The organism is Polynucleobacter sp. Fuers-14 (genome assembly GCF_018882045.1).
Taxonomy (GTDB): domain Bacteria; phylum Pseudomonadota; class Gammaproteobacteria; order Burkholderiales; family Burkholderiaceae; genus Polynucleobacter.
On sequence record NZ_JACVPG010000003.1, the window covers coordinates 57,672 to 113,062 of the forward strand.

63 protein-coding genes, 2 tRNA genes and 1 pseudogene (2 of these 66 cut by a window edge) are annotated in these 55,391 nt (G+C 46.3%); 51 read left to right on the forward strand and 15 right to left on the reverse strand.

The window, feature by feature from the left end:
- The 7 genes and pseudogenes from ICN40_RS00965 to ICN40_RS00995 all read left to right on the forward strand — a co-directional run.
- On the forward strand, positions 1–82 hold the final stretch of the coding sequence (locus ICN40_RS00965) for a YeeE/YedE thiosulfate transporter family protein (RefSeq protein ID WP_216241399.1). It extends 446 nt beyond the left edge of the window; the window shows 82 of its 528 coding nt (coding positions 447–528); its start codon lies beyond the left edge, outside the window; its stop codon occupies positions 80–82.
- Between the two features lies 1 nt (position 83).
- On the forward strand, positions 84–650 hold the full coding sequence (locus tag ICN40_RS00970; protein ID WP_216241401.1) for a YeeE/YedE thiosulfate transporter family protein: 567 nt from the start codon (positions 84–86) through the stop codon (positions 648–650).
- Positions 651–668: 18 nt separating this feature from the next.
- Positions 669–902, forward strand: a complete 234-nt coding sequence (locus tag ICN40_RS00975) for a hypothetical protein (protein ID WP_216241404.1) — start codon at positions 669–671, stop codon at positions 900–902.
- A gap of 9 nt (positions 903–911) precedes the next feature.
- Positions 912–1,535, forward strand: coding sequence for a hypothetical protein (locus tag ICN40_RS00980; protein ID WP_216241407.1), 624 nt, complete (start codon positions 912–914; stop codon positions 1,533–1,535).
- A 13-nt stretch (positions 1,536–1,548) separates the two neighbouring features.
- Positions 1,549–2,526, forward strand: coding sequence for a sulfurtransferase (locus ICN40_RS00985; RefSeq protein WP_216241410.1), 978 nt, complete (start codon positions 1,549–1,551; stop codon positions 2,524–2,526).
- A gap of 10 nt (positions 2,527–2,536) precedes the next feature.
- A pseudogene (locus tag ICN40_RS00990) lies at positions 2,537–2,855 on the forward strand (metalloregulator ArsR/SmtB family transcription factor).
- Between the two features lie 17 nt (positions 2,856–2,872).
- A complete protein-coding gene (locus ICN40_RS00995; RefSeq protein ID WP_216241412.1) occupies positions 2,873–3,091 on the forward strand; it encodes a DUF2892 domain-containing protein in 219 nt (72 codons plus the stop codon).
- Positions 3,092–3,157: 66 nt separating this feature from the next.
- On the opposite strand, the gene ICN40_RS01000 is transcribed toward ICN40_RS00995, so the two are convergent.
- Positions 3,158–4,270, reverse strand: a complete 1,113-nt coding sequence (locus ICN40_RS01000; RefSeq protein ID WP_216241415.1) for an ABC transporter ATP-binding protein — start codon at positions 4,268–4,270, stop codon at positions 3,158–3,160.
- Positions 4,270–4,926, reverse strand: coding sequence for a molybdate ABC transporter permease subunit (modB, locus tag ICN40_RS01005; protein ID WP_216241417.1), 657 nt, complete (start codon positions 4,924–4,926; stop codon positions 4,270–4,272). Before modB ends, ICN40_RS01000 begins: the two co-directional genes overlap by 1 nt.
- Before the next feature lie 167 nt (positions 4,927–5,093).
- On the opposite strand from modB, the gene soxY reads away from it, so the two are divergent.
- The 12 genes from soxY (at position 5,094) to mnmH (ending at position 13,556) form a co-directional block, all read left to right on the forward strand.
- The gene (gene soxY / locus ICN40_RS01010; protein ID WP_216241419.1) at positions 5,094–5,546 is read left to right on the forward strand and encodes a thiosulfate oxidation carrier protein SoxY; all 453 of its coding nucleotides are present in this window, start codon (positions 5,094–5,096) and stop codon (positions 5,544–5,546) included.
- Between the two features lie 61 nt (positions 5,547–5,607).
- Complete coding sequence (gene soxZ, locus ICN40_RS01015) at positions 5,608–5,916, forward strand: thiosulfate oxidation carrier complex protein SoxZ (protein ID WP_216241421.1); 309 nt, start codon at positions 5,608–5,610, stop codon at positions 5,914–5,916.
- Positions 5,917–5,923: 7 nt separating this feature from the next.
- On the forward strand, positions 5,924–6,736 hold the full coding sequence (soxA, locus tag ICN40_RS01020; RefSeq protein WP_216241423.1) for a sulfur oxidation c-type cytochrome SoxA: 813 nt from the start codon (positions 5,924–5,926) through the stop codon (positions 6,734–6,736).
- 5 nt (positions 6,737–6,741) lie between these two features.
- On the forward strand, positions 6,742–7,365 hold the full coding sequence (gene soxX, locus ICN40_RS01025; RefSeq protein WP_255561071.1) for a sulfur oxidation c-type cytochrome SoxX: 624 nt from the start codon (positions 6,742–6,744) through the stop codon (positions 7,363–7,365).
- A 9-nt stretch (positions 7,366–7,374) separates the two neighbouring features.
- Complete coding sequence (gene soxB, locus ICN40_RS01030; protein ID WP_216241424.1) at positions 7,375–9,114, forward strand: thiosulfohydrolase SoxB; 1,740 nt, start codon at positions 7,375–7,377, stop codon at positions 9,112–9,114.
- A gap of 69 nt (positions 9,115–9,183) precedes the next feature.
- Positions 9,184–9,588: a DsrE family protein gene (locus ICN40_RS01035; RefSeq protein ID WP_216242010.1), complete on the forward strand. Its 405-nt coding sequence runs from the start codon at positions 9,184–9,186 to the stop codon at positions 9,586–9,588.
- A gap of 30 nt (positions 9,589–9,618) precedes the next feature.
- Positions 9,619–10,740: a YeeE/YedE family protein gene (locus tag ICN40_RS01040; RefSeq protein WP_216241426.1), complete on the forward strand. Its 1,122-nt coding sequence runs from the start codon at positions 9,619–9,621 to the stop codon at positions 10,738–10,740.
- A gap of 24 nt (positions 10,741–10,764) precedes the next feature.
- On the forward strand, positions 10,765–11,202 hold the full coding sequence (locus ICN40_RS01045; protein ID WP_216241428.1) for a YeeE/YedE family protein: 438 nt from the start codon (positions 10,765–10,767) through the stop codon (positions 11,200–11,202).
- A 1-nt stretch (position 11,203) separates the two neighbouring features.
- Positions 11,204–11,644: a DUF6691 family protein gene (locus ICN40_RS01050; protein WP_216241429.1), complete on the forward strand. Its 441-nt coding sequence runs from the start codon at positions 11,204–11,206 to the stop codon at positions 11,642–11,644.
- Positions 11,645–11,704: 60 nt separating this feature from the next.
- Positions 11,705–12,049, forward strand: coding sequence for a TIGR01244 family sulfur transferase (locus ICN40_RS01055; protein WP_216241431.1), 345 nt, complete (start codon positions 11,705–11,707; stop codon positions 12,047–12,049).
- A gap of 16 nt (positions 12,050–12,065) precedes the next feature.
- Positions 12,066–12,485: a thioesterase family protein gene (locus ICN40_RS01060; protein ID WP_216241433.1), complete on the forward strand. Its 420-nt coding sequence runs from the start codon at positions 12,066–12,068 to the stop codon at positions 12,483–12,485.
- A gap of 6 nt (positions 12,486–12,491) precedes the next feature.
- Positions 12,492–13,556: a tRNA 2-selenouridine(34) synthase MnmH gene (gene mnmH, locus ICN40_RS01065; protein ID WP_216241435.1), complete on the forward strand. Its 1,065-nt coding sequence runs from the start codon at positions 12,492–12,494 to the stop codon at positions 13,554–13,556.
- Between the two features lie 12 nt (positions 13,557–13,568).
- Here mnmH and trxC read toward each other — a convergent pair whose 3' ends face one another.
- On the reverse strand, positions 13,569–14,003 hold the full coding sequence (gene trxC, locus ICN40_RS01070; RefSeq protein ID WP_216241437.1) for a thioredoxin TrxC: 435 nt from the start codon (positions 14,001–14,003) through the stop codon (positions 13,569–13,571).
- Between the two features lie 94 nt (positions 14,004–14,097).
- Between trxC and ICN40_RS01075 the strand changes: the two genes are divergently transcribed.
- From ICN40_RS01075 to ICN40_RS01085, 3 genes are all read left to right on the forward strand, one after another.
- Positions 14,098–14,478, forward strand: coding sequence for a rhodanese-like domain-containing protein (locus ICN40_RS01075; protein WP_216241439.1), 381 nt, complete (start codon positions 14,098–14,100; stop codon positions 14,476–14,478).
- A 39-nt stretch (positions 14,479–14,517) separates the two neighbouring features.
- Positions 14,518–14,970 carry an OsmC family protein gene (locus ICN40_RS01080; protein WP_216241441.1) on the forward strand — a complete coding sequence of 151 codons (453 nt, stop codon included), beginning with the start codon at positions 14,518–14,520 and terminating at the stop codon, positions 14,968–14,970.
- A gap of 72 nt (positions 14,971–15,042) precedes the next feature.
- Positions 15,043–15,174 carry a DUF3149 domain-containing protein gene (locus tag ICN40_RS01085; protein ID WP_216241443.1) on the forward strand — a complete coding sequence of 44 codons (132 nt, stop codon included), beginning with the start codon at positions 15,043–15,045 and terminating at the stop codon, positions 15,172–15,174.
- 80 nt (positions 15,175–15,254) lie between these two features.
- Here ICN40_RS01085 and ICN40_RS01090 read toward each other — a convergent pair whose 3' ends face one another.
- Positions 15,255–16,439: an acyl-CoA dehydrogenase gene (locus ICN40_RS01090; protein WP_216241445.1), complete on the reverse strand. Its 1,185-nt coding sequence runs from the start codon at positions 16,437–16,439 to the stop codon at positions 15,255–15,257.
- A 104-nt stretch (positions 16,440–16,543) separates the two neighbouring features.
- On the opposite strand from ICN40_RS01090, the gene ICN40_RS01095 reads away from it, so the two are divergent.
- Together ICN40_RS01095 and ICN40_RS01100 are read left to right on the forward strand one after the other, a co-directional pair.
- Positions 16,544–17,254, forward strand: a complete 711-nt coding sequence (locus ICN40_RS01095) for a queuosine precursor transporter (protein ID WP_216241449.1) — start codon at positions 16,544–16,546, stop codon at positions 17,252–17,254.
- 113 nt (positions 17,255–17,367) lie between these two features.
- Positions 17,368–18,975 (forward strand): ABC-F family ATPase, encoded by a 1,608-nt coding sequence (locus tag ICN40_RS01100; protein WP_216241452.1) that lies wholly within the window; start codon positions 17,368–17,370, stop codon positions 18,973–18,975.
- Positions 18,976–19,016: 41 nt separating this feature from the next.
- On the opposite strand, the gene ICN40_RS01105 is transcribed toward ICN40_RS01100, so the two are convergent.
- The 4 genes from ICN40_RS01105 to ICN40_RS01120 form a co-directional block, all read right to left on the reverse strand.
- Positions 19,017–19,280, reverse strand: coding sequence for a DUF1289 domain-containing protein (locus tag ICN40_RS01105; protein ID WP_215360041.1), 264 nt, complete (start codon positions 19,278–19,280; stop codon positions 19,017–19,019).
- Positions 19,277–20,449, reverse strand: a complete 1,173-nt coding sequence (locus ICN40_RS01110; protein WP_216241455.1) for a GNAT family N-acetyltransferase — start codon at positions 20,447–20,449, stop codon at positions 19,277–19,279. The genes ICN40_RS01105 and ICN40_RS01110 overlap by 4 nt, the downstream gene beginning before the upstream one ends.
- Before the next feature lie 2 nt (positions 20,450–20,451).
- Positions 20,452–20,838, reverse strand: coding sequence for a lactoylglutathione lyase (gloA, locus tag ICN40_RS01115; RefSeq protein ID WP_216122275.1), 387 nt, complete (start codon positions 20,836–20,838; stop codon positions 20,452–20,454).
- 83 nt (positions 20,839–20,921) lie between these two features.
- Positions 20,922–22,592, reverse strand: a complete 1,671-nt coding sequence (locus tag ICN40_RS01120; protein WP_216241457.1) for an electron transfer flavoprotein-ubiquinone oxidoreductase — start codon at positions 22,590–22,592, stop codon at positions 20,922–20,924.
- A 159-nt stretch (positions 22,593–22,751) separates the two neighbouring features.
- Here ICN40_RS01120 and ICN40_RS01125 point away from each other — a divergent pair, with 159 nt between their 5' ends.
- The 16 genes from ICN40_RS01125 to ICN40_RS01200 all read left to right on the forward strand — a co-directional run bounded on the left by ICN40_RS01125 (position 22,752) and on the right by ICN40_RS01200 (position 36,841).
- Complete coding sequence (locus tag ICN40_RS01125) at positions 22,752–23,453, forward strand: CoA transferase subunit A (protein ID WP_216122271.1); 702 nt, start codon at positions 22,752–22,754, stop codon at positions 23,451–23,453.
- 42 nt (positions 23,454–23,495) lie between these two features.
- Positions 23,496–24,146, forward strand: coding sequence for a CoA transferase subunit B (locus tag ICN40_RS01130; RefSeq protein ID WP_215363397.1), 651 nt, complete (start codon positions 23,496–23,498; stop codon positions 24,144–24,146).
- A gap of 35 nt (positions 24,147–24,181) precedes the next feature.
- Positions 24,182–26,056, forward strand: a complete 1,875-nt coding sequence (locus tag ICN40_RS11845; RefSeq protein WP_216241458.1) for an alpha/beta fold hydrolase — start codon at positions 24,182–24,184, stop codon at positions 26,054–26,056.
- 27 nt (positions 26,057–26,083) lie between these two features.
- Complete coding sequence (locus ICN40_RS01140) at positions 26,084–28,117, forward strand: bifunctional (p)ppGpp synthetase/guanosine-3',5'-bis(diphosphate) 3'-pyrophosphohydrolase (RefSeq protein WP_216241459.1); 2,034 nt, start codon at positions 26,084–26,086, stop codon at positions 28,115–28,117.
- An 18-nt stretch (positions 28,118–28,135) separates the two neighbouring features.
- Positions 28,136–28,212 (forward strand) — tRNA-Val (locus ICN40_RS01145).
- A 124-nt stretch (positions 28,213–28,336) separates the two neighbouring features.
- The gene (thrS, locus tag ICN40_RS01150) at positions 28,337–30,259 is read left to right on the forward strand and encodes a threonine--tRNA ligase (protein ID WP_216241461.1); all 1,923 of its coding nucleotides are present in this window, start codon (positions 28,337–28,339) and stop codon (positions 30,257–30,259) included.
- Between the two features lie 33 nt (positions 30,260–30,292).
- Positions 30,293–30,826, forward strand: a complete 534-nt coding sequence (gene infC / locus ICN40_RS01155; RefSeq protein WP_374222774.1) for a translation initiation factor IF-3 — start codon at positions 30,293–30,295, stop codon at positions 30,824–30,826.
- Positions 30,827–30,966: 140 nt separating this feature from the next.
- The gene (rpmI, locus tag ICN40_RS01160; protein ID WP_046330084.1) at positions 30,967–31,164 is read left to right on the forward strand and encodes a 50S ribosomal protein L35; all 198 of its coding nucleotides are present in this window, start codon (positions 30,967–30,969) and stop codon (positions 31,162–31,164) included.
- Between the two features lie 25 nt (positions 31,165–31,189).
- Complete coding sequence (gene rplT / locus ICN40_RS01165; RefSeq protein ID WP_011902675.1) at positions 31,190–31,555, forward strand: 50S ribosomal protein L20; 366 nt, start codon at positions 31,190–31,192, stop codon at positions 31,553–31,555.
- A 25-nt stretch (positions 31,556–31,580) separates the two neighbouring features.
- Positions 31,581–32,627 carry a phenylalanine--tRNA ligase subunit alpha gene (gene pheS / locus ICN40_RS01170; RefSeq protein WP_216241464.1) on the forward strand — a complete coding sequence of 349 codons (1,047 nt, stop codon included), beginning with the start codon at positions 31,581–31,583 and terminating at the stop codon, positions 32,625–32,627.
- Positions 32,628–32,660: 33 nt separating this feature from the next.
- Positions 32,661–35,117 carry a phenylalanine--tRNA ligase subunit beta gene (pheT, locus tag ICN40_RS01175; RefSeq protein WP_216241466.1) on the forward strand — a complete coding sequence of 819 codons (2,457 nt, stop codon included), beginning with the start codon at positions 32,661–32,663 and terminating at the stop codon, positions 35,115–35,117.
- A gap of 53 nt (positions 35,118–35,170) precedes the next feature.
- Positions 35,171–35,494, forward strand: coding sequence for an integration host factor subunit alpha (locus tag ICN40_RS01180; RefSeq protein ID WP_072582283.1), 324 nt, complete (start codon positions 35,171–35,173; stop codon positions 35,492–35,494).
- Positions 35,472–35,822, forward strand: a complete 351-nt coding sequence (locus tag ICN40_RS01185; protein ID WP_072582284.1) for a MerR family transcriptional regulator — start codon at positions 35,472–35,474, stop codon at positions 35,820–35,822. The genes ICN40_RS01180 and ICN40_RS01185 overlap by 23 nt, the downstream gene beginning before the upstream one ends.
- Positions 35,823–35,846: 24 nt before the next feature.
- Positions 35,847–35,923, forward strand: a tRNA-Pro gene (locus ICN40_RS01190).
- 36 nt (positions 35,924–35,959) lie between these two features.
- Positions 35,960–36,373, forward strand: a complete 414-nt coding sequence (locus ICN40_RS01195; RefSeq protein WP_216241468.1) for a PaaI family thioesterase — start codon at positions 35,960–35,962, stop codon at positions 36,371–36,373.
- Positions 36,374–36,556: 183 nt separating this feature from the next.
- Positions 36,557–36,841: an H-NS family nucleoid-associated regulatory protein gene (locus ICN40_RS01200; RefSeq protein WP_215363416.1), complete on the forward strand. Its 285-nt coding sequence runs from the start codon at positions 36,557–36,559 to the stop codon at positions 36,839–36,841.
- A gap of 83 nt (positions 36,842–36,924) precedes the next feature.
- Here the strand turns inward: ICN40_RS01200 and ICN40_RS01205 are convergent, their stop codons facing one another.
- Positions 36,925–37,623 carry an excisionase family DNA-binding protein gene (locus ICN40_RS01205; RefSeq protein WP_216241471.1) on the reverse strand — a complete coding sequence of 233 codons (699 nt, stop codon included), beginning with the start codon at positions 37,621–37,623 and terminating at the stop codon, positions 36,925–36,927.
- Between the two features lie 299 nt (positions 37,624–37,922).
- Here ICN40_RS01205 and ICN40_RS01210 point away from each other — a divergent pair, with 299 nt between their 5' ends.
- The 9 genes from ICN40_RS01210 (at position 37,923) to bamC (ending at position 49,363) form a co-directional block, all read left to right on the forward strand.
- Positions 37,923–40,778, forward strand: a complete 2,856-nt coding sequence (locus ICN40_RS01210; protein WP_216241474.1) for a 2-oxoglutarate dehydrogenase E1 component — start codon at positions 37,923–37,925, stop codon at positions 40,776–40,778.
- A 48-nt stretch (positions 40,779–40,826) separates the two neighbouring features.
- Positions 40,827–42,038, forward strand: coding sequence for a 2-oxoglutarate dehydrogenase complex dihydrolipoyllysine-residue succinyltransferase (gene odhB, locus ICN40_RS01215; protein ID WP_216241476.1), 1,212 nt, complete (start codon positions 40,827–40,829; stop codon positions 42,036–42,038).
- Between the two features lie 12 nt (positions 42,039–42,050).
- Entirely contained in the window at positions 42,051–43,487 is a 1,437-nt protein-coding gene (gene lpdA, locus ICN40_RS01220) for a dihydrolipoyl dehydrogenase (protein WP_216241479.1), read from the forward strand.
- A complete protein-coding gene (zapE, locus tag ICN40_RS01225; protein WP_216241482.1) occupies positions 43,488–44,591 on the forward strand; it encodes a cell division protein ZapE in 1,104 nt (367 codons plus the stop codon).
- Between the two features lie 9 nt (positions 44,592–44,600).
- Positions 44,601–45,452, forward strand: coding sequence for a 3',5'-nucleoside bisphosphate phosphatase (locus ICN40_RS01230; protein ID WP_216241484.1), 852 nt, complete (start codon positions 44,601–44,603; stop codon positions 45,450–45,452).
- A 37-nt stretch (positions 45,453–45,489) separates the two neighbouring features.
- Complete coding sequence (locus tag ICN40_RS01235; protein ID WP_215363432.1) at positions 45,490–46,692, forward strand: tryptophan--tRNA ligase; 1,203 nt, start codon at positions 45,490–45,492, stop codon at positions 46,690–46,692.
- Between the two features lie 9 nt (positions 46,693–46,701).
- Positions 46,702–47,265 (forward strand): bifunctional 2-polyprenyl-6-hydroxyphenol methylase/3-demethylubiquinol 3-O-methyltransferase UbiG, encoded by a 564-nt coding sequence (locus ICN40_RS01240; RefSeq protein WP_255561076.1) that lies wholly within the window; start codon positions 46,702–46,704, stop codon positions 47,263–47,265.
- A 77-nt stretch (positions 47,266–47,342) separates the two neighbouring features.
- Positions 47,343–48,215 (forward strand): 4-hydroxy-tetrahydrodipicolinate synthase, encoded by an 873-nt coding sequence (dapA, locus tag ICN40_RS01245; protein WP_216242012.1) that lies wholly within the window; start codon positions 47,343–47,345, stop codon positions 48,213–48,215.
- A complete protein-coding gene (gene bamC / locus ICN40_RS01250; protein ID WP_216242014.1) occupies positions 48,215–49,363 on the forward strand; it encodes an outer membrane protein assembly factor BamC in 1,149 nt (382 codons plus the stop codon). The genes dapA and bamC overlap by 1 nt, the downstream gene beginning before the upstream one ends.
- Before the next feature lie 61 nt (positions 49,364–49,424).
- On the opposite strand, the gene ICN40_RS01255 is transcribed toward bamC, so the two are convergent.
- A complete protein-coding gene (locus ICN40_RS01255) occupies positions 49,425–49,595 on the reverse strand; it encodes a hypothetical protein (RefSeq protein ID WP_215363436.1) in 171 nt (56 codons plus the stop codon).
- A gap of 110 nt (positions 49,596–49,705) precedes the next feature.
- On the reverse strand, positions 49,706–50,938 hold the full coding sequence (locus ICN40_RS01260) for a cupin domain-containing protein (RefSeq protein WP_216241488.1): 1,233 nt from the start codon (positions 50,936–50,938) through the stop codon (positions 49,706–49,708).
- Between the two features lie 54 nt (positions 50,939–50,992).
- On the opposite strand from ICN40_RS01260, the gene ICN40_RS01265 reads away from it, so the two are divergent.
- Positions 50,993–51,592 carry a peptidylprolyl isomerase gene (locus tag ICN40_RS01265; RefSeq protein ID WP_216242016.1) on the forward strand — a complete coding sequence of 200 codons (600 nt, stop codon included), beginning with the start codon at positions 50,993–50,995 and terminating at the stop codon, positions 51,590–51,592.
- 95 nt (positions 51,593–51,687) lie between these two features.
- Here ICN40_RS01265 and cysE read toward each other — a convergent pair whose 3' ends face one another.
- Together cysE and ICN40_RS01275 are read right to left on the reverse strand one after the other, a co-directional pair.
- Positions 51,688–52,452 carry a serine O-acetyltransferase gene (gene cysE / locus ICN40_RS01270; protein ID WP_216241491.1) on the reverse strand — a complete coding sequence of 255 codons (765 nt, stop codon included), beginning with the start codon at positions 52,450–52,452 and terminating at the stop codon, positions 51,688–51,690.
- A 23-nt stretch (positions 52,453–52,475) separates the two neighbouring features.
- Entirely contained in the window at positions 52,476–53,228 is a 753-nt protein-coding gene (locus tag ICN40_RS01275) for an RNA methyltransferase (protein ID WP_216241494.1), read from the reverse strand.
- A gap of 140 nt (positions 53,229–53,368) precedes the next feature.
- On the opposite strand from ICN40_RS01275, the gene ICN40_RS01280 reads away from it, so the two are divergent.
- On the forward strand, positions 53,369–54,157 hold the full coding sequence (locus ICN40_RS01280; RefSeq protein WP_216241496.1) for an inositol monophosphatase family protein: 789 nt from the start codon (positions 53,369–53,371) through the stop codon (positions 54,155–54,157).
- Positions 54,158–54,189: 32 nt separating this feature from the next.
- Here ICN40_RS01280 and ICN40_RS01285 read toward each other — a convergent pair whose 3' ends face one another.
- Together ICN40_RS01285 and ICN40_RS01290 are read right to left on the reverse strand one after the other, a co-directional pair.
- The gene (locus ICN40_RS01285; protein WP_216241499.1) at positions 54,190–54,972 is read right to left on the reverse strand and encodes a UDP-2,3-diacylglucosamine diphosphatase; all 783 of its coding nucleotides are present in this window, start codon (positions 54,970–54,972) and stop codon (positions 54,190–54,192) included.
- Positions 54,969–55,391, reverse strand: the 3' portion of a protein-coding gene (locus ICN40_RS01290; RefSeq protein ID WP_216241501.1) for a peptidylprolyl isomerase. 81 nt of this gene lie beyond the right edge of the window; the window shows 423 of its 504 coding nt (coding positions 82–504); the start codon falls outside the window, past its right edge — the gene reads right to left on this strand; the stop codon is at positions 54,969–54,971. The genes ICN40_RS01285 and ICN40_RS01290 overlap by 4 nt, the downstream gene beginning before the upstream one ends.

Consider the following 55,391-nt stretch of genomic DNA (forward strand, 5'->3'; position numbering starts at 1 on the left):
GAGTTTGGCTGGATTTACATTCCTGGGTGCATTCTTTGCAGTAGGTTTATTGACAAGCCTCTTCTTGAAAGAGGAGAAATGAGATGAGTGAAATTCTTTCGGGGCTCCTATTAGGCGCTGGATTTGGTTTTGTATTGGAGCGTGCAGGTTTTGGTAATCCAAATAAATTAACTGGTCAATTTCGTTTAACCGATTGGTCTGTGTTTAAGGTGATGTTCACTGCCATTGTTTTTGCAGCTGTGGGTCTATTGATTTTGGAGCAGTTTGGGTTTGTTGATGCTGGCAGTTTATTCGTGCCACCGGCATTTCTGGGGGCTGCTGCCTTGGGCGGCGCTTTGGTTGGAGCTGGTTTTGCTATTGGCGGTTATTGTCCGGGAACCTCTGTGGTGGGGTTGATGTCTGGACGCATTGATGCGGCGATATTTCTACTTGGTTTATTACTCGGTACGGTGCTATTTGCTGGAATTTACCCAACTATCGAATTCGTAACGACCTTAGGTGAGTATGCAAAAGCAGATGCATTGCCTAATGCTTTCAATATCTCGGGCTTATCTATTGATATTGGCATGATCGTTGCTGCAATCGTTGTATTTATTTTGGGTTCCTGGATGGAAAAGAAATCCAAAGGCCCCGTGAGTTCACAAGTTTAATTTTTCAAAAGGAAATATATGTCTAAGAAATCTACAGCAGCTGCATTGGCAATGGCCCTAGCTGGTCTAGCATCAGCTGCCCTCGCCCATTCGGCAGACGCCCCTTCGAATCCAGCAAGTGCAGAGCAAAAGAATCCCTGCGGCCCTAAAAAAGAAGTTGCCAATCCTTGTGGCCCAGCTAAGAAGAGGGCAGCAAACCCATGTGGACCTGCAAATCCCTGCGGCCCTAAAAAGCGTAAAGTTACAGAGTAATTTTCATAAATGCTTACTCAATCTAATCTTTGGCTAGCCGCTCAAGAGCTGGCGAACATTCAGATGCGTTATGCCGAAACTGGCCGGACTCTGAATGAGGCTGCTTTAGGCGGCGCAAGAGATTTTATTGAATGGCAGCACTATCCAAATAGCGATCTTGTGGACGAGTGCAGTGGTTATGAGTTTTATTACCACGCCCATTCCGCTGATCAAATGCCTCTTGAGGAGCATGGGCACTTTCATGTAATTAAACGAGAAAGCAATACGTTTCATCATCTAATTGCTATCGCCTTGAATCAACGGGGTTTGCCCGTGCGTCTATTTACTACTAATCAGTGGGTCACTGGCGAGGAAATAGTTGAATCAAGGCTTGCCATCAAGTCCCTTGGAGAATTTCAAATGGTTGTGAAGGGTCGCATGGCTCCGGTAAGTAAGTGGATTGGCGCATTGATTAAGCTATTTGCTGTCGAGATTGAAGGATTGATTTTGGAGCGAGATCAAAAGATTACGCGGCTAGCGGCAGAGCAGGGCAATCGAGAACTAGCCTTGAATTCAAGAGCTCATCATGTATTAACGGAATGCAAAATTGATTTGATAGGTCATCTTTCAGACAATTTGTTAGAAGTAAATTAATAGAGGGGTAAAGATGGAAAAGATCCAATGGCTTTTAGCCTTCGTTCTAACTGGCTTAGTAAGTCTGGCTCAAGCAATCACTTTGCCTGGTTCGGTAGTCAGTGCCGACTGGTTGGCAAATAATCTGTCCGAGGTGCAGATAATCGAGGTTAGAACCGATTTGGCAAGCTACTTCACTAACCCAGAATTTGACACTGATAAAAAAACAGGTAAAAGATTCTTGGTAGAAGTTGGCGGGCATATTGAGAACTCTACTCTCCTAGACTTCAAAAAAGTGCGAGTAGAACGTCTCGTAGATGGTAAAAAAATTAAGTTTCTAATTCCAGAAAAAGCGGACTTTGAGAAGTTGGTCCAATCTTTGGGTATCAACTCTGATAAGCCAATTGTGCTCGTGCCTATTGGACAAGACATGTCTGATATTGACGAGGCCCTAAGAACCTATTGGTCGTTTAAGGTATATGGCGAAGACCAGGTTGCTTTATTGGATGGCGGTATTGCCGGTTGGTTAGGCGAAGGACGTGAATTTACTACGGCTGGTTCGCAAAAAACTGCTGGCAACTGGGTATCAAAGGCCTATCGCAAGGACTTGATTGCAAGTTCGGGTGATGTGGCTGCTGCTTCTAAAGCGGGTAAGCCGCAGTTATTAGATGCCCGTCAGCCTGCTCAATATTTGGGCCTTACAAAACGTCCAGATGTTGTGACTTTTGGCCATATTGCTGGTTCAAAAGAATTGGCGCCCGAATTGCTGGCAAAGCCAAGCAATGGCGCATTGTATTTCTGGCAGAAAAATACTTATGACGCATTAATGGCGGCTAATGGTTTAAGCATCAAAGGACCAACGATTGCGTATTGCAATACTGGCCATTTGGCGGCTGGTGGCTGGTTTGTCATGTCTGAATTAGTTGGCAATAAATCAACTAAGTTATATGACGGCTCCCTATATCTTTGGACTCTTGAGGGCCGTCCTTTGGTCGGTGTGCCATTAAATTAATTATTTCAACATGAATACGCTCTATATCAACATCAACCTTAAAAAGATGCAAGCATCAGCAGATGATGCTTGCCGTTTAATGAAGGTTCTCTCCAATCGAGATCGCATGATGTTGCTATGTCAGATTGGCCAGAGTAGAAAAATGTGTGAGTGAACTTGAGGAGTGTCTCGATATTCACCAGCCAACTCTTTCGCAGCAATTAACGGTATTGCGCAATAAAGGGCTGGTGGAGACTAGAAGGGAGGGCAAGCAAATTTATTACTCTCTTTCGAGTCATATAGCTTTAGCTGTAATGGATGTGTTGTATCAAAATTACTGCAGTAAATAACCAAAAGGGGTCTTAATATGAAATGCAATGTCGGTAGTGTTGATCGTATGTTACGAATGGTGGTTGGTCTGCTATTAATTGGACTGGCTGTAACGGGAACTGTTGGTGTATGGGGTTGGATTGGTGCTGTACCGCTTGTAACAGGACTATTTAGATTTTGCCCAGCTTACCCACTTTTAGGAATTAATACTTGCGGTACTGATTCTTCATGTGGCGGTGGCGGTTGTTGCAAATAAGTCTGAAGCTATAACGCTATATTCAGGAAGGGTGCGCGGATATTACAACACGCTTCCTGAAAATCTCTAGTGGTTATCAACAAATCGCCTCGGGTCATTAATGGGACGTAATGGCATGATGTGAATTTGATTGCCATCTAATTCAATATGTAATTTACTGCCTACTTCCATGCTGAGTCTTTTCACTTCAGAGGACGAGGCAACCCACTCAATCTTGTGTGTACTATTCTGAATTTGTAGCTGAACCACTGCAATTTGACCTAAGCTGCTCATTGCCGCCACCGTAGCGGGAATACTTTTAGCGGTTGCTGTGCTGTGGATGCTTAATCCATCTTGCGGAATAACCCATGCTACTTGTGCATTTGGCGGGATCTTGCCTTTATCGGCTACGGCGAAAGTTTTTTCACAACCTTCCCAGGAGAGGTTGCCCGCATTAAATATTCCATGAAACATATTATTAATGCCAACCAACTCGGCTACACGTGAGTTCCTGGGCCTTTGGAACAGCACTTGAGGCGCAGCAGTTTGAAGGCTAATGCCATTGTCAATCACAGTAATGCGATCTGCAAGTAGATCCGCCTCTCGTAAATCATGGGTAACTAGCAAAATGGGAATACTTAAGTCCTTGCGTAAATCTGCAAGAGTTTTATATAGACTCTGACGGGTTGGCGCATCGACTGCTGAGAACGGTTCATCAAGCAATAAGATCTTAGGCTGTCGAGCTAGTGCGCGAGCAAGTGCCACGCGTTGCTGCTGACCACCAGAGAGCTGGTTTGGAAAGCGGTGGGCTAGTTCAGCAATTCCCATGCGGCTCAGCCAATCTTGGGCAATCACTCTTCGCTCCGCTACCTTTTTTGAGGAATTCTGCAGGGGGATGAGGACATTCTCAATAGCGGAAAGATGTGGGAAGAGGGCATATTGCTGAAATAAGAATCCGCAAGATCGTTGTGCTGGCGGCAGGTTCTGCATTACGCCTGTTAGTTCGTTAGCTTCAAACCATAGCTTGCCATCGCACTCAATTTTCCCGCTATCGGCATTATTTAGGCCAGCAATTGTGCGCAGAGCGGTTGTCTTGCCACTGCCAGAGGGGCCCACTAGGGCATGCAATTCTCCTGGAATACATTCAATATTGAGTTGCAAGGGGTTTGGACTAACTTGGAAGAGTCTTACTTTGAGCATTAGCGACCCCACCGATTAGCATGCGATGGGCTACGACCAAAGAGACCGTAGGACAGTGCTATCGCTACAAGAGAAGTGCAAAGTAATATTAATGACAGCATACCGGCACCAGAGGTATCAAAGCTTTGCACTTTGTCATATATCGCAATCGATACGGTTTTTGTTTCTCCTGGGATTGCGCCACCAACCATGAGGATGACACCAAACTCTCCTAGGGTATGCGCAAAAGTCAGCACAGCTGCACTACTAATACCGCGCCAGGCAAGAGGTAATTCAACCAAACGAAAGATCTGCCATTTGGATAGTCCGCTCACCTGAGCTGCCTCCCGAATCTCGGGATTAATCGCTTCAAACGCACGCTGTATTGGCTGAATGGCAAATGGCAAATTCACAATCAAGGATGCAATCAGGATTCCCGTGAAGGAAAACACCAATGGGATACCAAGGATGCTTTTTCCGCCCAGACCTACGAGGAGGTAATAACCCAATACCGTAGGAGGAAGCACTAAAGGCAGGGCAAGAGATGCCTCGATCCATGATCTGCTTTTGCCCATACTTTGGACAGAATGGGCTACCCAGACTCCAAAAGGGAGGATTAGGACCAGCGTCCAAATGGCTAGCTTCAGCGAGAGGAGTAGAGCCTCTAAATCAAACATCTGTTTAGGTCGCCTTAAGGTGAGTAATTACCCTCCATTTTCACCCATCTTGGAGTAAATCGAACTATTGGCGATTCTAGTTTGCGACAGATTGAGCAATCCCCTTTAAAGTAGGGGTTTGTGACAATTTTTAATGACCCAGAATGAGGGTTTTCAAAAGGATGGATATGAATCAGCAGCGTCGCGACTTATTGAAATATTCGACGGTATTTGGCCTTATGGCCTCTGCAGGCCTAATCACCTCCGCACAAGCGGAAGAGTGGAATAAAGCAGCGTTTGAGGGTAAGAGTCTGGAAGAGGTATTTAAGGCTTTGGGAACCAACGCTCCAGATAAGTCGGGTGCAGTTGTTATTAATGCGCCTGATATTGCGGAAAACGGCGCAGTAGTTCCTGTCGGCATTACTACCAACTTAAAGGGAGCTCAGTTAGCGATCTTGGTTGAGAAAAATCCAAGCCCATTGGCTGCTCAATTTTTTATTCCAGCCGGCACAGAGCCGCTAGTCACTACTCGCATCAAAATGGCCCAGACTTCAAATGTATACGCATTGGTAAAGGCCGACGGAAATTGGATGATGGCTGTTAAAGAAATCAAAGTGACTCTAGGTGGATGCGGCGGCTAACAAGTTACCTCTCATAAATACAGAGTCATTTAAATAGATAGAAAAAGATAAAGGAACTACGATGGGTGATCCAATGCGCATTCGGGCAGCCGAATCAAGTGGAATTGTGGATGTCAAAATTTTGATGAAGCATGATATGGAATCCGGTCAACGCAAAGATGCGTCCGGAAAATTAATTCCTGCATGGTTCATTTCAACGGTATCGGTCAAGGCGCAAGGGAAGGAAGTGTTCTCTGCAGACTTTGGTTCCGCCATCTCCAAAGATCCATTTTTGAACTTTAAGTACAAAGGAGTCAAGGGCGACAAGTTAGTTGTGAGCTGGGTTGACACTAAAGGCGATAAACGTAGTGATGAAGCGACAGTTTCTTAAGTAGACTATGAGAAAAAATCTTAGCCCTTTCTTTGGGCTGCTTCTAGCAAGTGGGGCGTTATTGTTTGCCCCTTCTGGTTTTGCTCAATCAACTGCAGATGAAATCGCTAAATATCGCCAGATGATTGCCGATGGCAATCCTTCCGAACTCTATGAGGATGCTGGGGCTGAATTATGGAAGAAACCGGCAGGGCCTAAAAATGCCACGCTTGAAAAGTGTAATTTAGGGCTTGGTCCTGGGGTTATCAAAGGTGCCGCAGCACAGTTGCCAAGATATTTTTCTGATACCAATAAAGTGCAGGATTTGGAATCTCGTTTAATCACTTGCATGTCTACCCTACAAGGAATTTCAGCTCAAGAGATTGTGGACGCGCCATTTCAAAAAGGCTTGAAGAAAGACATGGATGCTTTAGTTGCATATGTAGTTACTGCATCCAAAGATCAAAAAATCCAAGTCAGTACGCAACATCCAAAAGAAAAAGAAGCTTACGAATTAGGTAAGCGTGCTTTTTTTTACGAAGGTGGTCCAATGGACTTTTCCTGCGCAACTTGCCATGGGTCTAACGGCAAGAGAATTCGTTTGCAAGATCTCCCTAACCTAACGACCCAAGCGGGAGCAGCTGCAGGGTGGGGCTCTTGGCCTGCCTACCGTGTTTCCAGCGGGCAATTTTGGACCATGGGCTTGCGCTTAAATGATTGCTATCGCCAGCAAAGGCTCCCTTTCCCAATATATGGCTCCGATCTATTAACGGCAGTGTCCATGTATATGGCAGTTAATGCGAATGGTGGCACGATGCAAACTCCAGGCTTGAAACGTTAAGGCCAATGATGATGAAAATAAAATTACTGTTATCGGCTGCGTTTCTCACTACGCTGTCTTTCACTGTCTATGCTCAATCTAATTTTGATGATAAGTTTCAGAAAATGATGTCTGAAGGCTTTAGAGCGGAGGGTATTGCTGGTTTGGATCGCATCAGGCAAGATGAAACACAAAAGTTTTGTTCTGACCCAAAACTGATGAATACTAAGCAGGGTGTGGCCAAGGCGATTGAAATTCAAAAACTGAATATGGCATCTATCGTTCAACCTACCGATAGTAAATATATTGGTGACTGGAAGAGTGGCGAGGCAATTGCTCAAAGTGGCCGCGGGGCAACTTGGACTGATAAACCCGATACTGTAAATGGCGGTGGTTGTTATAACTGTCACGAGATTGATAAAAAAGAAATCTCTTATGGCAATTTAGGTCCAAGCCTTTGGAACTACGGTAAAAACCGCGGATATTCTCAAGAAGTATTGGTTTATACGTGGAATCGGATCAACAACTCAAAGGCATATAGCGCTTGCAGCAATATGCCGCGCTTTGGCCATTTTAAGTTATTGACGCAAGAGCAAATGCAGGATGTGATGGCTTTGCTACTAGACCCCCAGTCTCCCGTTAATCAATAATCTATCCGCATGTCGCTTAATCGCCGGGAATTTATACAGGCCCTAGCCATTGCCTCCGTTGGCGGTATGAGCCTGCAATCTGAATTGGCTTCGGCGCAAGCGCAAGCACGATCTTTTTATGATTTGCCTCGCTTTGGTAATGTGCATTTATTACACTTCACGGATTGCCATGCCCAACTTCTGCCAGTGTATTTTCGTGAGCCTAATGTCAATATTGGGATAGGGCCGCAATCAGGAAAAACACCGCACTTAGTTGGCGATTATTTTTTAAAGGCCAATAAGATTGCATCCGCCACGCGTGATGCTCACGCATTTACCTATTTAGATTTCACGACTGCAGCCCATCAATACGGTCAAATGGGTGGTTTTGCGCATCTATCGACTTTAATCAAACAGTTGAAAGCGTCAAGGCCTGGCGCCTTGCTTTTGGATGGCGGAGATACTTGGCAAGGATCTGGAACTGCACTATGGACCCAGGGCCAGGATATGGTGGATGCCGCCTTGGAGCTTGGTGTAGATGTCATGACCGCTCACTGGGAAATGACTCTGGGTGAGAAGCGGGTAATGGAGATTGTGCAAAATGATTTCCAGAACAAGATTTCATTGATTGCGCAAAACATTACCACCACAGATTTTGGCGATGAAGTTTTTGCGCCATACGTGATACGCGAGATGAATGGGGTGCCAGTAGGAATTATTGGTCAAGCATTTCCTTACACTCCAGTTGCAAACCCAAGATATTTCACGCCAAATTGGACGTTTGGAATACAAGAGCAGAATCTTCAAAAAACAATTGATCAAGTTCGTCAAAAAGGGGTTAAGGCAGTTGTATTGCTATCCCATAATGGTATGGACGTTGATCTCAAGTTAGCCTCCAGAGTCAGGGGTTTGGATGCAATCCTTGGCGGCCATACGCATGACGGTGTTCCGGTGCCAGTAAAAGTAAGAAATGCAGGCGGCATTACTCTGGTTACCAACGCAGGATCAAATGGCAAATTTTTGGGCGTCCTTGATTTTGATGTGAAGGGCGGGAAGGTGGTTGATTTTCGCTACAAACTCCTTCCTGTGTTCTCAAGCCTGATTACGCCGGATGCCAAAATGAGTCAGCTTATTACGAAAATACGTCAACCATTCGAAGCGCGCTTAAATGAAAAGTTGGCGATGACGGAGGATCTTTTGTATCGTCGCGGTAATTTCAACGGCAGCTTTGATCAACTCATTCTGGATGGCCTGATGACGCAAAAGAATGCAGAAATTGCGTTCTCACCCGGCTTCAGGTGGGGTACCTCATTATTGCCTGGTGAAGCAATTACTACAGAGCATCTAATGGATCAGACAGCCATCACTTATCCATACACCACGACTTCTAATATTACCGGCGAAAATATCAAGACCATCTTAGAAGATGTTGCTGATAATTTATTTAACCCTGATCCGTATTATCAACAGGGCGGTGATATGGTTCGGGTTGGCGGCTTGCAATACACCATTGATCCCAACGCCACTATGGGTAAGCGCATCTCTGAAATGAGGCTCAATGGAGCACTTATAGCGGCCGATAAAAACTATCGCGTTGCAGGCTGGGCCCCAGTGAGCGAGGAGGCAAAGGCATTAAATTCAGAGCCAATCTGGGATCTGATGTCTCGGCACTTAAAAGAGGTGAAGTTGATTAAGCCCAAAAAATTAAATCAGCCAATCATCAAGGGTCTTGCTAATAATCCTGGCATTGAAGCTATCAAGCAACCTTAAAAGTAATCGCATAATAAAATGAATCGATCAAATTATTTCTCAAAGTTGATAAAACAGGTTTTGGCCGCAATGACTTTTGCATTTATTGGCATGATTTTTTGTGAGCCTGTCTTAGCCCAAACTAAAGTGGTTTATCACATTGATGATGCTCAGGCACAAGGCTTAAAAGGATTACGTAATATCCGCAATCATCTAGATACTGCACCTCAGACCAAAATTATTGTGGTGACTCATGCGGCAGGAGTGGATCTGCTGATGGAGGGCGCTAAAGATCAGAAGAATAATATTGAATATGGCCCATTAGTGTCGGCACTTAAATCCCGTGGAGTGGTATTTGAGGTCTGTGAAATTACCCTCAAGAACCGTAATCTTAATAAAAATCAATTCCTGATGGATGCTGACTTCACTCCTTCTGGAGTGGTGAAGATTGTTGATCTGCAGTATGTTGATCATTATGCCTATATAAAGCCCTAATTCTTACTGACAGACAAGTAAAATATAAGCATGAATACTGTTGATATTTCCCTTATTAGTCAGCAAGCATTATGGGCGACTTTTGTTGTGACCTTGCTGCTTGGAGCAATTATGCAGCGAACCAGCTTTTGTACTATGGGCGCAATTGCTGATCTATTTGTCATGTCGAATTTATCCAGATTGCGTCAATGGTCCTTAGCTATTGGTGTTGCTATTTTAGGTGTGATGTTGCTGTCATCTTTTGGCTTGATAGATGTTTCAAAGTCCATCTATACCTCTAGCAAGTTAATGTATCTCTCTATTCTGATCGGTAGTACTCTATTTGGATTGGGGATGGTGTTGGCCTCAGGTTGTGGGAGCAAGACGCTGGTTCGAATTGGCGGGGGCAATCTTAAATCGTTAGTGGTATTTTTGGTGCTGGCCCTTGTCGCTTATATGACCTTGCGTGGATTGTTGGCGGTGATTCGCATCAATATGCTGGACGCATTCTTTATCACGCTAAATTCAAATCAAGATCTACCAAGTATCTTGAGCGCTCAGCTTGGACAGAGCCGCTCAAGCTCTCATCTTATGCTTGGTTCAATTATCGGCGGCGCTTTTGTTCTGTTTGCACTTTTGGATAAATCATTTTGGACCGCTAAAAATCTCCTTGCTGGTTTTGGCGTTGGATTGGCGATCTGTGCTGTATGGTGGATCTCTGGCTACTTGGCATTTGTTGCGGAGGATCCCAACACCTTAGAAGAGGTGTTTCTAGCAACCAACTCAGGCAAGATGGAGAGTCTTTCATTCGTAGCTCCTTATGCTTATTCATTGGACTGGCTGATGTTCTACAGCGATACCTCTAAAGTTCTTACTATTGGTATAGTGGCAGTATTGGGTATGGTTTGTGGTTCAGCTGGCGTTGCATTGGTCACAAAAACCTTTCGCTGGGAAACGTTTTTAAACCCAGAAGATACAGCTAACCATTTGGTGGGTGGTGCCTTGATGGGTTTTGGTGGTATTACTGCTTTGGGCTGCACCATTGGGCAGGGGCTAAGCGGAATTTCAACATTGGCGCTCGGATCTTTTTTGGCCATCCCCGGATTTTTCTTGGGGGCTTATTTAGGTCTGCGTTACTTACAGGTACGCCTTGCTTCTAACCCTTGCAGTTAATTTTAGAAATTAATGGATTAAATAATGCAAATTGATTGGTTCTCGTTTACACCCATTCCCTCTTTATTAGGGGGAATGATTCTTGGGGTTGCTGCAGCTCTTTATGTATTACTTCATGGGCGCATCCTGGGAATTAGCGGCATTGTTTCTGGTTTATTGCATCCCAAATTAACGGACACCGCATGGCGTCTTAGTTTGGTTTTGGGCTTGGTATCAGCTCCATTTATTGCAGCACTATTTTTCGGAATATTCCCCGTTGTAGAGATTGAGTCTAATTGGTTTGCGATTATGATTGCAGGCCTTCTAGTTGGCTTTGGTGCGCACTACGGATCTGGCTGTACTAGCGGCCATGGAATTTGTGGCCTTTCTCGCTTATCACCACCTTCACTTGTCGCCACGCTTTTATTTATGTGCGCAGGTTTTTTGACTGTCTTTGTTCTGCGCCATTTGATCGGAGTCTAAGATGAAAAAACATTTTGGCCTTTTGAGTCAGTATGCAATTGGTGTACTTTTTGGTTGGGGTTTAATCATCTCAGGCATGAGTAATCCCCAGAAAGTATTGGGCTTTTTGGATCTAGCAGGTCTTTGGGATCCATCCTTAATGTTTGTAATGTTGGGTGCAGTAATGGTCGGGCTTGGCGGGTTTTATGTGGTCAGCAAGAGGACCGAAGCGTTTTTTGGTGGCGCCTTGCATATCCCAACCCGTAGAGATATTACGAAGCCCCTCATTATTGGCAGCCTCATTTTTGGTGCGGGCTGGGGAATTGCTGGCTTTTGCCCTGGTCCAGCCTTGGTTGCCTTGGGTGCTGGGCACCTGAAGGCCTTGGTATTTGTTGTCGCCATGCTTGTGGGTATGGAAATAAGCGAACGCTTCTTCTCGGCTCATAAAAAGGCTTCCAGCTAAGTTCGATAAGCCTGATTTAAAATCAAACCTATTACTTCATTATTCAATGTAGAGGGTTTCATGAGTCTTCCTATTTCTTGTCATAACGATCAGTTCGGGACAATTGGTCAAATTGAGCCAAGCCATTTGGCTGAAATTGCGGCACAAGGTTATAAGAGCGTGATTAATAACCGTCCTGATGGTGAGGGTGGCCCGGATCAGCCAACTAGTGCCAGCATTCAAGCTGAAGCAGAGAAGTTGGGCTTAAATTACGCCCACCTACCAGTTGTACCTAGTGCAATCAATGTTGATCAAGTAAGAGAGATGGCTCGTTTATTGAGGACCATGCCCGGACCAGTATTAGCATTTTGTCGCTCTGGTGCGCGCTCTACGAATCTGTATCAACTTGCATTGCAAGTGAAATAGTAGGTTACTGACCCGCATGCGCATCACCATCCCCGAAGACAGAAAGCTAGTTCATGAAATGATCATGCCCATTCGTTGGGGTGATATGGATGCGTATGGACATGTCAACAACACCGTGTACTTTCGGTATATGGAGCAAGCTCGCTGTGAATGGATCACATCTTTGGGTTATGACGTCGCTCCTGGTCGCGAGTCCATGTTGATGATTAATGGCTTTTGTAATTTCTTTCAACAGCTCACTTATCCAGGTGAATTAATCCTGAAGACTTCCATTGGCGCTATTGGTAGAACAAGCCTGGATCTATATACCAGTATGGCTTTAACTACAGCCCCTGAAATAGAGGCTGCTATCGGTGGTGCAACGATGGTTTGGGTAGACCTCACCACGAATAAGTCAGCGCCTTGGCCTGAGCATGTTTTGCAACAGTTGCGCTAGTCCCTCGTGCAGCCGATTAATCCTCATATCTTAAGATCTGATCAATTTTTATCTGAGCTAGATCAGTTTGATCTTGTGATTGATGTCAGGTCGCCAGCTGAATTTGCCCTTGATCATATTCCGGGTGCGGTAAATTACCCCGTTCTGAATAATGATGAGCGCGCCACCATTGGAACGCTCTATAAACAAGAGTCTCCTTTTGCAGCTAAAAAATTGGGGGCAGCTTTAGTCTCTAAGAATATTGCTGCGCACTTAGAAAATCATTTTCTGGAACTCCCACGTGAGTGGCGCCCATTAATTTATTGCTGGCGCGGTGGTGAACGTAGTGGGGCGTTTACCCATATTCTCAACCGGATTGGCTGGAAAGCCAAGCAACTCGAGGGCGGGTACCAGGGCTTCAGAAGAACCGTGATTGATGGTCTTGATCACGCTGCAACCCAATTTACATTCCAGGTGATTTGTGGAATGACGGGTAGCGGCAAAACAAAAGTGTTGCAAGAGATCGGTGCCCTAGGTGCTCAGATTCTGGATCTAGAAGGCTTGGCCGTGCACCGTGGATCCGTACTGGGTAATGAGCCTAATATCGAGCAGCCATCCCAAAAAGGCTTTGAGACTGCGCTCTGGAATGCGTTTCGTTTGCTCGATTCAGCTAAGCCTGTATTTGTGGAGTCTGAAAGCAAGAAGGTCGGCGGATTGCATGTACCTGATGCTTTGATGGAAAAAATTCGCAATGGTAGCTGTATTGAGCTTCGATCCAGTGCACAGACTCGCGTCTCTTGGTTGATTCGTGAATATCACCACTTCTTAACCGATACCGATAATTTCAAACAGAAACTGGCTTTGCTTACTGCGCATTATGGGAAAGTACAGATCACCAAATGGAATGAAGCCATTGATGCGGGTAATTTTCCGGAGTTAGTGGAAGAGTTATTGGTAAAGCACTACGACCCTTCATATCAATCTTCGATCGTACGCAATTTTCCTCAATACAAGATTGAAAATTTTGTACAGCTGGAAAATGACGGTGACGAAGCCTTTTCCAAAGCAGCAAAAGCTATCCTTGCTAATTAAGATAAGAGTAATTTAGAGAAGTTTACTTACAAATTGTTCCAGTTGAGCAGGTGGAAGCGCGCCGCTAACTCGATTAACTTCGGCCCCATTCTTAAAGCTCGCTAGCGTTGGTATTGATCGAATGGAAAATTCTTGCCCGATGCCAGGGTTGGCTTCAGTATCTAGCTTAATATGAAGAACCTGTTCTCCATGCTTTGCCGCACTTGCCTGATAGGTAGGCGCGAACATTCTGCAAGGGCCACACCATGGAGCCCAAAAATCAACAATGACAGGTATCTTGCTTTGATTCAGGATTTCATTAAAGCTTGCTTGATCTGCATCAATAGGCCCAAGCAATAGGCTGGCTTTGCATACCCCGCAGATGGGGTTTTCGTTAACGCGATTTAGAGGTAAGCGGTTGAATTTATGGCAATTAGGGCACTTGATAAGCATATTTTTAACTTTCATAAAGTTAAATTACAGTTTGGAAAAATAACTCGCATTACCGATTCATACATTATATAATAAAATATAATGAAAAAGTAATACTCAAAAGGAAAAAATGAAAACTGCCCATGATCTCGTTGCAGCAGCCAAATCTTCTATTAAAGAAGTTTCGTTAGAAGAGGCCTCACAGGCCATTCAAGAAGCGGATATATTATTGGATGTCCGCGAGGCTGATGAATACGCCAATGGCCATATTCCAGGTGCGACCCATATTTCTCGAGGCCTACTTGAATTTAAGCTAAGCAATGATCCTAATCTGAGTGCCAGGGACCTCAAAATAGTTTTGTATTGCAAAAATGGTGGCAGAGCTGCGTTAGCCTCAAAATCACTTCACGACATGGGATATAGGCAAGTTCAATCCATTTCGGGCGGATTTGACGCATGGGCAGAAGCTGGCAATCCGATTGCTAAGCCTGAGTCAATCAGATTTGAGTAATTAATTTCAAAAAATTATCATTCTTTATAGGAGTTCCTCATGAGCGGCAGTCCATCCGTAAGACTCAAGCAGCAGGCTGACTATCAGTTTGCAATTTATTACAACGAAGAAAAAGCTCCCATCATGGGGGATGAGCCGCCTCCTTTGGGTAAATCGGAGGGTGCAACCCCATCGCAATTGCTCATTGCTGCGGTAGCTAACTGCCTTTCGGATTCCTTGCTCTTTGCTTTAAGAAAATTTAAACAAAGTCCAGAGCCAATTGAAACTTTAGCTACCTGTGATATGGGGCGTAACGCACAGAGTCGTCTGCGCATACTATCCATTAAGGTTGAAATCCATATTGGAGTACCTGGAGAATCATTAGAGAATTTAGATCGGGTCTTGGCTCAATTTCAAGAATTCTGCACGGTTTCATCAAGCGTTAGCGCAGGCATTCCGGTAAATGTGTTGGTGATTGATAGTTTAAATAAGCAGTTATATCCCACGATATAGGCAATGTTTTTTTGATTTCAATCAAATAATCATTTTTCAAAAGACCTATAGTTAATCAACTGGAGGGAAAAAATGAAAATGCTTGTTGAGCTATTTGGATCGTTTGCTGGTCAGCTAAGTTTGGCTGTTATTCTATTTATGATTGGCATGGTAATTTTCTTCGTCCGCCTATTTATCAAGAAGAGCGCTGTAGGCGGTGAGTAATGGTTGCTCGCTTCATTTGCCAATAAACAAAAAGCCCTGGAAGATTGCTCCAGGGCTTTTGTGTTTGTAGCTGTCTACATTTAGCTAAAAGCTTGAATACCCGTTTGCGCACGACCTAGAATCAAGGCGTGAATATCGTGAGTACCTTCATAGGTATTGACTACCTCAAGGTTCAGCATGTGACGCACAACACCATACTCATCGGAGATACCGTTGCCACCATGCATATCGCGTGCCATACGCGCGATATCCAAAGACTTGCCGCAAGAGTTGCGTTTCATGATGGAGGTGATTTCTGGAGCTGCAATACCTTCGTCTTTCATACGACCTAAACGTAGACAGCCCTGGAGCCCCAGAGTAATTTCGGTTTGCATATCTGCCAATTTTTTCTGAATCAATTGATTGGCTGCAAGTGGCTTACCAAACTGTTTGCGGTCCATGGTGTACTGGCGAGCAGCATACCAACACCATTCAGCGGCGCCTAGTGCACCCCAAGCAATGCCGTAGCGTGCTGAGTTCAAGCAGGTGAAGGGGCCTTTGAGGCCTTCAATTTCGGGAAATTCATTTTCTGCCGGTACAAATACTTCGTCCATGACGATTTCGCCAGTGATGGAGGCACGTAGACCCATCTTGCCACTAATTTTCGGGGCGCCTAAGCCCTTCATGCCTTTTTCTAGGATGTAACCGCGAATGATGCCTTCATCATTTTTCGCCCACACTACAAATACATCGGCAATCGGAGAGTTGGAGATCCACATCTTCGAACCTGTTAATGAAAATCCGCCAGGCACTTTCTTGGCACGGGTAATCATGCCGCCTGCATCAGAGCCATAGTTTGGCTCCGTTAAACCAAAGCAACCAATCCATTCGCCGCTCGCTAATTTAGGGAGGTACTTTTGTTTTTGCGCTTCGCTACCAAATTCATTGATAGGAACCATGACTAGAGATGACTGCACGCTCATCATAGAGCGATAGCCAGAATCCACGCGCTCAATCTCGCGCGCAATTAAGCCGTAAGAGACATAGTTCAAGTTAGCCCCACCGTACTGCTCAGGAATCGTGATGCCTAAGAGACCAAGCTCACCCATTTCGCGGAAGATGGCTGGGTCGGTTGTTTCGTTGCGATAAGCATCGTGAATGCGGGGCATCAGGCGCCCTTGAGCGTATTCAGCAGCTGCATCACGAATCATGCGCTCCTCTTCGGTTAGCTGGGTATCCAGAAGAAGGGGGTCCGCCCAGTTAAAGCTGGCCTTACTTTTACTCATTGCTTTGGCATCCTATATTTCATTTTGTCTTGATTTTTAACTGCTTCCTGCGAATTTTCAGGAATGCAGATATTCTTATTTCTATTATCCATTTTTCTGGACTTATGGACTCGCCTAAACCTCGCCACCGCTATTACGACCTGATTTTGGCTGCCTTTGTGGTGGTCTTGCTTTGCTCGAACTTCATTGGGGCCGGTAAAGCAGCCGTGGTTGATTTACCTTACTTCGGGTCGGTACCATTTGGCGCGGGCATTTTGTTCTTCCCTATTTCCTATTTCTTCGGCGATATTTTGACTGAGGTCTATGGCTATGCCTATGACCGTAGAGCGGTTTGGACTGGATTTGCTGCGCTTGCATTTGCGGCAATCATGGCGCAGATAGTGATTGCTTTGCCGGTGGCGCCAGGCGCTTATATGTCTAATTATCAGCAGGGGCTAGAGACTGTCTTTGGAAACTCATGGCGTATCGCCTTAGCTTCCATGCTCTCCTTTTGGTGCGGCAGTCTGGTGAATAGCTATGTTCTGGCGAAGATGAAAATCATGACCCAAGGGCGCTTTCTCTGGATGCGCACTATTGGCTCGACAGCGGTAGGGGAGTTAGTCGACTCTTCTTTCTTCTATATGTTGGCGTTCTATGGCATTTGGCCAACCCATGAAGTCATTCAGGTAGCGCTTGCCCAATATGTCCTCAAGACTACTTGGGAGGTTCTGGCAACCCCCATGACCTATTGGGTTGTGAACTTCCTCAAGCGCAAGGAAAACGAGGATTTTTACGATATTCGTACGAATTTCACCCCATTTAGGGTCAAAGTCTAAGCAAGACTAAGGGCTTCCTGCCAACAAAGACCTCTAAGCCGTTAAAATAACGGTCTTTGCCCCCAATTCGGGGGTAACTATCCAATTGAATTTCAGAAAGCTAGAAAACATCCGTGCTGTCAGCATCTAATATCACCATGCAGTTTGGGGCAAAGCCTCTATTTGAAAACATTTCCGTGAAGTTTGGCGGCGGTAATCGCTATGGCCTGATTGGCGCAAATGGTTGCGGTAAATCCACCTTCATGAAAATTTTAGGTGGCGAGCTAGAGCCAACGAGCGGTAATGTGAGCTTGGATCCTGGTATTCGTTTGGGTAAGTTGCGTCAAGATCAATTTGCTTACGAGGATGTGCGCGTACTCGACGTCGTGATGATGGGTCACGAAGAGATGTGGAAGGCTGCAGCTGAACGCGATGCTATCTACGCCAATCCAGATGCTACTGATGAAGATTACATGAAGGCTGCTGAGCTTGAGGGTAAGTACGCCGAATACGGTGGCTACACCGCAGAAGCAAAAGCGGGTGAGTTGTTGTTAGGTATTGGCATTCCTATTGACCAACACAATGGTCCGATGAGCAACGTTGCACCAGGTTGGAAGCTGCGTGTATTGCTAGCGCAAGCATTGTTCTCCGATCCAGATGTATTACTGCTCGATGAGCCAACGAATAACTTGGATATTCACTCCATTCATTGGCTTGAAGACATCCTCAATCAAATTAAGAGCACCATCGTCATCATTTCCCATGACCGTCACTTCCTCAATGAAGTCTGTACGCATATGGCCGATATGGACTATGGAACCCTAAAGGTTTATCCAGGCAACTACGACTCTTACATGCTGGCTTCTGTTCAGGCAAGAACACAGCAGCTCAGCAATAACGTGAAAGCCAAAGAAAAAATTGCTGAATTAGCAGCTTTCGTGGCTCGCTTCTCTGCAAATGCTTCTAAAGCTCGTCAAGCGACTTCACGTCAGAGGCAGCTGGAGAAGATTGAGATTGTTGAGGTAAAGCCTTCTTCACGTCAGAACCCATTTATTCGTTTTGATACTGAGAAAAAATTACACAATATGGCAGTAGAGTGCAACGCACTGACAAAAGCCTTTGACAGAACCATTTTCAAAAACTTCAAGCTTGGCGTTCGCGCTGGCGAAAAGATTGCCATCATCGGTCAAAACGGCGCTGGTAAGACAACATTACTAAAAACCATTCTGAGCAAGCGCTTTGACGGCATTGCTGCGGATAGTGGTGATGTGAAGTGGGCTGAGAATGCTAACGTCGGTGTAATGCCTCAAGACAACACCGAGATGTTTGCTAAAGATGAGTTGCTCATGGACTGGATGAATTGGTGGCGTAATACTGGTGACGATGACCAAGTCATCCGTGGCACATTAGGCCGCCTTTTATTCTCTGGTGACGATATTGGCAAGTCTGTCAAAGTTCTATCTGGTGGTGAAAAGGGTCGCATGATCTGGGGCAAACTCATGCTCCAAAAATACAACGTCCTGGCAATGGATGAGCCAACCAACCACATGGATATGGAATCGATTGAGAGTTTACAAATCGCTCTTGAGAAATTCGATGGGACTTTGATTTTCGTATCCCATGACCGCGAGTTCGTATCCGCATTAGCTAATCGCATCTTGGAAGTAAAGATGGATGGCACGGTGGTAGATTACTCTGGTACTTACGAAGAGTACCTACGTAGCCAAGAGTTGGCTGGTTAATTAAGGCCCAGTTGTAAAGCTGGCAATAAAAAAATAAGCCCCTAAGCGGGCTTATTTTCTTTGGCTTGTCTCTGGAAGCGGGTTGCAGTACCTTCTGCACGAATGCGTTTCCATACGGAATCTTTTTCTTCTTGAGAAAAGAATACCCAATTACTCACTTCACCTAAGGTGCGACCACAACCTTGGCAGATCTCGTCGTATAGTGTGGTGCAAACACCAATGCAAGGCGAGTCAGAGTCTGCATCCCCAGTGGATAGGGAATGGGAGCCATCTTGCACAATAGATTTGGTGTCTTCAGAATTCATGGCTGTACTTTAGACGATTTCAAAGGACTGTGCTCGGCCAGCTCATCAACATAAGCTCCGATTCCTTGGTGTTCACGATCTAGGAAGTGTTGTACGGCTTTGGCAAACTGAGGATCCGCAATGAAATGGGCGGATTGAATGGTGGTGGGCAAGAAGCCGCGCGCCATCTTGTGTTCACCTTGTGCACCACCTTCAAAGGTTTGAATCTGATTAGAGATGCAATATTGAATTGCTTGATAGTAGGCGGTTTCAAAGTGCAAGCAGGGCACGTGTTCGATTGCACCCCAATATCTGCCATAAGCCTTAGAGCTTGTGGGGTCAACAACTAGTAGCGACGCAGCGATTGGGTTGCCATTGCGCTCAGCAATGATGAGATGTAAGTTTTCAGGCAGGCGATGCGCCCATAATTTCAAGAATGTCTCATTAAGATAGGGGCTGGATCCATGCTCTAAGTAAGTGTTTTCGTAACAGCGATAAAAGAATTCCCAATCAGCATTGGTTGAAGATATTCCTGGGACATGTCTAAAAGTAATTAGCTCTCTCGATACCTGTTCTCGTTCGCGTCGAATATTCTTGCGACGCTTCATAGTGAGGGCTGCTAAAAATTGTTCGAAATTCTCAAAGCCCTGGTTATGCCAATGAAATTGCACCGAGTCTCGCAACATGAAGCCTTGGTCCTTGAGTCCCTTTGCTTCTGAGTCATGGGGAAATATGACATGTGCTGAAGATAGATTATTTTGCACAACCAAAGTCTTCAAACCTGCAATCAATTGTTTTTGCACTAAATCAGCATCTACATTTCTGGCGCTCAAAATCCTTGAGCCTTGAACTGGTGTAAACGGAATGGCGCAAAGCGCTTTCGGAAAATACTGCATACCTTGTTGCTCATAGGCCTGCGCCCAAGACCAGTCGAAGACAAATTCTCCGTAGGAGTGTTGCTTCAAATATAGGGGTATTGCGCCAATGAGCTGATCGCCATCTTTTAGAAGTAGGTGAGCCACTTGCCAACCAGTATTAGCTCCAACGCAGCCAGTTACCTCTAGCGCACTAAGAAACTCATGGCGAAGAAAGGGGCCTGCATCTGAGGGAAGAAGAGCATTCCACTCCTCTGAGGTGATATCGCTAAGGCGATCAACTATTTCTAATTGCAATGAATCGGGCTCTGCCACGATTAACGCTGAATGAGCTCTATTTTGTAACCATCGGGATCGGTAACGAATGCAATGATGGTGTCACCTCCAGCTACAGGACCAGCCTCACGGGTCACATTGCCACCGACCGCCTTGATGGCGGCACAAGCAGCATAGGCATCCGGAACCTCAATAGCAATATGTCCATAGGCCGTGCCTAGGTCATAGGATTGAACGCCATGGTTGTAAGTCAGTTCAATCTCCGACTGGCCATCACCATTCCCTTTACCGAAACCCACAAAAGCCAGTGAATATTTTTGTTCAGGACGTTCAGTCGTGCGCAGTAAATTCATGCCCAAAACTTTGGTGTAGAAATCAATCGAGCGATTTAGGTCGCCGACGCGAAGCATAGTGTGTAGGATCATCATGGGTTAAATATAACGCTATTTATTTAATCGTGTTGAGATGAAAAACCCCGGCATGAAACCGGGGTTTGTTGTATTGCATTTATTTACATGGATGCATAGTTTGGACCGCCACCGCCTTCTGGTGTAACCCAGACGATATTTTGAGTGGGATCTTTAATGTCGCAAGTTTTGCAATGCACGCAGTTTTGCGAATTGATTTGTAAACGAGGCTTGCCATCTGTCTCCACAAACTCATATACGCCAGCAGGGCAGTAACGTTGCTCTGGACCCGCATAGGTTTTGAGGTTGATATCTACCGGTACAGAATCATTCTTCAAAGTTAAATGAATCGGTTGATTCTCAGCATGATTGGTATTGGAGATAAAGACCGAGGAGAGACGATCAAACGTAATCTTGCCATCTGGTTTAGGGTAGTCAATGGGCTTGTGTTGCGCTGCGGGCTCTAGGCATTCATGGTCGGCGTGTTTTAGATGCACGGTCCATGGTATGTTGCCACCTAAAATCTTTTGTTCCAATCCCACCATCAGCGTGCCAACATAAAGGCCTTTTGACATCCATGGCTTGAAGTTGCGGGCTTGAGTGAGTTCTGTATGTAACCAACTATTTTGGAATGCCGTTGGGTATGCGGACAAAACATCCTCAGAGCGATTCTCATTGATTGCGGCAACTGCTGCTTCAGCAGCAAGCATGCCGGTCTTAATCGCCGCATGACTTCCTTTGATTCGCGATGCATTGAGAAATCCGGCATCACAACCGATGAGCGCGCCGCCAGGAAATACGGTCTTAGGAAGGCTATTTAAACCGCCGGCCGTGAGTGCGCGTGCGCCGTAAGAAATGCGTTTTCCACCTTCAAACGTTTCCCGAATCTTGGGGTGCAATTTATAGCGTTGGAATTCTTCAAAAGGAGAGAGGTAGGGATTCTTATAAGACAGGCCAACTACTAAACCAACAGCAACCCTGTTATCACCTAAGTGATAAAGGAATGAGCCACCATAGGTATCACTTTCTAGTGGCCAGCCTGCGGTGTGCACTACTAGTCCAGGCTTGCTCTTGGAGGGCTCAACCTCCCAAAGCTCTTTAATACCGATGCCATAGCTTTGTGGGTCTGCCTCTTTATCTAATGCAAACTTAGCAATCAGTTGTTTGCCAAGATGGCCGCGCGCCCCCTCAGCAAAGAGAGTGTATTTGCCACATAATTCCATACCAAGTTGGAATTGATCCGTTGGATTGCCTTCTTTATCCAAACCCATTGATCCAGTGATGACACCGCGCACTGCGCCTTTCTCGTTATAGAGAATCTCTGCCGCTGGAAAGCCGGGGAAAATTTCAACACCGAGATTCTCGGCTTGTTGTCCCAGCCAACGGGTCACGTTAGCAAGACTGACAATATAGTTGCCTTCATTCTTAAAGCAGTGCGGCAACATCCAGTTTGGAACTTGGTATGAGTTATCGCTGGTTAAGAATAGAAATTGATCTTGCGTGACTGGGGTATCAAGTGGGGCACCCAATTCTTTCCAGCCTGGGAATAATTCAGTAAGTGCTTTGGGGTCCATCACGGCACCAGAAAGTATGTGAGCGCCGATTTCAGAACCCTTTTCCAGAACGCAAACGCTGATTTCTTTTCCTGAGGAGCTGGCTAATTGTTTGGCCTTAATAGCGGCCGATAATCCTGCTGGACCACCCCCGACAATGACAAGGTCATAGTCCATCGAGTCCCTGGGACCATATTGCTCTACCAACTCTGCAGAATTCATTCAATTTCTCCGAAATTTCTTTAAAAATGGGGCATTTAAGCCCTGTTAGTTTAGTTCTAAGTGACAAAAACCGATTTAGTGCCAAGACCGCCTAGCCCCGGGCGTCTTAAGCGTTATGATTGCTTTTTTACCCATTTTGGCAATATTAGGACAAAAGTTATGAATAAAACTTACCCATCGGCAGTGGATGCCTTGCGGGATATCTTAAAAGACGGACAAAAATTAGCTGTTGGCGGTTTTGGTCTTTGTGGCATTCCTGAGGCTTTAATTCAGGCCGTAAAGGATCTGGGCGTCCAGAACCTAACCGCAATCGCTAATAACGCTGGAGTTGACGGCTTTGGTTTGGGTTTATTGCTCAATTCGCGTCAGGTAAAGAAAATGGTTGCTTCATACGTTGGCGAGAACAAAGAATTTGAACGTCAGTATTTGGCTGGTGAATTGGAGTTGGAATTTACACCGCAAGGAACTTTGGCTGAAAAATTGCGTGCTGGTGGTTGTGGTATTCCTGCTTTTTATACTAAAACTGGCGTTGGTACTTTGGTTGCCGAAGGTAAAGAAGAAAAAGAATTCGATGGCGAGAAATACATCATGGAGCGTTCAATCGTTTCAGATATCTCTTTAGTAAAAGCTTGGAAGGCAGATAAGTCTGGTAACTTAGTCTATCGCTACACGGCACGAAACTTCAATCCAGTAGTGGCTATGGCTGGCAAGATCACCGTTGCAGAAGTAGAAGAGATTGTTGAGAACGGCAAACTCCATCCTGATGAGATTCATACGCCTGGTATTTATGTCCACCGTTTGGTGCTGCATAAAACACCAGAAAAGCGCATTGAACAGCGCACTATGACTGCAACAGCGTAATTCCCAGAACAGCAATAGAACAGAATACTTAGGAAGATCGAAATGCCTTGGACTAGAGATGAGATGGCGGCGCGTGCTGCTAAAGAATTAAAAGACGGTTACTACGTAAACTTGGGCATTGGTATGCCCACTTTGGTAGCGAACCATGTGCCGAAAGATATGGAAGTATGGCTTCAGTCTGAAAATGGTTTATTGGGTATCGGACCATTTCCAACAGAAGAAACAATTGATGCAGACTTAATCAATGCCGGTAAGCAAACGATTACAACTTTGCCTGGTTCATCCATTTTTTCTTCTGCCGATTCATTTGGAATGATTCGTGGTGGAAAAATTAATATTGCGATCTTGGGTGCAATGCAAGTAAGTGAGCATGGTGACTTGGCCAACTGGATGATTCCAGGAAAAATGGTCAAGGGCATGGGCGGTGCAATGGATTTGGTTGCTGGTGTTAAACATGTGGTGGTATTGATGGAACACGTTGCCAAGAAAAAAGATGGCACTGAAGAGCTCAAAATTTTGCCTCATTGCACATTACCTTTGACAGGTGTGGGCGTTATTAGCCAGATCATTACAGATCTTTGTGTGCTTGACATCACCCCCAAGGGTTTGAAGTTAACTGAATTGGCTCCAGGCGTGACTAAGGAAGAAGTTATCGCTAAAACAGGAGCCCCTGTTGATACAACAGGTTTCTAATCAGCGTCATCAATTAATGGAATAATGGGTTCACCATGTCGGGCTCCCATCATTTCCATTCGAAGCCATCTAAACCCCAGAATCAATCTGGGGCAGATCCTTCCCTACATGCCCATAAGAAGGGTGATGCACGGCACACCCATAGCAAGCAAGCCTCCAATCAAAACCTACTGTTAATTGCCTTAGTACTGACTTTAGGCTTTTCAGGGGTTGAGGGCGCTGCCGCTTATTTCGCTAATTCATTGGCGCTGATTTCTGATGCTGGTCACATGGTGACTGATGCTGCTGCTTTGGGCTTAGCTCTCTTAGCTCAAATCATTTCCCGTCGCCCACCATCTCCAAAGCATTCATTTGGTTTTGGGCGTGCTGAAGCGCTAGCAGCATTTGTTAATAGCATTGCGATGCTAGCTTTGGTGTTATGGATCGTCATCGAGGCTGTCAGTCGTTTTGCTAATCCACATAAGGTGGACGGTTTGACTGTTACGGTTGTAGCTGCAATTGGGCTTCTGATGAATATCGTTGTGGCATGGGTTTTGTCTCGCGATAAGCAAAGCGTCAATACCCGTGCAGCACTAGTCCATGTCATGGGTGATCTATTGGGTTCGGTTGCGGCATTAATTGCCGGTGTCGTGATTCAGCTTACCGGCTGGATGCCTATCGATGCCATTCTCTCTATTCTGGTATCACTGCTCATTCTGAAGTCCACCATCTCAATTCTGCATGAGTCTTATCACTTCCTGATGGAAGGCGTGCCTCTACATATTGATTACTTACAAGTAGGTACTGATTTAAGAAATATTCCAGGCGTACTCGCGGTGCATGATTTGCACGTCTGGGAAATGACCCCTAGCTTCCCAGCCTTGATTGGCCATATTGAAATCGCTGAGATGCAGAAGTGGCCAGAAATAATGGCCAGAATCAATACGATGCTTTTGGATAAGCACGGCATTGATCATGTGACCTTGCAGCCTGAAGAGGTTGGTGATGATCACGATCATGAGCATGATCATCTACATCATGAAATTCATAATGAAGCTCAAGCAGCAAATGTATTTCATGATGGCGCAACGTTTTATGTAGAGTGCACTAGCGGTGATTCAACTCATCGTATGGCCTATCACGCTTGGGGAAACCCTGGCAACAAAGTATTGCTCTGTGTTCACGGCCTAACAAGACGGGGTAGCGACTTTAAGAAGCTTGCACAGGCAATGTGCAAAGACTATTACGTGGTTTGTCCGGATGTAGTTGGTAGGGGTGAGTCTGATCGCTTAAGCAATCCAATGCTCTATGCCGTGCCTCAGTACGTTGCTGATATTGCTGCGTTAGTTAAGAAGCTTGGCGTTGCACAAGTAGATTGGCTGGGAACTTCTATGGGTGGCTTGATTGGCATGGTGTATGCCGCAATGCCAAACTCACCCATACGGAGAATGATCATCAATGATGTGGGTCCTAAGATTGAGCCAGAGGCAATTAAACGCCTAGGTTCATACGTTGGTCAGCCATTTGCTTTTTCAGATCGCTCTGAAGCACTTCAACGCTTAAATGAAATTTGCGCCACTTTTGGCGAGCACACTCCTGAAGAGTGGGAAATTTATAACGGCCCTATGCTGATTCAGAAAGATGGTAAATGGATCATGCATTACGACCCAGATATCTCAGTGCCGTTTGCATCAGTAAACCCCATCATGGCTAAAGCAGGTGAGATGGCGATGTGGCATGCATTCAAACAAATCCATATTCCGATGTTGATCGTGCGAGGCGATAACTCTGACTTGCTTTCCGCTGCTACGGTTGCCCAGATGTGTAAAGTCAATCCTTATGCGCGCAGTATTGAGATTCCCAATGTGGGACATGCACCCGCGTTTGTGAAACCCGAGCAGATTGCTTTAGCAAAAGAATTCTTCAGTTAATTAGTTCTTAATCACCGCTTATTGCCAATGGCAAATGTCCCCAGCAAATCGACAAAAGAGTCAGTATTCGTAGATGCCTGGTATGGTGAGCCGGCAGAATTGCACGCAGCCGGCGTATTACAAGTATTGCAGTCTCTTAATCTAGATGAGGCGACATTAACTGCTGCCAGCAATATTGCCCGCACCCATGGCAAAGAAGCCCTCATCAAACTCATTGGCGAAGAGTCCGCGAAACTGCTCATTGGATATCGCGGCTTACGACAAGCCCAAGCAAAGTTGGTTCGTGATGATGGTGGCTTAAGTGTTACTGGCCAAGAAGAAATGTTGCGCAAAATGCTTTTGGCATTTGGTGATGATTTGCGGGTAGTTCTGATTTATCTTGCCTCCCGTCTGCAGACATTGCGCTGGATTACACAAGAGAAGATCGAGATGCCTGCAGCTTGGGCTCAAGAAATCTTGAGTATCGATGCCTCACTAGCCAATCGATTGGGTATTTGGCAAATGAAGTGGGAGATGGAGGACTTAGCATTTCGAGCGCTCTCACCGCAGACTTATCGTGATATTGCGAAGATGCTGGATGCTAAACGCATTGAGCGCCAATCATTCATCGACCAAGTCGTCTTGCAATTACAGCAAGAATTAAAGACTGCGCAGATTGAGGGCGAGGTACTTGGAAGACCAAAACATATTTACAGCATCTGGAAAAAGATGGAAGGTAAATCATTAGACTTTGCCAATCTTTATGATGTCAGAGCATTTCGGGTATTAGTCGCCGATGTCAAATCTTGCTACGCTGTATTAGGCATCGTGCACAACGTCTGGCAGCCGGTGCCAAGAGAGTTTGATGATTACATCGCGCGCCCGAAGCCTAACGGTTATCAATCGCTGCATACAGTAGTGATGAACGAAGACGGTACCGCATTTGAGATTCAGGTGCGCACACAAGAAATGCATCAGCAGGCGGAGTATGGTTTAGCTGCGCATTGGCGCTACAAAGAGGGTGCTTATGCGGGTATGGCCACACCCCCAAATCCTGCCAAAACAAACAAGCCAAGTGTTACTCACCAGCAAGGCACGCATAGCGCAGAGGTTGCTTATGAAAGGCAAATCGCTTGGGCTCGCCAGCTTATCTCTTGGAAAGAGGATGCTTGGGAGCAGCTTAAGCACCATGAGATTGACGACCATATTTATGTTCTTACGCCTTTAGGGAAAGTGATTTCTTTAGAGAAGGGCTCAACGCCAATTGACTTTGCTTATGCGGTTCACACTAACCTTGGTCATCGTTGCCGGGGTGCACGTATAGATGGTGCAATGGTTCCGCTAGAGACTGCATTGAAGAATGGCCAAACGATCGAGATTATTGCTGTCAAGCACGGTGGCCCATCACGCGATTGGATTAGCCCTGATAAGCACTATGTACGCTCACAAAGAGCACGCCAACGAGTGCGTGCTTGGTTTAATGCACTTGATGATGAAGAGGCTGGACAATCTGGAAAATCTGTAGAGGGTAAAGCTGAAGCAATTCCCGAGCTAAAGACTCTACCCACAACACCTGAAATCGTTTTACGCAACAGCACTCATAAAGCAGGGCGAGGTGGCGATGTTTTGGTCGTTGGCGTGGATTCATTATTGACCCAGTTGGCGCGTTGCTGCCGGCCCGTTCCACCAGACTCGATTGCGGGATTTGTGACCCAAGGTAGAGGTATTTCAATTCACCGTCGCTCATGCAAAACCTTTAGAGGTTTGCTGGAGAGGGCGCCTGAGCGGGTCATTCAAACGGCTTGGACTGCTTCTGCTGCTGATTCTGTGGTCAATCAAGAGCAAAAACGCGTCTTTCCAGCTGATTTGGTGGTGACTGGCTTAGATCGCCCACAGTTAATGCGGGAGCTCTTTGAAATTCTAACTAGGCAGGGGGTGCATGTGATCGATTTGCGTAAATCAGCCAAAAAAGGTCTTGCCCAGATCCTTTTAACGATTGAGGTGAAGGATTCTGAAGTGCTGCGAGTCGTGCAAAACAGCCTAGAAGAGGTCAAAGGGGTCACCCAAGTGCGCCGCCGGTGATAAACTCTATGGCTGTATAGGCTCGTAGCTCAGCTGGTTAGAGCACCACCTTGACATGGTGGGGGTCGTTGGTTCGAGTCCAATCGAGCCTACCAACGAATAAGACCCGAAAGAAGTGCTAATCATGGCTTCAAAGAGGCGCGGATGCCCCAAAGCTACCGCGCTTTCTTTTTGGGAAAGATGTCAGTAATGAAGTTCAGTAAATAAGATGGGGTCATCATGCTTGTAGTTACTCTGCCCGATGGATCAAAACGTGAGTTTGAGGCACCAGTTCGCGTAGCGGATGTTGCTCAAAGCATCGGTAGTGGTCTTGCAAAAGCTGCTTTAGGCGGCATCGTCGATGGCAAGATGGTTGATACCAGTTTTGTGATTGATAAAGACAGTCAATTAGCCATCATCACTGACAAAAGTCCTGAGGCGCTTGAAATTGTGCGTCACTCTACAGCGCACTTATTAGCTTATGCTGTAAAAGAATTATTTCCAGAAGCACAAGTCACTATTGGTCCAGTAATCGAGAATGGTTTTTACTATGACTTCTCTTATCACCGCCCATTTACTCCGGATGACTTAGTCGCTTTAGAAAAGAAAATGACTGAGCTCGCTAAAAAAGATGAGCCAGTGACTCGTACCGTAATGCCGCGCGATGACGCTGTCGAGTTTTTTAAGAAGCAAGGCGAAAACTACAAAGCAGAATTGATTGCCAGCATTCCACAGGGTGAGGATGTTTCTTTATATGCCGAAGGTAAGTTCACTGACCTTTGTCGCGGCCCACACGTGCCATCTACCGGCAAGCTCAAGGTATTTAAGCTTATGAAGCTGGCTGGCGCTTACTGGCGTGGCGATAGCAAGAATGAGATGCTGCAGCGTATTTACGGCACTGCATGGTTGCGTAAAGAAGATCAAGATGCTTACTTACATATGCTTGAAGAATCTGAGAAGCGTGATCACCGCCGCCTCGGTAAGCAACTTGATTTATTTCATTTTCAAGAAGAAGCGCCTGGTTTAATTTTCTGGCATCCAAAAGGTTGGTCCATTTGGCAAGAAGTTGAGCAATACATGCGTCGCGTGTATCAGCAAGAAGGCTATCAAGAAGTAAAAGCTCCGCAGATTTTGGATCGCGGCCTTTGGGAAAAATCAGGTCACTGGGAAAACTATAAAGAAAATATGTTCACGACGGAGTCGGAGAATCGTGCTTATGCATTAAAGCCGATGAACTGTCCTGGTCACGTACAAATTTATAACTCTGGCTTGCATAGCTATCGTGAGTTGCCATTACGTTTTGGTGAGTTTGGCCAATGTCACCGTAACGAACCATCAGGTGCATTGCATGGTTTGATGCGTGTGCGCGGCTTCACGCAAGATGATGGTCATATTTTCTGTACTGAAGATCAAATTCAATCAGAGGTTGCTGCTTTTGATAAAGCAGTGCGCGCTGTGTATCAAGATTTTGGGTTTACCGAGGTTGCTGTAAAGCTAGCCTTACGTCCTGCTAAGCGTGTAGGCGATGATGCTATTTGGGATAAAGCAGAAGAGGCTCTCCGTGGTGCCCTCAAGGCCTCAGGCCAGGAATGGGAAGAATTGCCAGGCGAGGGTGCTTTTTATGGTCCTAAGATTGAATATCACCTGAAGGACTCGATTGGTCGTACTTGGCAGTGCGGCACGATTCAGGTGGATTTCTCGATGCCAGCACGCTTGGGCGCTGAATATGTCGCCGAAGACAATACTCGCAAGACCCCAGTCATGCTCCATAGGGCAATTGTGGGTTCTTTAGAGCGTTTTATCGGTATTTTGATCGAAAACCACGCTGGAAACATGCCTGTTTGGCTGGCTCCAACCCAGGCTGTAGTCCTTAATATCTCCGGAAATTCTGCTGCATATGCACAACAAGTGCGGCAATTGCTGAAAAAACAAGGGTTTAGAGTGGAATCCGATTTGCGGAACGAGAAAATTACGTATAAAATACGCGAGCACGCATTACAGAAGACTCCATTTTTACTAGTTGTAGGTGATAAAGAGTCTGAAAGCAATACGGTGGCCGTTCGTGCCCGTGGCGGAGTGGATTTAGGTGTAATGCCTCTTGATGCCTTCGTTGCCCGACTCCAGCAGGATATATCCCAGAAAGTCGGACCCGAGCTTAGCTAGGGTTAGAACGGTTTTTATTGTTTTTTTAAAGGAATTAAGAAGATCGCTACTGAAAAATTGCAGCGCATTAACCGGGAAATTACTGCTCCTGAAGTGCGTTTGATTGGAATTGATGGAGAGCCCATCGGTGTAGTTAAGTTGAGTGAAGCCTTGGCTTTGGCAGAAGAGAAAGAGACCGATTTGGTTGAAATTGCTCCGACGGCTGTGCCACCTGTAGTCCGCATCATGGACTTCGGCAAATTCAAATACCAAGAAGCCAAGCGGATGCATGAAGCTAAGCTGAAGCAAAAAGTCATTCAGGTGAAGGAAGTGAAGTTCCGCCCTGGTACTGATGATGGTGACTACGGTGTGAAGCTACGCAATCTAATCCGCTTTTTGGAAGATGGCGATAAGACAAAGATTACGCTGCGGTTTCGGGGTCGTGAAATGGCCCACCAAGAAATCGGAGTCAGAATGTTGGAACGTTTGAAGTTGGATCTCGTTGAATACGGCCAAGTCGAGCAGTTTCCAAAAATGGAAGGCCGCCAGATGGTGATGGTATTGGCCCCCATTCGTAAGGCTAAGTAATCAGGCTAAACCTGGTTCTTATGTAGGGAGGTATCCGAGGTGAATAACTGAGGATGCCGGTAGTTTGAAGTGCTTCTGGGTACAGGAAGAGTAACCGTCGGTTACCACCTATGTTGCACAAGTAATTGAAGGGGTGCTTTATGCCCAAGATGAAGAGCAAGAGTAGCGCTAAAAAGCGCTTCACGGTTCGCGCAGGCGGAACGATTAAACGAGGACAGGCTTTCAAACGCCACATCCTCACCAAGAAGACCACAAAGAATAAGCGTCACTTACGTGGTACCACCGAAGTTGCGAAAGCTGACGTTAAGTCAATTCGCTCCATGCTTCCATACGCTTAACCTCAGACTAGATTAGGAGAAATAAATGCCAAGAGTCAAACGTGGGGTTACAGCAAGAGCCCGTCATAAGAAAATCACCGATGCCGCTACAGGTTACCGTGGCCGTCGTAAGAACGTATTCCGTATTGCTAAGCAAGCGGTTATGCGTGCTGGTCAATATGCATATCGTGACCGTCGCAATAAGAAACGTGTATTCCGCGCATTGTGGATTGCTCGTATCAACGCGGCAGTTCGTCAGCATGACATGACCTATAGCGTATTCATGAATGGTATGAAGAAAGCTGCGATCGAACTCGACCGCAAAGTACTTTCTGATATGGCCATTGCTGACAAAGCGGCTTTTGCTGCTTTGGTTACTCGGATCAAATCCGTAGTAAACGCTGCAGCTTAATCTTAGTTTTCTAAACTAAGCTGCAATGGTTTCTCTCGACCACATTGTCGAGGATGCTAAACGTGATTTCCTCGGAGCTGCCGATGCGGCAGCTCTAGAGGACGCGAAAGCCAAGTATCTCGGTAAGTCAGGTGTTCTCACTGAGCGTTTAAAAGCGCTTGGTGGAATGTCGCCTGATGAGCGCAAGAGTGCTGGCGCCCAAATTAATCAAATCAAAACTCAAGTAGAAGCTGCATTACAAGAGCGTCGCCAAGCTTTGGCTGATGCTGTATTGATGCAACGTCTTGCGGCGGAGTCTATTGACGTTTCCTTGCCTGGCCGTGGCCAAGCAGTAGGTAGCTTGCATCCTGTGATGCGCACCTGGGAGCGCGTTGAAGAGATTTTCCGTTCGATTGGTTTTGATGTAGCAGATGGCCCTGAAATTGAAACCGATTGGTTTAATTTCACAGCCTTAAATAGTCCTGAGAATCATCCTGCACGTTCAATGCAGGATACCTTTTATATCGATGGCAAAGATTCTAACGAGAAGCCCTTGCTATTGCGTACGCATACCAGCCCCATTCAGGTTCGTTATGCGAGCGAGCATGTTAAGAAGTACGCTAATGCAGATGTAATGCCGCCAATCAAAGTGATTGCGCCAGGCAGAACCTATCGTGTTGATAGCGACGCAACCCATTCACCAATGTTCCATCAAGTTGAAGGCTTGTGGATTGCTGAGAGTGTTTCGTTTGCAGACCTCAAAGGCGTATATACAGATTTCTTAAGAACCTTCTTTGAAACGAATGCATTGCAAGTTCGTTTCAGACCTTCATATTTCCCATTCACTGAGCCATCGGCTGAGATTGATATGGCCTTCGGTAGCGGCAAACTTGCCGGCCGTTGGTTAGAGATCTCTGGAGCAGGGCAGGTTCATCCAAACGTCTTACGTAATATGGGTATCGACCCAGAGCGCTATACCGGCTTCGCATTTGGATCTGGTCTAGAACGCTTAACAATGCTGCGTTACGGCGTAGATGACTTGCGCCTCTTCTTTGAAAACGATCTGCGTTTCTTAGCGCAGTTCCCTGCATAAAAATATTATTACTACTTAACCTTAGATCGCGCTATGCAATTTTCTGAATCTTGGCTTCGTCAGTATGTAAACCCATCGCTTGATAGTGATGCGCTTGGTCATGCAATGACAATGGCTGGTTTAGAAGTTGAAGAGCAGCATTCAGTAGCGCCTGCATTTACTAAGATCGTGATTGCGCAGATATTGTCTGCTGAGCAACATCCTGATGCAGACCGTTTACGTGTTTGCAAAGTAGACGCAGGAACTGGTCAAGAATTACAAATTGTTTGTGGTGCGCCTAATGCGCGTTCCGGTATTAAGATTCCGTGCGCTATGGTTGGCGCGGAATTGCCTCCCGCTGAAGCCGGTGGCAAGCCATTCATGATCAAAGTAGGTAAGCTACGCGGTGTTGAAAGCCAAGGCATGTTGTGCTCTGGCCGTGAGATTGGTCTCGGCGATGATCATGAAGGCATTCTCGAGTTGCCAGCCGATGCGCCAGTTGGAAAAGATATTCGTGAATATCTGGATCTTGATGATCAAATCTTTGTTATTAAGTTAACCCCGAATAAAGCAGATTGCCTTTCATTAATGGGTATGGCAAGAGAAGTCTCTGCAATCACTGGCGCTGTGCTCTGCGCGCCTAAATGGACTCCACCAGCGGTATCAATAGAAGACAAGCGCAAAGTTACTGTAGAAGATAAACAGCTCTGTGGACGTTTTGCTGGTCGTGTGATTCGTGGCGTTAATCCTCAGGCTAAAACACCCGAATGGATTGTGCAGCGTTTATCCCGCGCAGGTCAAAGAAGTATTTCTGCATTAGTGGATCTCTCTAACTACGTCATGCTAGAGATGGGTCAACCCACCCACGTATTTGATATTGATAAATTGAATGGCGATATCACTGTTCGTTGGGCTAAAGCAGGCGAAACTCTTGAATTATTAAATGGTCAGACCGTGACTTTGCAGGGCCCCGACTCTGCAGGCAAGATGCAGGACGCTGGCGTGGTTGCTGATCAGAATGGTCCGGTAGCTCTTGCGGGAATTATGGGCGGCAATCATTGCGCCGTATCTGATGACACCAAGAATATCTATGTTGAGGCTGCTTATTGGGTGCCATCAGCTATTCAGGGACGTGCCCGTCGCTTCAATTTCAGCACTGATGCTGCTCATCGCTTTGAGCGCGGTGTAGATCCACAAAATACGGTGAATTGTCTGGAGTATCTCAGCGCCTTAATTATTGAGGTCTGCGGTGGTCAAGTGGGCCCAGTAGATGATCAAGTATTGAATGTGCCAGAACGTAAGCCAGTCAAAATGCGCTTGGCTAGAGCAGAAAAAGTGATTGGTATTCCACTGACAAATGAAGTGGTTGCCGATGTATTTCAGCGCCTTGGTTTTGAGTTTAAGCAAGAGGGTGATACTTTTGTCGTCACACCCCCAAGCTATCGTTTCGATATTGAGATCGAAGAAGATTTAATTGAAGAAGTCGCGCGTATGTACGGCTTTGAAAATATTCCGGATCAACCGCCAGTAGCCTCATTGAAGATGAGTGCTAAAGCAGAAGCAAAACGCGGTGTTCATTTATTGCGTCAGCGTTTGGCTCTCCAAGGTTATCAAGAAGCAGTAAATTTTGGTTTCACAGATCTCGAAAGTGAAAAGCGTTTAACTGGCGCCACTGAAAAGGACATCATTGAAGTGCTAAATCCTATTGCTAGTCAATACGGTGTGATGCGCAGCACGCTTTGGGGTGGCTTGTTAAATAACCTCAAGGCGAATTTGAACCGTGGAGCAGGGCGTGTACGCCTGTTTGAGACTGGCCGTGTATTTAAGCGTGACGTGAATGCTCAAGAAGAGGCCGGCAAAGTGGCCGGGTTTCATCAGCCTCAGAAAATTGGTGGCCTAGCTTATGGATCTTTCATTCCAGAGCAATGGGCCAATGCAACCCGTGCAGTTGATTTCTTTGATGTTAAGGGTGATCTTGAGCGGGTTTTGGATCCACTACATTTCATTACAGAAGCTGCGCAACATCCAGCGCTACATCCTGGCCGTAGCGCTAAGGTATTCTTGATTGCAGGCAAGAATCGCGTTGAAGTTGGCTTCATCGGAGAACTTCATCCCGGTCTGCAGCAGGCTTATGAGTTACCGCAGGCGCCTGTTTTGTTTGAATTAGACTTAGATCCTATTCGTGAGCTTGGCTTACCAGTGCCTGAAGAGTTGAGTAAATTCCCTGCAGTGCAACGTGATTTGGCCTTGGTTGTGAAGCAAAGCGTTTCTGCGCAGTCCCTGTTAGATGTTATGGCTGCTAGTAAGCAAAATTTTGTGCGCAATATTGAACTCTTTGATGAATTCAAGCCTAAGGCTGGATCAAGCAGCATGGCAGATGATGAGAAGAGCTTGGCTTTTCGAGTAACCCTCTTAAACCCTAATGAGACATTGCAGGATCCCCAAATTGATGCAGTAATGGCTACTTTATTGGGCGCAGTAGAGAAAAAGTGCGCGGCCCGTTTGCGCTAGGTTTAATATTAGGCATAAATCAAATAATTAATTAGTTACCAAAGAGACAAGCAATGACTGAATTGATTTCTAACGACACTGTTACCAAGAATGAGCTATCTGAAGCTCTTTTTGATCAAGTTGGACTAAATAAGCGCGAAGCAAAAGATATGATCGATGCCTTTTTTGATCGTGTTGGCCAATCCCTTGAAGCGGGCGTAGAAGTTAAGATTTCCGGTTTTGGTAATTTCCAGTTGCGCAATAAGTCGGCTCGTCCTGGCCGAAATCCAAAGACAGGTCAAATGATTCCGATTGCAGCTAGACGCGTAGTTACATTTCACGCAAGTCAAAAGCTTAAAGATGTAGTGGAGTCACATGCTCGAGAAAACCGAGTTTGATGCTAGCTCAGCGCTGCTGAGCTCTCAACTTCCCCCGATACCAGCAAAGCGCTATTTCACCATTGGTGAAGTAGCTGATCTTTGCGGTGTGCGCTCACACGTACTGCGTTATTGGGAGCAGGAGTTTGCTCAACTCAGCCCACAAAAGCGCCGCGGTAACCGTCGCTACTACCAGCATCATGAAGTGGTCTTGATCAGAAAGATTCGCTCTCTCCTCTATGAAGAGGGCTTCACGATTAGCGGTGCTCGTAATCGCCTTGAAGAGGCTCGTGGCGATCTCCGTCTGCGTGAAGAATTGCAAGCGGTTCTGCAGATTCTCTCTAAATAGTTACTGCTACAATTTTGCTTTCGTCGGGGCGTAGCGCAGCCTGGTAGCGTACATGCATGGGGTGCATGTGGTCGGAGGTTCAAATCCTCTCGCCCCGACCATTCAAACTAATCCCACCATCTCAAAGCACCATCTCCATGACAAGCGAAACAAAACCCGTTGAATACTTTGGTCTCAAAATTCCTTTTTTGGCGCATTTGGGCGTAGTTCCTGAGTATGCGAAAGAGGGTAAGTCACGAATTAGCCTCGATCTTAAGCCTGAGTATGAGAACAGCTTTGGTATTGCCCATGGCGGCGTCATCATGACGCTTCTGGATTTTGCAATGGGGGCTGCAGCTCGGAGCATTTCCGAGGTTCCCTTGGGGGCGATGACGATTGATATGTCAGTCAGTTTCCTGCGTCCCAGCACCGGCAAAATCGTGGTGGAGGGCACCATCCTCAAGCCAGGAAAGACGATTAACTACTGCGAAGCTGTTGTTTTGAATGAAGCAGGGGAGATAACCGCCAAATCCAGCGGTACATTTATGCTCAGAGAATCAAAAACAGTTTAGTTAAATATAATATTTATAAAGATTATGTCTTTTATTAACCTGAGCTGATATAGCCCTAATAAATATAGTTAATTATTCCGAATAATATATATTGCCTGATTGATTAATGTATATATAATCATCATCTAATATGGCTTATATAAGCCCTATAAAACAACCTATTATTCGGAGAGTGAAAAGAATATGTCTTCTTATAAAGAGCTTTTAGCCCAACGCGAGCAGTTGGATAAACAGATTAAAGAAGCAATTGCCCATGAAAAGGCAGATGGCATTGCCAAGGCCAAAGTCATTATTGAGCAATATGGCTTAACTGCATCCGATCTATTTAGCCGTAAAGCCGGCGTAAAGAGCGCTGGCGGTAAAGTGGCTCCTAAATACCGCAATCCATCTACAGGCGAAACCTGGACTGGTAGAGGTAAGGCGCCAAAGTGGATTGAAGGCAGAGATCGTGGTAGCTATTTGATCTAAGTGCTTGTTTTTCTTAAGTTTTAGTACTAAAGGCCGCTGATAGCGGCCTTTTCTTTTGCTCCTTTCTCAATCTGAATTACCCTTTAAGCGCACTTCCTAGCCAAAGCTTCTACAAATAGGGGTTCTAGTAACTCATGCCTACTACCATGAGGCCAGTTTCCCTCAGCCTCTGGATTAGTTGCGGGGTAGCCAATAATGAGTGGGTTGAGGTCAATTAAACCGTTTTCGAGCTCCTGTTTGATGCTTTCACTCAATGGGTGCTTGCCACCAGAGTTCTCATCCGCCAGGGCTACTACGCCGGGATGAAGTTTGATAAAACCTTCATCTACTAGAATAGGTATGCGCTGTGTATCCTTGTTTTTGCTCAAATAATGGATTAAATGGACTTGCTCTACAGGCGGAATAAGAGCATCTAAAAAGATCAAATCGGGGGCAATGGAAACAGCCTTCATTAAGCCCTCCAGGCTATCTACCGCCATTTCCATATCTACTTTGAGCTGCCAATCAGCAATAGACTCTAATAATTCTTGGCCATTCTCAGATCTTCTAAATATCCCCATGGCTACACAGTTTTGAGTGGTCTTTTGACGCATAGCCCTTTTTCTGCGCTGTAATTGCTGTTCTAAGGAACTTGCCAATATTCGTCTGTGACCGCCACGGGTTTTCCAAGCAATCAGTTCGCCTAATTCCACCATTTTCTGAACGGTGCCTAGGGAAACCTGTAAAACCTTGGCGCTTTGGCGAGTACTGAGATATTCCGTTTCTGGGGTAATTAATTTCATATTTCCCTTAATTTCATTTAATTGTTTGAAGATTTAGAGAATAAAAATCAAATTCATTTGAATCTGTCGGTAAACCTTTAAAGCGGGGTAGGAAAGTTCTTATTAATTCTCATTTATAGGGAGATACCCCAAAATTCCTTGAAATCAGGGAAAGCCCTTTATGTATCAATGGTCATTCGTGTTAAATTACACCTGTAGCACCAGTATTCGCACAGATCAATTCGCTAAACGGTAGAGCCGTGTAACGAATGGTTTTAACCACAGTTTTTATTCGGGAAACCCGATGAAAGGTGAGCATCATGATGCAGGATCAAAGAGATAACTCCTATCTCTTCGGCGGAAACGCACCCTACGTAGAGGAACTCTACGAATCCTACTTGCACGATCCAGCTTCCGTAGCTGATCATTGGCGAGATTATTTCGATAACGTGAAACAGGTTCCTGCGGTTGACGGTTCATCTCGAACTGACATTGCCCATGCACCTATTGTTGCTTCATTTGCTGAGCGCGCTAAGCAAGGCCCAATCAGAACGATTTCTGATTCGGCTGACTCAGAGATGGGTCGCAAACGCGTTGCTGTGCAGCAGTTAATTGCCGCGTACCGTAACGTGGGCAATCGCTGGGCAAACTTAGATCCATTAAAGCGGACAGAGCGCCAGGATATTCCTGAGTTAGATCCCGCTTTCTATGGCTTTACTGATGGCGATATGGATATCGTCTTCAATACTAGTAATACATTCTTCGGTAAAAACGAAATGTCCTTGCGCGATTTGCTCCAAGCATTGCGTGAGACATACTGCGGCACGATCGGTGTCGAATTTATGTTTATTGCCGACCAGAAGATTAAGAAGTGGTGGCAAGAAAAATTAGAGTCTATTCGTTCAACCCCGCAATTTAATGTGGATGAGAAGCGTCATATTTTGGATCGCATTACTGCTTCTGAAGGCTTAGAGCGCTACCTTCAAGCTAAGTATGTTGGTCAAAAGCGCTTCTCCCTCGAAGGTGGTGAAAGCTTCATCGCCTGTATGGACGAGTTGATTCGTGACTCTGGCAACAAAGGTATTCAAGAGATCGTCATTGGTATGGCCCACCGTGGTCGTCTCAACGTGTTGGTCAACACCTTGGGCAAAATGCCTAAGGACTTGTTTGCTGAGTTTGAGCACAAGGGTCCAGAGACATTGCCAGCTGGCGACGTTAAATACCACCAAGGTTTCTCGAGCGATATTTCCACTCCTGGCGGTCCGGTTCACTTGTCATTGGCATTTAACCCATCCCATTTAGAGATTGTTAATCCAGTGGTTGAAGGTTCTGCACGTGCTCGTATGGAGCGTCGTGGTGATATGTTGGGTGAGCAAGTCATGCCGGTGTTAGTTCACGGTGATGCTGCGATTGCAGGTCAGGGCGTGATGCAAGAAACATTAGCAATGTCAGAAGTGCGTGGTTATTCCACGGGCGGCACAATGCACATTGTGATTAACAACCAAATTGGTTTCACGACCTCAGATCCACGTGACTTGCGTTCGAGCTTGTATTGCACGGACATCATGAAGATTGTGGATGCCCCGGTATTGCACGTGAACGGCGACGATCCTGAAGCGGTAGTGTTGGCGACTAAGTTGGCTGTTGAGTTCCGCATGAAGTTTCATAAGGACGTTGCAGTTGACATCATCTGCTTCCGTAAATTGGGTCACAACGAGCAAGATACGCCTGCAATGACACAGCCCTTGATGTACAAAATCATTGCCGCACATCCTGGCACACGCAAGCTGTATGCTGATAAATTAGAAACTCAAGGCGTATTGCCTGCAGGCACCGGTGACCTCATGGTCAAAGAGTACCGCGCTGCTATGGATGAAGGTAAGCAAACCTCCGATCCAGTGTTGAGCAACTTCAAAGGCAAGTTTGCAGTCGATTGGTCTCCGTTCTTAAATAAGAAGTGGACCGATGAAGCCGATACGGCGATTCCATTAACAGAGTGGAAGCGATTGGCTGAGAAGATTTCTACTATTCCCGAAGGTTTCAAGGCGCATCCATTGGTTGCTAAGGTCTATAACGACCGTGCCGCTATGGGTCGTGGTGAGGTGAATGTAGATTGGGGTATGGGTGAGCATATGGCTTTCGCATCCTTGGTGGCTAGTGGCTATCCAGTGCGTTTATCTGGTGAAGATAGTGGACGCGGCACCTTTACTCACCGTCATGCGGTATTGCATGAGCAAAACCGTGAGAAGTGGGATACCGGTACTTATGTCGCTCTTCAACACGTCACTAAAGATCAAGCGCCATTTGTGGTGATTGACTCGATTCTTTCTGAAGAGGCTGTGCTTGGTTTTGAATACGGCTATGCCGCTGCAGAACCAAACACCTTAACAATTTGGGAAGCCCAGTTCGGCGACTTTGCTAACGGCGCTCAAGTAGTTATCGATCAGTTCATCGCCTCTGGTGAAGTGAAGTGGGGTCGTGCGAATGGCTTGGTCATGATGTTGCCGCATGGTTACGAAGGTCAGGGTCCAGAGCATTCTTCTGCACGTCTTGAACGTTTTATGCAGTTATGTGCAGACACTAATATGCAAGTGATTCAGCCGACTACTGCGGCGCAGATCTTCCACGTGTTGCGTCGTCAAATGATTCGTCAGTTCCGCAAGCCGCTGATCTTGATGACTCCTAAATCATTGTTGCGTAACAAAGAAGCCGCATCACCTTTATCTGAATTTACTAAAGGCGGCTTCCAGACCATCATTGGTGAACGTGATGACTCTATCGATGCAAAGCAAGTTACCCGCTTAGTCATGTGTTCTGGCAAGGTCTATTATGACTTGGTTAAGCAGCGCGCTGAGAAGAAGATTGCTGATGTAGCGATCATTCGCTTAGAGCAGTTGTATCCATTCCCGCACAAAGCATTGACTGCTGAGTTGAAGAAGTATCCGAAATTGGAAGACGTAGTGTGGTGTCAAGATGAGCCGCAAAACCAAGGTGCTTGGTTCTTTGTTCAGCATAACATCTTGGAAAATATGTCTGATGGTATGAAGTTGGGCTATGCAGGCCGTCCTGCATCAGCATCACCAGCTTGTGGTTATGCCCATCTCCACCAAGAACAGCAGAAGTCTCTACTGAATGCGGCATTTGCCAAACTCAAAGGTTACGTGATCACGAAATAATCGTCTTCATAATTCAATATACACACATACATATAAACAGGATTAATCATGGCTATTTTCGAAGTTAAAGTTCCACAACTCTCAGAGTCAGTTGCTGAAGCAACTTTGTTGCAATGGAAAAAGAAGGTTGGTGACGCTGTTGGTCAAGACGAGATCTTGATCGAAATCGAAACAGACAAAGTTGTTCTCGAAGTTCCAGCGCCTTCCGCTGGTGTTTTGACAGAAATCGTTGTTGCTGACGGTGGTACCGTTATTGCTGAGCAATTGATTGCAAAGATTGATAGCACTGCTGTTGCCGCTGCCGCTCCCGCATCCGCCGCGCCCGCACCAGCTGCTGCTCCTGCAGCAGCCCCAGCAAAAGCAGCCGCCGCTCCTGCCGCTAAAGCTGGTGCAGCCGCCGCTCCTTCCGCTGCAAAAATTCTGGCTGAGAAAAATATCGACGCTGGTCAGGTTGCTGGTTCTGGTCGTGATGGCCGTATCACCAAAGGTGATGCATTGAATGCTTCAGCAGGTGGTGCTAAATCTACTGCATTACCAAGCGCGCCAGTTCCAATGGGTGATCGCCCAGAAGAGCGTGTACCAATGAGCCGTTTGCGTGCTCGTATTGCTGAGCGTTTGCTTGAGTCCCAAGCTAACAACGCTATTTTGACTACATTCAATGAAGTCAATATGGCCCCAGTAATCGCTATGCGTAACAAGTACAAAGATCAGTTTGAAAAAGTTCACGGTGTGAAGTTGGGCTTCATGTCTTTCTTCGTTAAAGCAGCTACACATGCTTTGAAGAAATTCCCACTTTTGAATGCTTCGGTTGATGGCAATGACATTGTTTACCACGGTTACTTTGATATCGGTATCGCAGTAAGCTCACCACGTGGCTTGGTAGTTCCGATTTTGCGTGATGTTGACCAAATGAATTTGGCTGACATTGAGAAGAAAATTGCTGAGTTCGGTGCCAAGGCTCGCGATGGCAAATTGTCGATTGAAGAGTTGACTGGCGGTACATTCTCCATCTCTAACGGCGGCGTATTCGGATCGATGTTGTCTACTCCGATCATCAACCCACCGCAATCCGCTATTTTGGGTATTCATGCAACTAAAGATCGTGCTGTTGTTGAAAATGGCCAAGTAGTTGTTCGTCCAATCAACTATCTTGCTTTGTCATATGACCACCGCATTATTGACGGTCGTGAGGCTGTGCTTGGTTTAGTTGCTATGAAGGATGCTTTAGAAGATCCTTCACGTCTTCTCCTTGATTTGTAAGAAGGGAAGATCATGAGCCAAGCTTTTGACGTAGTAGTAATTGGTGCTGGCCCTGGTGGCTACATCGCCGCAATTCGTGCAGCGCAACTCGGTTTTAAGGTTGCCTGTGCTGAATCGAGTTCCTATGATGATCCTAAAGGTGAAACACGTTTGGGCGGCACCTGCTTAAACGTGGGCTGTATTCCCTCTAAGGCATTGTTGGCATCTTCAGAGGAATTCGAAAAGATCAGCCATCATGCTGCGGATCATGGCATTAAGGTGGGTGCAGTAAGCATCGACTCTAAAAAGATGATCGCTCGTAAGGATGACATCGTTACCAAAATGACGGGTGGTATTCAGTACTTGTTCCGTAAGAACAAAATCACTTTGTTAAAAGGCCATGCTTCATTCGAAGGTAAGAATGCCGATGGTTATCAAGTGAAGATTGATGGCAAAGATAAAGAAACAGTTACCGCCAAGAATGTAATCATTGCTACCGGCTCTAAAGCGCGTCACCTCTCTGGTATCGCTGTAGACAACGTCTTGATCTGCGATAACGAAGGTGCGCTTAAGTTTGATTCTGCTCCTAAGAAATTAGGTGTAATCGGCGCTGGTGTAATCGGTCTGGAGTTGGGCTCTGTATGGCGCCGTCTCGGTGCTGAAGTGACTGTGCTCGAAGCTATGCCTTCATTCTTAGGCGCTTGTGATATCGGTATTGCTAAAGAAGCTCAAAAGCTTTTTGCTAAGCAAGGCTTAGATATTCATACTGGCGTGAAGATTGGTGATGTTAAAGCCGACAAGAAGGGTGTAGTAGTTAATTACACCGATAGCGCTGGTAAGGCTGCTAAGTTGGAATGTGAGCGCTTAATTGTTTCCGTTGGTCGTGTACCTAACACCGACAAATTGGGATTAGACAAGATTGGCCTTAAAGTGGATGAGCGCGGCTTCATTCCAATTGATGATCACACTTGTGCTACTGCTGCGCCTGGCGTCTATGCTGTTGGTGACGTAGTACGCGGCCCTATGTTGGCACACAAAGCAGAGGACGAAGGCGTCTTGGTTGCCGAAGTGATTGCCGGTCAAAAGCCTCATATCGATTACAACTGCATTCCTTGGGTTATCTATACCGATCCTGAAATTGCCTGGGTTGGTAAGACTGAACAAGCGCTTAAAGAGGCTGGTATTGCTTATAAGGCAGGTCAGTTCCCCTTTGCTGCTAACGGCCGTGCGTTGGGTATGGGTCGTGCTGATGGTTTCATCAAAGTGTTAGCGGATGCTAAGACTGATGAGATTCTTGGCGTACATATTATTGGTGCCAATGCTTCCGACTTAATTGCTGAAGCAGCGGTTGCAATGGAATTCAAAGCAGCAGCAGAAGATATTGCTCGTATCTGTCATGCACATCCAAGTTTGTCTGAAGTGATGCGCGAAGCAGCATTGGCGACAGACTCACGTGCATTAAATATGTAATTGAAAACCATTGAGTTTTACCAACAAGAGTTAAAGGCGCGCGGGTATCAAAGTGATCCCGCGCAGCTTCGTGCCGTAGAGCGTCTTCAGGAATGTGAAGATCAATGGATTGCTTATAAAGAAATCCGCAGCAATACCTTAAAGAAAAAGATATTTAAACCAACGCTCCCTCGTGGCATTTATTTATGGGGTGGGGTAGGTCGTGGCAAATCCTTCTTGATGGACTGCTTTTATGCGGCCTCACCATTAGAAAAGAAAATTCGCATTCATTTTCATGAGTTCATGCGTGAAGTCCATCGCGAACTCCATGAGTTATCGGGTTTATCAGACCCGCTTGATGAGCTTGCTAAGCGTATTTCAAATCGCTATCGCCTTATTTGCTTTGATGAGTTCCACATCAATGACATCGCCGATGCAATGATTTTATATCGCTTGCTCAGTGCACTGTTTGCTGACCGTGTGCAATTTGTGATGACATCGAACTATCGCCCAGATCAGCTCTACCCCAATGGCCTACATCGCGATAGATTACTTCCCGCGATCAAACTGTTGGAAGAGAAGCTCGACGTTATGAACGTAGATGCTGGCAATGATTACCGCCGTGTGCAGATGGCACAAGTAGAGGCCTATCTCACGCCGATTAATGCAGAAACACAAGCAACGCTCGGTCAAATGTTTCAAACCTTGATTGGTAATCAAAATGAGGCGCGTAATCCAGTCCTTAATATTGAGTCGCGTGAGTTACGACCGCTTCACATGGCGGACGGTGTGGTTTGGTTCGACTTCAAAACTTTGTGTTGCGGTCCACGCTCACAAAATGATTACCTAGAGATTGCTAACCAGTTTCATACGGTGATTTTGTCTGGGGTGCCCTATATGCCCCCAAGAATGACAAATGAAGCCCGCCGCTTTATTTGGCTAATCGACGTCTTGTATGACCACAAGATTAAGTTAATCATGTCTGCTGAGGTCCCAGCTCCAGATTTGTACACTGAGGGCCAAATTACGGCTGAATTCTCTCGAACCGTGTCCCGTTTGATTGAGATGCAGTCTCGTGACTACCTAGATGCACCGCGCCGGGTAATTGACACCAGCTTGACCTAAAATAGGGTCATGAGCAGCTTTTCACCCCTAAACGCCGACTTGCATTGCCATTCAGTGATTTCTGATGGCACTTTGACGCCCGAACAATTAGCGGAGCGTGCTAAAGCCAATGGAGTGCATTTGTGGGCCCTGACCGATCATGATGAGTTGGGCGGTCAGAAGCGTGCGCGAGAAGCGGCTAGTGCACTAAAGATCGATTACCTTGCTGGTGTAGAAATTTCTGTCACTTGGATGGGTGAGACGATTCATATTGTTGGCCTTGGAATTGATGCTGAGCATGCTGGCATCATCGAAGGACTTCGTCGCACTCGTGATGGCCGAGGTAATCGCGCCAAACTGATGGCAGAACAGCTACTCAAAGCAGGTATACCTGGCGCTTATGAAGGCGCACTGCATTTCGCAGGTAATCATGACTTGATTTCAAGAACACACTTTGCGCGTTACTTAGTAGAGCAGGGAGTGTGTCGCAATACCGAACATGTATTTAAAAATTATTTAATTGAAGGCAAACCAGGATATGTACCTCATCAGTGGGCTACTCTAGATGACGCTGTTAGCTGGATTAAATCAGCAGGTGGTGTAGCGGTGATTGCCCATCCTGGACGCTACAGTAGACTCAATGCTATGCAAATGGACGAGCTCTATAAACACTTTAAGGATATTGGCGGCCTAGCAATTGAGGTGATTACGGGTAGCCATAGCCCTGACCAATACAAAACCTTTGCAAAGATTGCGCAGCAATATGGCTTTTTGGCCTCTCGCGGCTCCGATTTTCATGACCCAAGCGAGAGTCATATAGATTTAGGCAATTTGCCGCACTTACCGGATCACCTCACACCAGTGTGGTCTGCCTTTCATTAATTCCTTAATCACTTAACCACTTAGAAAAAGAATACAGATGTTTGCTGAACGCGTTCTCTCTGGCATGCGACCAACCGGTAGCTTGCACTTGGGTCACTACCATGGTGTTTTAAAGAACTGGGTGCGCCTGCAGTCGGAGTACCCATGCTTCTTTTTTGTGGCCGATTGGCATGCATTAACTACTCATTACGAGACTCCGGATGTCATTGAACAGTCTGTATGGGATATGGTGATTGATTGGTTGGCAACGGGTGTTGATCCAAATCAAGCAACGTTGTTTATTCAAAGTAAAGTGCCTGAGCATGCTGAACTTTTTCTATTGCTCTCCATGGGAACCCCATTGGGTTGGCTTGAGCGAGTGCCGACCTACAAAGATCAAATTGAGAAACTCAAGGAAAAAGATCTCCAAACTTATGGTTTCTTGGGTTATCCATTGCTACAGGCGGCCGATATATTGATGTATCGCGCACAGTTGGTTCCGGTTGGTGAAGATCAGGTGCCACACGTAGAGATGACTCGTGAAGTAGCGCGCCGCTTTAATTATTTATACGGACGCGAGCCCGGCTTTGAAGAAAAAGCCTTAGAGGCAGTTAAAAAATTAGGCAGCAAACGCGCCAAGATGTATGCGGAATTACGAGTGGCATTTCAAGAGCGTGGTGATGATGAGGCGTTGGAGCAAGCTAAAGCATTGCTGCAAGAAGCGCAGAGTTTATCGATGGCTGATCGCGAAAGACTCTTTGGCTTTTTAGAAGGTGCCCGCAAAATTATTCTGCCTGAGCCACAAGCACTACTCACAACGGCATCACGTATGCCTGGTATCGATGGTCAGAAGATGTCTAAGTCTTACGGCAATACCATCAGCATTCGCGAAAATCCCGAAGATGTGATTAAAAAGATTCGTACGATGCCAACGGATCCAGCGCGCGTTCGAAGAACCGACGCCGGAGATCCAGCACGTTGCCCGGTATGGCAACTGCATACTGTTTACTCAAATGAGGAAACAAAACAATGGGTTGATAAGGGTTGTAAATCCGCTGGTATTGGATGCCTCGAGTGCAAGCAACCGGTAATTGATTCAATTTTGGCTGAGCAGCAACCGATGTTTGAACGTGCACAGAAGTATTTGGATGATCCTAGTTTGCTGCGTTCCATCATTGCCGATGGTTGCGACAAAGCACGCAAGGTTGCCCAGGAAACCATGCGCGAGGTTCGCGAAGCAATGGGCCTTGCATACGATTGAGCCTTGATCTTGCCTAGCCCGCACGATGCCATTTTGAATGCCTCTCCTTGGGTAAGAAGATTTGCGCCCCTCATTCAAGGGGATGGGGTGGTGCTGGATTTAGCTTGTGGATCAGGTCGACACTCTGATTTATTGGCAAGCATGGGGCATGCTGTCTTGGCGGTTGATCAAGATGTCACAGCAGTAGGGTCACTTAGCAACCTTTTAATCACTCCAAAGCACCTCAATCTTGAGGAGGCTAACTGGCCCCTGATAGGTTTTGAGTTCAGCGCCATCTTAGTGACCAACTACCTCTTTCGTCCACATTTAGACCAATTGCCCAAAATGCTGCAACAGGACGGTGTTTTGATCTATGAAACCTTTGCCCTGGGAAATGGTGCATTTGGCAAACCATCTAACCCCAATTTCCTCCTAAATCCAGGGGAATTGCTCACTTTTGCCTCTCGTCATGGGCTCAAGGTAGTGGCTTATGAGGATATTTACGTAGATCAACCTAAACCAGCTATGGTTCAGCGCCTGTGCGCGGTAAAAGGTGAGCTAAAACAGCACATTCCGTTACAATTTCAGGGTTAAGACAGCTAAAAATCGGTGCATATTCGGTGACAAGTACAGCGCATTCCAAAGGTAGCAAAAAGCCCATCGCTGGCAGTATGCCGGCTATCGTGACTCCCATGTTCGAAGATGGCAGCTTGGACTACGCTAGCTTGCGTTCCTTATTGGATTGGCATGTAGCGGAAGGCACCGACGGGATTGTGATTGTTGGCACTAGCGGAGAGTCCCCAACAGTTTCTGTTGAAGAACATTGTGAGCTCATTCGCGTGACAGTGGAGCAGATTGCGGGACGTATTCCAGTGATTGCTGGGACTGGTGGCAACTCTACGATTGAAGCGATTGAATTAACTCAATTTGCAAAACAGGTTGGCGCCGATGCCAGCTTGCAGGTAGTGCCGTATTACAACAAGCCAACACAAGATGGCATGTTTGCGCACTTTAAAAAGATTGCTGAGTCTGTAGATTTGCCAGTGATTTTGTATAACGTTCCCGGTAGAACGGTTGCTGACTTGGCTGGCGATACTGTTGTCCGTTTAGCAGGCGTACCAGGCATTATTGGTATTAAAGAGGCCACAGGCAGTTTGGAGCGTGGCACCTTATTGATTAATGATCTCAAGTGTGCTGGCCATCAAGACTTTTCAGTATTCTCTGGCGACGATCTCACGGCTGCCATGTTGATGTTGATGGGTGGCAAAGGTAATATTTCCGTCACCGCCAATATTGCGCCACGCTTAATGCATGAGCTCTGCGTAGCCGCCATGTTTGATGACGTAAAAAGAACTCGTGAGATTCAATATCAATTAATTGCAGTGCATAAGGCCATGTTCACAGAGGCCAACCCGATTCCAGTGAAGTGGGCATTACACGAGATGGGCAAGATTACTGCTGGCATTCGTTTGCCGTTAACACCTTTAAGCAATTCTTTGCGTGAGCCTTTGAAGGCAGCGCTAAAACAGGCCAACCTACTATGATGAATTTGCTCCAACTATCCCGTCGATATTTATCGATTCTGGCTCTAATTGTTATTGCTTCTGCTGCATTGACTTCCTGTAAGTCAGTTACGAGTAGCGATACCGTTGACTATAAGAGTGCAGGCGCTGTGCGCGGCCCTAATTTGTCATACCCTCCGGACTTGATCACGGCGCAGGCTGATCGCCGTTACATCGTTCAGGACGGTACAGCAACGATGTCTGAATACAATGCTGCTGTCAAGAAATCGGTACAGATCCGTAGCAATGTTATGACTGGTATTCCGGGGATGCGAATTGCTCGTGATGGCGAGCGTCGTTGGCTGGTAGTTGAAAAGCCAGCCACCGAACTCTATCCGCAGGTAAAAGATTTTTGGCAAGAGAATGGCTTCTTATTGGAGATCGACTCACCATCTACTGGAATTATGGAAACCGATTGGGCTGAAAATCGCGCCAAGATCCCGCAGGATTGGATTCGCTCCGTCGTTGGCAGCGCAGTAGATTCAATCTATGACACTGGTGAGCGGGATAAATACAAAACACGCTTAGAGCTGTCCAAGCCTGGCGAGACTGAGATTTACATTACCCAGCGCGGCATGATTGAAAAATGTGTAACCGATACTCCGGGAGGAGCATGCATATCCACTCTTTGGACACCGCGCCCCAATGATCCTGAGTTAGAGGCTGTTTTCTTGGCTCGCTTGATGGAGCGCTTAGGCATGACGCAAGAGCAGGCTAAAGCAATGGTTGCAGTGCCTCTTGGCCCTAAAACGCCTAAAGCGAAGTTTGTTCAAGAGGGCGCTAACCAAGCCTATATCGAGCTCAGCGCTGGCTTTGATCGCTCTTGGCGTGATGTAGGATTAGCTCTGGATCGCTCTAACTTCACGGTTGAGGATCGAAATCGTTCAACCGGTGTTTACTATGTTCGATACGTGAATCCTAAAGATTTGGGCGATACCAAAGGCTTCTTCTCCAATCTCTTTAGCAGTAAAGATGAATCTGGTATGAAGGCCAAAAAATATCAGGTGCTTGTGAAGAGTGCTGGTGAGAATTCTGCAAATGTCTATGTACAGAATGCGGATGGTAAGCCAGAAAATACGCCTGCTGGTTATCAATTGCTGACTTTGTTAACGGAGCAACTAACAAAGTAGTAGTTTTTGAAGGCAAATAAAAAAGCCGCTTTTCAGCGGCTTTTTTTCTTCATGAAGAAGATTACTTCTTAGCATCAGCAGCAGGTGCAGCTGGAGCCGGAGCAGCAGCAGGAGCTTCAGCAGCAGGTGCAGCTGGAGCAGCAGCAGCTTCAGCAGGTTTTGCTTCTTCTTTTTTACCGCAAGCGGCCAAGGCGATTGCTAACATAGCAGCGAATACGAGTGACTTCTTCATTTGTAAATTCCTTTAAAAAAATTAATAACAATTACCGGTAATTGTTCTCTGGATATACCGAGGGATTGCCCCTAAGTAGTTTCCAGTAATTATTATATCCATCTCCGCATTCAGTGTTCAAAAACCAACCAGCCGGCTAAATACGCCTCATAAAGGCTAGATTGATCAGGCTGTTTGAGCCTACCCACCCTGAGTTCTTTATGTGCCGAGAGGGTCTGCCAGGCCGAAAGAATATCTGGGGCTTCTCCCTGGGTCATGGATTCTCCATTGCAATACACCTGCTTTCCAAGGCTCAGAATACGGGTTTGTGGATGGGTGAGAAGTCTGTTAGCCCTAAGTTTCTTAAGGAATGCATTCGGTTTTAGGGGGCTATCGGGAGCGTCAAAAAGGGCTTGTTGTTTGGGTTCCGATAGATAGGCGGTAATCCCAGGTAAAAATCCATCAATTTGGGCTAGTTTCAGCTCTTTGAGCTTTGAGCCCAGTTGTTTGATGAGCTCTTCCGGCAATTGCTCTGCACTATGAGTTGCACCTTGTTTAGGGTCTGCAAACTTGCCCTCTAGGGCAGGAATATCCTCCAAAGATTCTGCTAGGCGCCACAAACCTTCTTGCAGTAATTCTTTAAAGCTGGGGGAGCGAAATCCAACAGACCATGTTTGGCAACCTGCATCTAGCGCAATACCATCATGTGCAACATGGGGCGGTAAATACAACATATCGCCAGGCTCTAGGGTCCACTCCCGCTCAGGTTTAAAGTTACGCAGAATCTTTAGCGGTAGATTAGGGTTGAGGCTCAGATCCTTTTGTTCTGAAATTTTCCACTGCCTTCTGCCAGACATTTGAATCAGGAAGACGTCGTATGAATCAAAGTGGGGGCCAACGCCGCCTCCAATTCCAGCAATGCTAATCATTAAGTCATCTAAGCGCGCATCGGGAATAAAACGGAACCAAGACAGAATTTTTGCAGCTGCTGGATGATGGGCCTCCATTCCTTGAAGCAATAAAGTCCAGTCGGGTTTGTCGATCGATGGAATGGCCTTTTTAGAAAACGGTCCGCTATCAAAGCTCCATGGATTAGATTTAACCAAGCGCGCCTCTACCTCATCTTGCAGGGCAAATTTGACTAGCTCTTTGGTAGGAATAGGGCTATCCAGGGGCTCACCATTTTTAGCCGAAAGGGCAAATGCCGGAATCGCCCTGCGGATAAGAAGGGGCTTTTTATGCCAATACCGCGCCATGAACTGGTCTGGGCTAATACCCCCAAATAAGGCCCAGGGCTCCCCTAAAGGGAGCTTTGATGGAGCCTGAGGCGGCTCATAGGGTTTGCTCAAGTAAAATGAGGTCATAAAGTAAAAAGCTGTTTAGAAACTGATTAAAAACGAATGTTCGACAAATTCCGCATGAAGATTGAAAAAAATACCATCGTATCCCTTCGCTATAAGCTAACCGATGCGCAAAACAATGTTATCGAGGAGCCCGATTCTCCGATGGTATACCTGCACGGAGGTTATGAAGGTACTTTTCCTAAAATTGAGAATCTGCTTGATGGCCAAGATATTGGTTATGAGGCAACGATTCAGCTAGAGCCCAGTGAAGCCTTTGGTGAATATGATCCTGAGTTGTTAAAGATCGAGCCACGTACCCGTTTCCCGGAGCCTTTAGAGGTGGGGATGCAGTTTGAAGGCGTGCCTGATGCAGATGAAGATGCGACTGTGCATGATTCTGAAGATGATGAACCTTTAATCTATACCGTTACGGATGTTGCAGACAGTCAAGTCGTGTTAGATGGTAATCATCCGTTAGCAGGCATGGCATTGCGTTTTTGGGTTCAAGTTGAAGATGTTCGCGCAGCTACTGATGATGAAATTGAAAATCGTCATCCAGAGGGCGGCGAAAGTTTTTCATTTGGGATGCCTAATGATGAGGGCGATGATGAAGATGAAGAATTTCCAGGCGGCGCATTAGGTGGTGATAGCACGGGCCCACGTACGCTACATTAATTAAAACCAAGTTTGAATAAAGAAAGGAATAGCATGCTATTCCTTTTTCTTTGCATCATTTCTTCTGCATGACCCCAAGGGGTAACTACGAATCACTACTCTCTCAACCACTGTTTAATCGCATCAAGGTCGCGTTTGGTATCGCTAGAGCCTTCAGCATCAGGGCCAGTAGGCGTGTTACTTAACTTGGCTAAAGCCTTCTCTAGTGCTGCAATCTTGGCTTCCTGTTCGATCGTGGCATCAATTAAACCTTTGAGCGCCATTGATACAGGATCATCTACATTCGGCGTCACTCCATAAGCAGAAAAATAATCCTTTGTTTTGCTATCGGGACTTTGCGGTAAATCTGGATGCAGGATGCGCGCAGGAATACCAACCGCAGTCGCACCTGCAGGAATTTCTTTTAGTACCACGGCATTGGATCCAACGCGTGCGCCATCGCCCACAGTAAATCCACCGAGAACTTTTGCACCAGCGCTGACCACAACGCCTTTACCAAGAGTGGGGTGGCGCTTAACGCCTTTATAAAGCGAAGTGCCGCCCAAGGTAACGCCTTGATAAATTGTGCAGTCATCACCAATTTCAGTGGTCTCACCAATCACAATACCGAGCCCATGATCCAAAAATACTCGGCGACCAATCTTTGCACCAGGATGAATTTCTATCCCTGTGAAAAAACGCGCAAACATGGACAGCACACGGGCAAGCCATTTCAGACCAAGATTCCAAAGAAAATGGGAGATGCGATGCAGCCAAACTGCATGCAAGCCTTGGTAGCAAGTGATGACCTCGAGACGATTCCGGGCTGCTGGGTCTCTGGCAATAATGGAGTCGACTTGGTCGAATAGGGGATTTGACATAGCTTGATTTTAACGGGATGCGCTTATTTTCTCAGCAGCATCTGTTTTGCAATACCGCGCAGCAGATCTATCTCTTCTTTATGAAGGCGGCTACGAGCAAAAAGCGCTTGAATACGGGGCATCAGTTTCTTGGGGTTGGCTGGGTCTAAATAGCCAATGGCCTCCAGACCTTCGCGCCAATGTTCTACCATGGCTGCAATAGCTGCGGGATCGGCAAAATCAGCCATTTCTTCCCGGCCCGCTAAGGCATTACGCACGCCTGTATGCTGGCTGAGTGTTTCCCTGAGAGTGTAGGCGCAGACCATGATTGCCTGGGCCAAGTTAAGAGACGGGTAGTCTGGATTGGCATCTAACCAGACTCTATGGGTGCATAAGGCCAAATGATCGTTATCCAAGCCAGTTCTTTCAGGGCCAAAGAGTAGGGCAACCTTTCCTTCTGCTGATGTCGCATCGGCTATTAAGATCCGAGCGGCCTCCCAGTCTAAGGCTGGCGGGCCAAACTCTCGATCACGGCTAGTTAAGCCTATAACTAGTGAGCAGCCCTCCACGACGGAGGCTAATGAACCGCTTTCTGAGGAGCGTTCAAGGATATCTGCCGCACCGCTGGCTAGAGCAATGGCATCCGCATTGGCTGCTACGTCTTTGATCTTGGGATTAATAAGGCGCAGGTCGCTAAAGCCCATCGTTTTAAGGGCGCGAGCAGCTGAACCCACGTTTCCTGGGTGACTGGTTTCGACTAAAACCCAGCGCAATAGTTCAGATTTGTCGATATTCATCAATGCCAATGGGGGTGTTTATAGGGGGTAATAGATGCTAATCGTTTAGAATCAGTCTATTAGCTTCGTATTGTCATGCAATTTTCCTTTTTGCAGGCATTACAAGGAGCTTGTTCTTATTTAATTTGTCCATCAATACTATGCATCCCATGTTAAATGTGGCCGTCAAGGCCGCCCGTCGCGCTGGAACAGTCATTAATCGTGCTTCTTTGAATTTGGAGCGCTTGCAAGTTGACCGTAAGCAACACAACGATTTCGTCACCGAGGTGGACAAAGCCGCAGAAGCGGCCATCATTGAAACGCTTAGCGAAGCCTATCCAACCCATGGATTTTTAGCTGAAGAAACAGGCGAACACAATGCGGATGCAGAAAACGTTTGGATCATTGATCCACTGGATGGCACAACCAATTTCATTCACGGCTTTCCGCAGTATGCGGTTTCGATTGCTCTGGCAGTGAATGGTGTGATTCAACAAGCCGTCGTTTACGACCCAACACGGGATGAATTATTCACCGCTACCCGTGGTGCGGGTGCATATTTGGATCGTCGGCGTTTGCGTGTAGCCACGCAAGATCGCTTGGCAAATTCTTTACTCGGCACCGGCTTTCCGTATCGTGAAGACCAGGACTTGGAAAAGTATTTAAAGATCTTTGCTGAAATGTCACGTCAATGCGCGGGCTTGCGTCGCCCGGGTGCTGCATCATTAGATTTGGCTTATGTAGCAGCGGGTCGTTACGATGGATTTTTTGAGAGCGATCTCAAGCCATGGGACATGGCTGCTGGTGCTTTGCTAATCACTGAAGCAGGCGGACTGATTGGCAACTATCGCGGGGAAGAGGGCTTTCTGAAAAGCGGTGAAGTGATGGCTGCCAATCCACGCATCTTTGCGCAGATGGTGCAGTCACTCTCTAAATACTCGGTTTCTTAATTCAATATCTCGACCTGAGAAGTCTGTAGCGCTTAGTGCTTAATAAGGTCGAGATAGCGTGCTCCAGCATTATCGATCAATAGGGCGCTTGCCCGAGGGTGATGGCTCTCAGGGTGATCGAGATCCCAGTCAGATAAAACCCAGCGCTGCCAAGCCTGGGTATCCAAAGATTCTTCATGATGGGCTGGCAAGTGAGTATGCCCATGAATCAATCTGTCTCCAGATTGACCTTTCATCACAGCTGCACAAGCTTCTCGCGTGACATCCATTTTGAGTTGACTTGCAGCAGAGGGTTGCTGTGTTTGATATTGGCTATGGCTATTGCTACGTAGATGCTGGGCAACACCTCTGCGCCAATTGAGGGGCAAGGTTAAAAAGAGTTTTTGCACCCAAGGTTTTCTAACCCAACTACGAAATACCTGATAGCCAAAGTCTGCGGTACATAAAGCATCACCATGGGCTAAGACCCATTTGTGTGAAGCTAATTCCACTACGCTAGGATCTGGCAAGAGTGTCATGCCAGTCTTTTTAATAAAACTTTTGCCGATTAAAAAATCTCGATTGCCATGGATGTAATACGTTTTTACTTTGGTAGAAAGGTTGGCGATGGCACGCTGAACTTCTTGTTGAAAAGGTGAAGATGCGGATGCATCATCACCAACCCAATACTCAAATAAGTCACCCAGAATAAATACAGCCTCCACTTTAGGGGCCTCTTTTTCACAGAAGTCAAAAAAGCGTTGCGCCGTCAAGGGCATTGACGGCGTGAGGTGTAAGTCTGATATGAGCAGCGCGCTCGCGTGTTGCGCAATCATTCCTCGAGAACAGTAGCCTTCTCAATCACAACATCTTCAGCAGGCACATCTTGGTGAAAGCCGGAGCTACCAGTTTTGACTTTGCGAATGGTATCAACCACATCCATGCCGCCAGTAACTTTACCGAATACCGCATAACCCCAGCCTTGGGCATTCGGAGCGGTGTGGTTTAAGAAATCGTTGTCATTCACATTGATAAAGAATTGAGCAGTTGCAGAATGAGGGTCGCTGGTACGCGCCATAGCTACAGTGTAGCGATCATTCTTGAGGCCATTATTGGCTTCGTTTTCAATTTCCGCGCCTGTTGGCTTTTGCTTCATGCCGGTAGTCATACCGCCGCCTTGAACCATAAAGTTATCAATGACGCGATGAAAAATCGTGCCATCGTAATGACCGCTTTTTACGTATTGCAAAAAGTT

Coding starts and splice junctions, on each gene's coding strand:
- ICN40_RS00970 (WP_216241401.1), top strand. CDS start 84: ATGAGTGAAATTCTTTCGGGGCTCCTATTAGGCGCTGGATTTGGTTTT.
- ICN40_RS00975 (WP_216241404.1), top strand. CDS start 669: ATGTCTAAGAAATCTACAGCAGCTGCATTGGCAATGGCCCTAGCTGGT.
- ICN40_RS00980 (WP_216241407.1), top strand. CDS start 912: ATGCTTACTCAATCTAATCTTTGGCTAGCCGCTCAAGAGCTGGCGAAC.
- ICN40_RS00985 (WP_216241410.1), top strand. CDS start 1,549: ATGGAAAAGATCCAATGGCTTTTAGCCTTCGTTCTAACTGGCTTAGTA.
- ICN40_RS00995 (WP_216241412.1), top strand. CDS start 2,873: ATGAAATGCAATGTCGGTAGTGTTGATCGTATGTTACGAATGGTGGTT.
- ICN40_RS01000 (WP_216241415.1), bottom strand. CDS start 4,270: ATGCTCAAAGTAAGACTCTTCCAAGTTAGTCCAAACCCCTTGCAACTC.
- modB (WP_216241417.1), bottom strand. CDS start 4,926: ATGTTTGATTTAGAGGCTCTACTCCTCTCGCTGAAGCTAGCCATTTGG.
- soxY (WP_216241419.1), top strand. CDS start 5,094: ATGAATCAGCAGCGTCGCGACTTATTGAAATATTCGACGGTATTTGGC.
- soxZ (WP_216241421.1), top strand. CDS start 5,608: ATGGGTGATCCAATGCGCATTCGGGCAGCCGAATCAAGTGGAATTGTG.
- soxA (WP_216241423.1), top strand. CDS start 5,924: ATGAGAAAAAATCTTAGCCCTTTCTTTGGGCTGCTTCTAGCAAGTGGG.
- soxX (WP_255561071.1), top strand. CDS start 6,742: ATGATGATGAAAATAAAATTACTGTTATCGGCTGCGTTTCTCACTACG.
- soxB (WP_216241424.1), top strand. CDS start 7,375: ATGTCGCTTAATCGCCGGGAATTTATACAGGCCCTAGCCATTGCCTCC.
- ICN40_RS01035 (WP_216242010.1), top strand. CDS start 9,184: ATGACTTTTGCATTTATTGGCATGATTTTTTGTGAGCCTGTCTTAGCC.
- ICN40_RS01040 (WP_216241426.1), top strand. CDS start 9,619: ATGAATACTGTTGATATTTCCCTTATTAGTCAGCAAGCATTATGGGCG.
- ICN40_RS01045 (WP_216241428.1), top strand. CDS start 10,765: ATGCAAATTGATTGGTTCTCGTTTACACCCATTCCCTCTTTATTAGGG.
- ICN40_RS01050 (WP_216241429.1), top strand. CDS start 11,204: ATGAAAAAACATTTTGGCCTTTTGAGTCAGTATGCAATTGGTGTACTT.
- ICN40_RS01055 (WP_216241431.1), top strand. CDS start 11,705: ATGAGTCTTCCTATTTCTTGTCATAACGATCAGTTCGGGACAATTGGT.
- ICN40_RS01060 (WP_216241433.1), top strand. CDS start 12,066: ATGCGCATCACCATCCCCGAAGACAGAAAGCTAGTTCATGAAATGATC.
- trxC (WP_216241437.1), bottom strand. CDS start 14,003: ATGAAAGTTAAAAATATGCTTATCAAGTGCCCTAATTGCCATAAATTC.
- ICN40_RS01075 (WP_216241439.1), top strand. CDS start 14,098: ATGAAAACTGCCCATGATCTCGTTGCAGCAGCCAAATCTTCTATTAAA.
- ICN40_RS01080 (WP_216241441.1), top strand. CDS start 14,518: ATGAGCGGCAGTCCATCCGTAAGACTCAAGCAGCAGGCTGACTATCAG.
- ICN40_RS01085 (WP_216241443.1), top strand. CDS start 15,043: ATGAAAATGCTTGTTGAGCTATTTGGATCGTTTGCTGGTCAGCTAAGT.
- ICN40_RS01090 (WP_216241445.1), bottom strand. CDS start 16,439: ATGAGTAAAAGTAAGGCCAGCTTTAACTGGGCGGACCCCCTTCTTCTG.
- ICN40_RS01095 (WP_216241449.1), top strand. CDS start 16,544: ATGGACTCGCCTAAACCTCGCCACCGCTATTACGACCTGATTTTGGCT.
- ICN40_RS01105 (WP_215360041.1), bottom strand. CDS start 19,280: ATGAATTCTGAAGACACCAAATCTATTGTGCAAGATGGCTCCCATTCC.
- gloA (WP_216122275.1), bottom strand. CDS start 20,838: ATGATGATCCTACACACTATGCTTCGCGTCGGCGACCTAAATCGCTCG.
- ICN40_RS01120 (WP_216241457.1), bottom strand. CDS start 22,592: ATGAATTCTGCAGAGTTGGTAGAGCAATATGGTCCCAGGGACTCGATG.
- ICN40_RS01125 (WP_216122271.1), top strand. CDS start 22,752: ATGAATAAAACTTACCCATCGGCAGTGGATGCCTTGCGGGATATCTTA.
- ICN40_RS01130 (WP_215363397.1), top strand. CDS start 23,496: ATGCCTTGGACTAGAGATGAGATGGCGGCGCGTGCTGCTAAAGAATTA.
- ICN40_RS11845 (WP_216241458.1), top strand. CDS start 24,182: ATGTCGGGCTCCCATCATTTCCATTCGAAGCCATCTAAACCCCAGAAT.
- ICN40_RS01140 (WP_216241459.1), top strand. CDS start 26,084: ATGGCAAATGTCCCCAGCAAATCGACAAAAGAGTCAGTATTCGTAGAT.
- thrS (WP_216241461.1), top strand. CDS start 28,337: ATGCTTGTAGTTACTCTGCCCGATGGATCAAAACGTGAGTTTGAGGCA.
- rpmI (WP_046330084.1), top strand. CDS start 30,967: ATGCCCAAGATGAAGAGCAAGAGTAGCGCTAAAAAGCGCTTCACGGTT.
- rplT (WP_011902675.1), top strand. CDS start 31,190: ATGCCAAGAGTCAAACGTGGGGTTACAGCAAGAGCCCGTCATAAGAAA.
- pheS (WP_216241464.1), top strand. CDS start 31,581: ATGGTTTCTCTCGACCACATTGTCGAGGATGCTAAACGTGATTTCCTC.
- pheT (WP_216241466.1), top strand. CDS start 32,661: ATGCAATTTTCTGAATCTTGGCTTCGTCAGTATGTAAACCCATCGCTT.
- ICN40_RS01180 (WP_072582283.1), top strand. CDS start 35,171: ATGACTGAATTGATTTCTAACGACACTGTTACCAAGAATGAGCTATCT.
- ICN40_RS01185 (WP_072582284.1), top strand. CDS start 35,472: ATGCTCGAGAAAACCGAGTTTGATGCTAGCTCAGCGCTGCTGAGCTCT.
- ICN40_RS01195 (WP_216241468.1), top strand. CDS start 35,960: ATGACAAGCGAAACAAAACCCGTTGAATACTTTGGTCTCAAAATTCCT.
- ICN40_RS01200 (WP_215363416.1), top strand. CDS start 36,557: ATGTCTTCTTATAAAGAGCTTTTAGCCCAACGCGAGCAGTTGGATAAA.
- ICN40_RS01205 (WP_216241471.1), bottom strand. CDS start 37,623: ATGAAATTAATTACCCCAGAAACGGAATATCTCAGTACTCGCCAAAGC.
- ICN40_RS01210 (WP_216241474.1), top strand. CDS start 37,923: ATGATGCAGGATCAAAGAGATAACTCCTATCTCTTCGGCGGAAACGCA.
- odhB (WP_216241476.1), top strand. CDS start 40,827: ATGGCTATTTTCGAAGTTAAAGTTCCACAACTCTCAGAGTCAGTTGCT.
- lpdA (WP_216241479.1), top strand. CDS start 42,051: ATGAGCCAAGCTTTTGACGTAGTAGTAATTGGTGCTGGCCCTGGTGGC.
- ICN40_RS01230 (WP_216241484.1), top strand. CDS start 44,601: ATGAGCAGCTTTTCACCCCTAAACGCCGACTTGCATTGCCATTCAGTG.
- ICN40_RS01235 (WP_215363432.1), top strand. CDS start 45,490: ATGTTTGCTGAACGCGTTCTCTCTGGCATGCGACCAACCGGTAGCTTG.
- dapA (WP_216242012.1), top strand. CDS start 47,343: ATGCCGGCTATCGTGACTCCCATGTTCGAAGATGGCAGCTTGGACTAC.
- bamC (WP_216242014.1), top strand. CDS start 48,215: ATGAATTTGCTCCAACTATCCCGTCGATATTTATCGATTCTGGCTCTA.
- ICN40_RS01255 (WP_215363436.1), bottom strand. CDS start 49,595: ATGAAGAAGTCACTCGTATTCGCTGCTATGTTAGCAATCGCCTTGGCC.
- ICN40_RS01260 (WP_216241488.1), bottom strand. CDS start 50,938: ATGACCTCATTTTACTTGAGCAAACCCTATGAGCCGCCTCAGGCTCCA.
- ICN40_RS01265 (WP_216242016.1), top strand. CDS start 50,993: ATGAAGATTGAAAAAAATACCATCGTATCCCTTCGCTATAAGCTAACC.
- cysE (WP_216241491.1), bottom strand. CDS start 52,452: ATGTCAAATCCCCTATTCGACCAAGTCGACTCCATTATTGCCAGAGAC.
- ICN40_RS01275 (WP_216241494.1), bottom strand. CDS start 53,228: ATGAATATCGACAAATCTGAACTATTGCGCTGGGTTTTAGTCGAAACC.
- ICN40_RS01280 (WP_216241496.1), top strand. CDS start 53,369: ATGCATCCCATGTTAAATGTGGCCGTCAAGGCCGCCCGTCGCGCTGGA.
- ICN40_RS01285 (WP_216241499.1), bottom strand. CDS start 54,972: ATGATTGCGCAACACGCGAGCGCGCTGCTCATATCAGACTTACACCTC.